The organism is Myxococcus sp. CA033 (genome assembly GCF_013336625.1).
Taxonomy (GTDB): Bacteria; Myxococcota; Myxococcia; order Myxococcales; family Myxococcaceae; genus Myxococcus; species Myxococcus llanfairpwllgwyngyllgogerychwyrndrobwllllantysiliogogogochensis.
In genome coordinates, this window is record NZ_JABUMU010000020.1 from 57,111 (window position 1) to 114,781 (window position 57,671).

Genomic DNA, 57,671 nt, shown 5'->3' on the forward strand with positions numbered 1-57,671 from the left:
ACCTCCCGGTTGGGCATGCCCGGGGTGTCACCTGGTCGTGACGCTCCCGTGGCGCGCCCGTGACTACCTCACCTGGGGATAATCGCCAGCCTTCCTTTTTGACTTGCAACTGAAAGCCAGTCACCACAGAGGGCGGCCGTACTCCCGGCCGGTGCTACAGGCCGGGCGCGCCAGGGGTGGGCTGCTGTCGTCCTGGCGCCCCTCTGTCTCCAGCCATTAGCCGGGGCCTGTCTCAGAGCCAGGCGAGCAGCTCCTGCTCCAGCCGCGCCCGGGGCATCGCGCCCACGAGCTGGCGGACCACCTTGCCCTCCTTGAACACGAGCAGGCAGGGCAAGGCGCGGATGCCGTAGCGCTGCGCCGCCTCCTGGTGGGCGTCCACGTCGATTTTCGTCACCTTGAGCCGGCCCCGGTACTCGACCGCCAGCGCATCGAGGATGGGGGAGATGAACCTGCACGGGGGACACCACGCGGCGGTGAAGTCCACCAGCACGGGCCCCTTTGCTTCCAGTACTTCCCGGTCGAACTCCGCGTCTCCCAGCTCGATGACGTCCGCCGCCATGTCCTGTCCTCCTCGTGGGGCACGGCCCGCGGGGCCGCGCCTTGCGTGTGGAGGGAAGGTGTAGTGGCCCCAGGGCCCCGGAACGAGAGCCCCTGGCGGAACGCTTCGTTGCGGGAAGTGCTCCTAACGGGCGCGGCCCGGCGCGGTGGCCTCTTCCCAGGGAAGCGCGGCGCCGCGCTCACCCAGGAGCGTCAGGAAGGCGCGCACCTTGGGGGGAAGCTGCCGGCTGCTGGGGTAGACGGCGAAGATGGGGATGCCCGGTGGCGTCTCTGTCTCCAGCACGGGGACGAGCAGCCCGTTCCTCACGTCGTCGACGACGAGCGACGCGGGCAGCCGCACCACGCCCAGCCCCGCGCGAGCCGCCGCCTGTCCCGCGCGCACACTGGGCACCCGCAGCCTTCCGGTGACGGGGACACTCCTCGCGGTGCGGCCCTCTCCGAAGAACCAGACCTCGTCGGTGCCGGGCTCGGCCAGCACGACGCAGGCGTGGCCCTGGAGCTCCGCCGGGGTCTTCGGGGTGCCCTGACGGGAGAGGTAGGCGGCGCTGGCGTAGTAGCCGGTGCGCAGGCGCCCCAGCTTGCGCGCCACCAGCGACGAGTCCGCCAGCGGGCCCGTGCGCAGCGCCAGGTCGTACTCCTCCGCGATGAGGTCCACGTGGGCCTCGGCGAGGGAGACCTCCACGCGCAGGAGCGGGTGGCGCAGGAGCAGCTCGGCGATGACGGGCGTGAGCAGCTCGCCCAGCAGGGAGAGGGTGGCGATGCGCAGGGTGCCCTGGGGCGTGGTGCGGGACTCACCCAGCGCGCGGTTCACCTCGCGGGCCTCGGCGACCAGCCGCGCGCAGTGGGCGTGGTAGTCGCGCCCGGCCTCGGTGAGCCTCAAGTGGCGGGCGTTGCGCTCCAGGAGGCGCACCCCCAGGCGCTCCTCCAGGGCGGAGAGCCGGCGGCTGACGGTGGACTTGCGCAGGCCCAGTCGCGTGGAGGCGGCGGTGATGCCGCCCGCGGTCACCACCTCCGAGAAGAGGAGCATGTCATCCAGAAGGGGCGGGCTCGGCGGCACGCGGACAGCCTAACCGGGACGGTTGTCCGGCTCCTCTCCCTTCGGGCCCCCGGGCGTCACTGGGGGGTGGGCAGGGGAGGGAAAGCCGGGTAGAGGAGGTCCGATGCCTTCCCGACCCATGCCGTTGTGTGTCGCGCCGATGATGGACTGGACGGACCGCAACTGCCGGTACTTCCACCGTCAAATCAGCCAGCACACGCTGCTGTACACGGAGATGCTGACCACGGGCGCCGTGCTCCATGGCGACCGCGAGCGGCTGCTGGGCTACGAAGCGGCCGAGCATCCGGTGGCCATCCAGCTCGGTGGCTCGGAGCCGGAGGCCCTGGCCGAGTCCGCGCGCATCGCCGAGTCGTGGGGCTACGCCGAGGTGAACCTCAACGTGGGCTGCCCCAGCGACAGGGTGCAGTCCGGCCGGTTCGGCGCGTGTCTCATGGCGGAGCCGGAGCTGGTGGCGCGGCTGGTGGGCGCCATGCGCGCGGCGGTGAAAATCCCGGTGACGGTGAAGTCGCGCATCGCCATCGACGAGATGGAGGAGTGGTCCACGTTGGAGCGCTTCGTGCGCCTGGTGGCCGCCGAGGGCTGCACGCGGTTCATCGTCCATGCGCGCAAGGCGTGGCTCCAGGGCCTGAGTCCCAAGGAGAACCGGGACGTGCCGCCCTTGCGCTACGACCTGGTCCACCGGCTCAAGCAGGAGCTGCCCCACCTGGATATCAGCATCAACGGGGGCATCAAGACGCTGGATGCCGCCGCCGAGCACCTCGCGCACGTGGACGGGGTGATGATTGGCCGCGCCGTCTACGAAAACCCCTACCTGCTCGCGGACGCGGACCGTCGCTTCTTCGGCGGGCAGGAGGCTCCGCGCGAGCGGCACGAAGTCGTGGAGGCCATGCTCCCGTACATCGAGCGCAGCCGTCAGCGGGGCGCGCCGCTCAGCGCCGTCACTCGGCACATGCTCGGCTTGTTCCAGGGGCTACCCGGTGCGCGCGCGTGGCGCAGGCACCTGAGTGAGAACGCGCACAAGCCGGGCGCGGGTCCGGAGGTCGTCGTGGCGGCGCTCGCGAAGGTGCGTCGCGAGCCGGAAGCGGTCGTCGCGGCCTGAGCGTCGCGCCGTCGGAACGGACGTGGCGGTCCTCAAGGGAGCGAGAAGCGCCCGATGCGTCCTGCTTCCTCGGCGAACCACAGGGCTCCATCCGGGCCGACGGTGATTCCGTGTGGCTCCGCCTTCCGCGTGGGGATGGCGTACTCCGTGACGACCCCGGAGGTCGTCATCCGCCCGAGGTGATTGCTGCCCCACTGCGTGAACCACAGGGCCCCGTCGGCCCCCGTGACGATGGCGTGGGGACGTGCTCCCGAGCGGAGCAACGGGTACTCGGTGATGTTCCCCTCCGTCGTGATTCGTCCAAGCTGGTCCGCGAGAATCTCGACGAACCAGAGCGCGCCGTCGGGGCCCCACGTGATTCCCACGGGCCCCGCCTTGGCCGTGGGCAGGTCGTAGCCGGTGACCTGTCCATCCACGGTGATGCGCCCGATGCGGTTGCCCTGATTCTCCGTGAACCAGAGCGCGCCATCCGGCCCGGCGGTGATGAACGAGGGATAACAACCGGCCTGGAGCGGGAACTCCGTGACGCCGCCGTCCGGTGTGAGCCGCCCAATCCGATGCACGGTCATCTCCGTGAACCAGAGCGCACCGTCAGGTCCGGCGCAGATGCCGAACGGACCGGCTTGCGGCGTCGGCAACGTGAACTCGGTCACCTCTCCGCTCATCGTCACGCGGCCCACGCGGTTCGCCTTCTGCTCGGTGAACCAGAGCGCGCCGTCGGGCCCGGCGGTGATGATGGACGGCCCGGCTTCAGGTGTCGGCAGCGGGAAGCTCGTCACCTGGCCCTGGACGTCGACGCGTCCGACTCGGCCCGAGTGAACCTCGGTGAACCACAGCGCCCCGTCCGCTCCCTTGACGATTCCATAGGGGCCCGTGGACGCGGACGCCAGGGGGTACTCGACGAACTGACCGTGCTCGGAACCAGGGGCCTGCGCCATCGGGTGTCTCCAGGAGGAACATGAAGTGCCCGTCGGACCCTCTCCCGTGAGGTCACCCACGTCCAGTGCGCGGAGCGCCCTGTCGCGCGCGTGTTCCGCTCAAGACACAACAAAGCCCGGGCCTCCTCTCGGGGACCCGGGCCTTGGGCGAAGCGGTCAGGCTCAGCCGATGACCAGCTCGCCGGGCAGCGGCTTCTTGCCACCGTCCTGGAACAGCCCGAAGTAGCTCTCCGCCAGCTTGTACTCGTTGTACGCCGGCGAGCAGGCCATGTTGCGCACCGCCATCAGCGGGTCGTTCGGCTTGCCGTCGTAGTCGGTGAGCAGGACGTTGATGCCCATGTGCCCGCCGTTCTCCGCCTGGATGCCGGAGCGCCGCTGCATCTCCTGGATGTCGCTGGCGGTGAGGTTGAGCGTGATGGGCTTGTCGTTCTCACGGGCCGCCTTCGCCTTCGCCGAGTCACCCGTGTACGAGTACACGAGCAGCTCGCGCGCGTTGTCGTCCTTGGTGTCGAACTTCATCGCGAACTTCTCGGAGCCGGGGATGAGCTTGCCGTCCGTGCCGTACTTCTGCTCGATGGTGACGTCCGGGTGGTCGCCACCGTAGGTGATGTCGGACGTCATCGACTTCGTCCCATCCGGGTGGTGGGTGATGAGGTACTCGCCCGTGTTCGTCGTGCCGTCCGACTCGATGCTGAAGGGACCCACGTCGATGCCGACCTTGCCGCCCGTCGACTCGTAGTTGATCTTGTCGAAGCGCAGCGTGTTGGCCACGCCCGGGCCTTCCTTCTCCGGCATCCGGCCGTCCTTCGCGAAGGCGTCGTACGCCTTCTTCCCGTCCGGGTTGGACAGGTCGAACTCGGCGGTGCGCAGCTTGTACTCCTTCAGCGTGTCGGAGCGGCCCATGCTCACCGACACCGGGCCCACGCCCAGGCTCACCTTGCCGTTGTTCTCGATGAACTCCGTGGGGCCCGCCGTCATCGACAGCTTGTCGCCATCGCGGCTCACTTCGATGGACATGCCCTTGCCGGACTTCACGTCGCCGGAGATGCCCAGCTCGGCCGCGTGGTAGGACAGGCCCACGTCCAGGCCGTAGCCGGCGAACTGGCCCTGCTCCATCTTCACGGAGGTGCCGTCCGGAATCGTCTCGGCGTTGAGCGGATGCGGAGGCGCGATTTCGCCACGCTTCAGCTTCTCGTAGTCGGCCTCCTTCATCTTCACTTCGTACGTCATCGTCTTGCCGGCCTCGACGCTCCCCTCCACGGAGGCGCCCACGCCGACCTTGGCCTTGGTGAACTCCACCGTCCCGGACGCGGACACGGACGTCTCGGCGTTGATGGAGACGGTGACGTACCCGTCCTCCTTCTTCACGTCCTTCTCGAGCGTGTCGCTGAACTCGACGGACACCGGACCCGCCTGGCCCGGAATCTTCGTCTCGTACGGCTCGGTGGTGACGGGGTTGGGCGCGCCGCCGATGTCCGCCGGGTAGTCGGCGACCATCATCTTCTGCAGCTCGGGCGACACGTTCGCGTCGGCCAGGGCCTGGGTGCGCTCGGGCGAGCCCGCCTCGGTGGAGAAGATCTTCGCGGCGGACGTGCCGGGGATGGTGCCCGCCTCGCTGTAGTGAGGCTGCTCCTTCAGGTACGCCGGCATGTCCTCGTAGCTCTTGCCGTTGCTCGGGTCCAACACGCGCTCGCCCTGGCGGACGACGACGTGGCCCGACTGGCCCTCGGCACCCGGGCGCGAGTCCTTGAGGAACACCAGGTCAGAGCGGCCCTGCAGCTCCGGCGAGGACTTGCTGACGAAGTCCGCGGCCTTGTCGAGGCAGTTGACCTTGCCGTCCTTGCTGTTCTCCGAGAACAGCGACGTGGAGGGCGCGCTCTTGCCGTCCAGGTTCAGCTTGTTCTTCGCGCCAGCGGGCTCGAAGGTCGACTTGTTCTTCTGCGCCTCCGCCACCTTGCGAGCGGCCTCGGCGGCCTGCTTCGCGGCGGCCTCCGCCGCCTTACGAGCGGCTTCCGCTGCCCGACGCGCCGCCTCTTCCGCGGCCCTGCGAGCCGCTTCCGCCGCACGTCGTGCCGCCTCTGCTGCCCCACCGTCACCAATGCGCTCGGTACCCATGGTGTCTCTCCTCGAAGTCGTACGAATTTCCCAATTCTCGGGAGAAGGAGCGAGAGGTTGCGTACGGGCTGGAAGTTCGTGGGGTTTTGCGGGCCGAGCCCTGTCACGGAGTGAGAAATCGGGGCGGAACCCATACGTGGAGCGAAGGTGGGCACCGGATGTGTGCCTGGTGCTCACGCCGTGTCGTGGCGGTGGATCAGCGCTTGGGGGGGCTGGCGCGGAAGCGCTGGAGCTTGGTGCGGTTGCCGCAGACGGCCATGGAGCACCAGCGTCCGGAGCGGTTCTTGGACGTGTCGTAGAAGGCTTCCTGGCAGGCGCCCGCCGCGCAGACCTTCATCCGGGGCCAGTGGCCGTCGCGTTGGGTGGAGACGACGGCGGCGAACAGTTCGCCCAGGGCCTTCCATCCGCCCGTGCCGGCGGGACGCAGCCGCACTCCGTCGGGGCCGAAGCCGACGGTGAGGGGACTGGAGGCGGCCACGCGGTCCAGGATGCGCGGCTCGGAGGCGGGCAGGGACTCTCCGGTATGGGAGAGCAGCACGGCGCGCAGGGCCTCACGGGCCTCGATGGCGGCCTTGAAGGACTCAGGGGTGAAGGTCTCTGCTGAAGACAGGAGGCCGCGCGCGCGGAACCAGGTGGTGAGTGCGTCCGAGGTGGGCACCGCGTCGACGAGCTTCTCCACGTCCAGCGTGTTGACGAAGTCGAGCAGCAGCACGACATCCGTCGGGAGCCCGGGGCTGTGCGCATCGGCCATGGCCGGGGCCTATCGCGTCCTGGGCGTGGGCACCAGGGCCCCCAGCCCCGTGGCCAGGCTGTCCACCAGCGCGCGGGCCGCGTGGCGCTCGGGGTCCAGGCTCGGGTCGTAGATGGTGACGTCCATTCCCACCGCGAGCCCGGAGGCGACGAGGTGGGCCACCAGCTCGCCCAGCTCCTCGACACTCAAGCCGTCGGGTTGGCGGGAGTCGACGGCGGGCATGACGTCGTCATCCATGACGTCCGCGTCCAGGTGCATCCAGAAGCCGCTCACGCCGGAGGCGCGGAACCTCGCGAGGGCCTGCTCCACGCTGGCGGCGATGCCGTCCTGGCGCAACGTGTTCAAGTCCATCCAGCCCATGGCGGTGTCGCGCACATGTTCGGCGGAGACCTGCGCGCCCCAGTGCTCCAAATCCCTGACGCCGAGCACCGCCACGTCCGCGTCCCGCACCAGGGGCCCGCGTCCCTCCAGGTTGGACAGTACCGCGGGGCCACGCCCGGAGGAGAACCAGAGGTCCATGCCGGCCGCGCCGCCCAGCTCGGAGGCTTCGGGGGGCCAGAAGTCGGTGTGCCCGTCCATGAAGGCGAGGCCGTGGTGGGCGCCCGTGCGCTTCAGGCCGAGGAGGCAGCCGAGCAGGATGCTGCAATCGCCTCCGAGCACCAGCGGGAAGCGCCTGTCGCGTACGACTCCTTCCACCACGTCGGCGAGCCGCGAGCTGAACTCCGCGATTCCTCGTGGGTTGATGACCCGGGTCTCCTTGTCGCGCTGGGGCTCATAGGGACCGGGCTTCACGGTGTGCTCGACCTGGGCCTTGAGCCGATGTCCCAGGCCCGCTTCCAGCAGGGCCCCCGGAAGCAGGTCCACCCGAGGCGTCCGCCTGTCGGGGCGACTGAGTCCAAGGCCAGAGGGCGCGGCGATGAGGGCGATGGGCGGTGGCATGGGCACTCCGCGGACGGATGGGTAACCGTCGTATTGATTTAAGTGGTTTCGATGAAGGTAGCCCCGGTGCTGGGCGGATGCAACCATCCAAGTTGAATGGGTGGTTACGATGGGCACCCGAAGGGGGGCACCGAGCCTCAAGAGCAAGATGATCTGTTGGAGCAGCTCCGGGGTCGCCACTCGAGTGGAGCCACCCCGACGATGAAGTGGTGAAGCAAGGGCCCCGGAACGCCTGAGTGCGCCCGGGGCCCCTCGAATTCATGACGAAGGGTCAGCCCACTGGTCCGCTACGGGAGGCGAACGAAGCGCAGGCCGTACCAGGAGCCGCCGATGCGGGTGCGACCGTAGAAGCTACCGGCCTTCATCGAGTACTTGTAGTTGACCTGGGTCGGCGGGGTGCCCGGCGGCCCGGCGACGCCGCCATTCTGGACGTAGCGGATGCCCGCGTTCGCGTCGAACCACCAGGTGTTCTGGTGGCTGTAGCACTGGGGCTTCTCACCCTGGCCGGAGACCCACCGGAGCTTGTGTGCCTCGTTGATGTCGCTCACCATCTTGGTGTGCGCCGCGTACCGCGTGTTGTAGGTCCAGTCGATGGCATCCATGACGTTCCGCTCGATGGCCTTCCAGACGTTGGTGTAGACGCTTCCGATGAGCGTGTTGATGGCCCCGCTGATCCAGTCCGCGACGTTCTGGGTGGTGATGGGGCCCCCAGGGCCGGGAGGATTGAAGTTCACGGCGATGTTGGCCGCCTTCACCACCCAGTTGCCAATCTTGTAGTCAGCCAGGCTGCTGAGCTTCGGCTTGACGAGGGTGTTGAAGTACTGGGGATAGGGAACGATGTAGCTGGTATCGAGCTTCATGTTGTCCATGCCGACGACAATCTCATCGCCGTAGGACGGTCCCCAGTAGCCGATGCCCAGGAAGCGCTTCTTGCGCTGCAGCTTGGCCTTGATGTCGATTTTGTGGAACCCGACCTCGACGCCGAAGAGCTTGAACTGGAAGCCGGGTGACTGGGCCTTGAAGACGAAGCGCCTGTTGCCGGGCATGCCGACCGACTCGGAGCGACTGAAGTTCGAGCCGACCGTATAGGCAGGCATGTTGAACGCGGGCGGCGTCAGGTTGCAGCTGGGCGGAGGCGTGGAGGCGCCATCGCAGATCCACTCCTGGAGGCCGTTGCCGGAGTACGTCTGACCGCAGCCCGCGACGTTCCACAGGTTGGGGGGCTTGGCGGTGACGGACACCGCGGTGACCGAGCTCGTCCCCGGGAAGAACTTCCGACAGTACGTGAGCGGCGCGATGCTGGCGCCCGAGGTGCAATCGGAGTCCTTGAGCCAGGCTCCGCCCGCGGCCTTGTGCGCGTTGACCTTGCCGGACCAGTACGAGATTCGACCGAGTTCCGTGCCGCCCAGCGCCCGGACCCGCGAGTCATCCTCTGCCTGGGGCGCGCCCCGCTGCCGGCCGAGGAAATCCGCGACCTGTGTGGCCCCACTCGCGGCGGAGGGCTCGTCGGCGAAGTCCGCCATGGCCAGCGTGGTGCCTCCGCCGCCGCCACCCTCGGCGTCGAGGCCGAGCAGCTTCACCGACGGCGTGCCGAAGTTTCCAACCTTGCGGATGACGCCCGGCAGGACCTGATACGCGCCGTTGGGGAGGGCGACCTCTCCCGGAATCGACTGGAAATTGGGGTCGGTGTTCATCGCATAGGCATGGGTGTTGAGCCAGGCGCGATATGCGGGGATGGACGCCGCGTCGACCTGGAACACGCCCAGGTTGGTGAGCTGGTAGAGCTGGCCTTCGACCATCACCTGGAGCTCCTGGTCGACGAGGCGGCGCAGGGTGTCGTCCTCGGCGAGGAAGGCCTTGAGGTCGTCGACGAACTCGGCGTAGTCGACGTCGACGATGGCGTCACCCGGCTGCTCTCCCGGGCGGGCATTGTCCAGATACGTCTTCGCGCTCACGAACCCGGCGGGCAGCATCTGGTCCTGACTGGGAGCCGCGGTGATGTTGTAGACCACCGTTCCCTGGCAGGTGCCCGTCGAGAAGCAGCCGAGCCGCACCTCGAACGTACCCGTGCGGTCCGCGGTGTAGGCGATGCGACTGCCGTGGTCGCTGCAGGCGTCGTCACTGCCGAAGATGTCGACATTGCCGTCGGCGTCGATGAGCTTCAGGTACGTATCACCCACCAGACCGGAGCCCGCGAGGCCGCAGGTGCCAACGTCGAGCACCTGCCCCTGCGTCAGGTGGAGGACCAGGGTCGAGTAGTTGGTGCTGGCGTTGTTCGTGTTCGAGCCCGTGAAGGTCCGTGCGCCGACGAGCGCCCCGTTCGCGTCGGGCGACAGGACCGAGTAGCTGACGGTGCCGCTGCAGGCGCCGTCCGAATAGCAGCCCATCCGGACTTCGTAGACCCCGTCGCTGGGGGCCGTGTAGGAGATGCGGCTGCCCGTGCCGCCACACGCGTCGTCGCCGGACGCGACCTCGGCGCCCCCGACAAGTGCCAGGCGAAGGAGGGTGTCTCCGGTGAAGGAGGCGCCGTCCAGGTCGCAGGTGCCGACCTCGAGCATCTGTCCGGCGTACAGTCGCACCTGGAAGCTCGGGGAGTTGGTGGTGGTGCTCGTCGTGGCGGAGGCGCTGAAGGGAGTGAGGCCGCTGCTGCCGGTGCTCCCGCCGGTGACTGAGTCCATCGCGGCATAGAAGGCGATGAAGTTGCTGGCCGTCCCGAAGTTCAGGACGCCATTCGGGAAGTTGCTGTCCACGAGCAGCGCTGGCGCCGTCCACGGGCGCGGTGGATAGACGCCATCCAGGTCGATGGAGCCGCTGGCGGCCTGGAGTTGGGAGGACGGCTCCTGTGGAACAACCGCCTCTTCGCCGCCACAGGCCAGAAGCCCGAGCGTACATGCTGCAATCAATAACGTTCTCATCCGAGTTGTCTCCGCTGGAAACCGGCGCGAGCCACGGTACGGCCGTAACTGATGCAACCGTGGAACCGCTGGTTGAGCGCCAATACCCTGTTTCAGGAGACACGCCAGGGTGTCACAGGGGACGTCGCGACGGGCATGCCAGGTGTGGTGACTGTTTTGACATTCCGAATCGCCCGATATAGCGCGCGAGCCCGCGAGGCCTCGGGAATGACACTGCTTTCGCGAGACATGACTCAGTCGATGCGCTTCGCCAGGACTGCCCCCAGGGAGTCCCTGGGCGTGACGTCACGGCGTGGCGGCCACGCCGACGTCCTCGGCGAAAGGCACCGTGAAGCGGAACGTCGCGCTGTGTCCCCACTCACTCTCCACCCAGATGCGGCCACCGTGTGCTTCGACGATTCCACTCGCGATGGCGAGCCCCAGGCCCGTCCCCTCGTACCGGGTCTCGCCGCTGCGCCAGTACCGGTCGAACAGGTGCTTGAGGTCCTCCCTCCGAATCCCCGGACCATCGTCCGCGACCGCGAACATGCACTCGTGCAGACGCGCCTCGACGCTGAGGGTGATGCTCCCGCCCTCCGCGGTGACCTTGGTGGCATTGCCGACCAGGTTGGACAGAACCTGGAGGATGCGAACGCTGTCGCAAAGAATGGGCGGGAGGCGCGGCTCGACCTCCGCGGTCATCGTCAGCAGATGTTCCTGCGCGACGCGCTCGAAGCTCGCCAGCGTCTCGTTGACCAGCGCGCCCGCGTCATTCGGCTGACGCTTGATGGAGAGGTGCCCGCGCTCGATGTTCACGAAGTCGAGCAGGTCGTCGATGAGCCGCATCATGCGCTCGGCCGCGCGTTGGATCCGCTCGACCCCCAGGGGAACAGGAAGCTCGGTCCGCCGCCTCGCGGTGGCTCCCTGCTGTGTGAGCGCGCCGGCGGTCATGATGATGGTCGAGAGGGGGTTCTTCAGGTCGTGAGACACCACCCCGAGGATCTGCTCACGCTCTCTCACCGCGACCTGCGCCTGTTTGTAGAGTTGGGCATTCTCCCTGGCGAGCGCCTCGTATTTGTCACTCGAACTCTCGGCGACGAGGCGGTCTCGGTCGGCCGCGGCGCCTCGCGTCTCCGCCTGGGAACGCTCCTCCTCGGCGTTCTCGCGTCGGGTGATGTCGCGCCGCCACGCGCGGTCGCGCTCGAGCGCGATCGCGAGCTGATTGGCGATGGCATTGACGAAGATCAGGTCCTTCTTGTCGAGGGACATGGCCCCTTCGAGCTGAAGGGCACCGAAGAGTGAGTGCTGGGCCACCACGAGCGGGATGACGATGAACCGCTTCTCTTCGTTCCCTTCAAGCTTCTCCTGCCAGGGCAGCAGGGTCTCACCCGGCTGCTCACTCAGTCCGAGGGACTCGGTCGACTTCGCGCCGACGAGGTAGGCGTAGGCTGCCTCCGCGTGTTCCTTGACCGCTCGCAGCCGTTCGGAATCCTGAAGTTCGGACGGCCAGACGATCATCTTCGACCGGCCGTTCTCTGTCTCGATGAGGACCGCGCTGCGCAGGGGCAGCGACTTCGCGAGGATGCCAAGCGCCGGGTCGAAGGACTTCGCGACGCTCTCGAAGCTCGCGAAGAGCTTGCTGATTTCATACAAGTGCTCGAGCCGCCGATAGGCCTGCTCCAGGCTCGCGAACGAAGGGTCGGCGGGGGGCGGGTCCCGCGTGCGCTGCCCGCCTGTCTCTTCTCGCGAATCAGGGTGAGGCCCCTTGTTTCGCCGACCAGAGCTCATCAGCGCCTCGTGTCTTCGGGGGCGGACCAGGAAGGCGTCGGGAGCTCACTCACGGACGAACCGATTCGCAGCCCCCCCCGCGAGACCGTCATGAAATACGTGCGTCGATCATGCTCACTGCCGCGAGTCTTCACGACCGTCAGCGTAGGCGCCAGGCGGCCCGCTGCTTCCTCGTAGCGCAGCATGAGCAGGTTGTCGGCGATGGGGGAGAGCCCCTGGTCGGTGACTCGCTCCATGGAGAAGAGCGAGGCCGACTCGAGCGTGAGGACGCTGGTGATTCCGAGGGTCTTGAAGCGGACCACCAGCTTGTAGAGCACGTGACGGAACTCGTCGATGGGCGTGTGTGCGGTCAGCAGCTGCGTCGCGGCGTCGAGCACGACGCGTGAGGCCTTCAGCGCCATGATCCGGTCCGACAGCACGGTCAGGAACTGCCCCGCGCGCAGGTGCTCCCGGGAGACGTAGAGCACCTGGATGAGGCCCGCGTCGAGCTGCGCGCGCAGCGGCAATCCCAGGGCCTCGGCGCTGGCGAGCAGTTGCTCGGGCCCCTCCTCCATCGAGACATAGAGGCCCGGCTCCCCAGCCCTGGCGCCCTCCAGGAGGAACTGGATTCCGAAGGTGCTCTTGCCGACGCCCGCGCTGCCAGAGACGAGGGTGGCGCTTCGCCTGAGCAACCCGCCGCCCATCAGCCCGTCGAGCCCGGGAGTGCCAGAGCGCAGCCGGGAGGATGCCTCCAGCGCGGGGGGAGGAGCCTCCACGCGGAGCTCTTCTCCGTAACGAGGGAAGATGGAGACCCCCCCGGCGCCAATGGCCATGGCGTGTCGGCCCTTGAGGTGAGCGGTGTTGCGAAGCTTGTACACCTCGACGTAGCGCTCGCGCTCCAGGCCCTCCTCCGTGGAGCTGAGGATGATGACGCCGTCCACCACGGTCTCCTCGACGCCCCTTCGGCTGACCTGATGGGAGCCGTAGGGGATGTCGGTGGGAAAGAAGCCGACGGCCTGGGCGTTCTGGACGATGCTGCAGAGGTGGAAGACCTTCTCGCGGCTGAGCTGCGGGTCCGTCACCTTGTCCAGGAACACCGAGACGGAGTCGATGACCACGCGCCGGGCCTTCAGGGCCTTGATGCGCTCGCGAATCATCAAGAGGTGGGCCTCCACCATGATGTCGGGCTGGGGGATGAAGACGATCTCCACCATGCCGCGCTCAATCTCCCTGTCGAGCTCCCAGCCGAGGCCCTTCGCGGCGGCGCGGAGGCGCTCCTCGCTCTCCTCGAAAGAGAAGAGGATGCCTTTCTCGCCCGCGAGCGCGCCCCGGTAGATGAACTCGAGAGAGAGGACGGTCTTTCCAGTGCCCGCGACGCCGCTGAGGAGGAGGCTGGACCCCCAGGGGATGCCGGGCCCGAGAATCTCGTCGAGCTTGGTGATGTGAGTCCTGCAGCGCTCCTGCGAGTTCTCCGGAATCGACTCGCGTTTGATGGCCTCGCGGGGAGCGAACATCTCCAGTCCGCTGGAGGTGATGAGGAAGGGATGCTCGTCCCGGCTGTGGTCCGTCCCCCGCATCTTGACGATCCTGAAGAAGCGCTGCTGCTCGCCCTGGGACACGCGCTGGGAGAGGACGAGGAGGCCGTCGACGATGGAGAAGAGGGGATTGCTCTCGTAGTCGGCGGGCCCGTATTCGCCGAGGAGCAGCGCGGTGGTCTCCCAAGCCATCAGGTTCACGGCGATTTCATAGCCGAACATCCGGAGCTCCTCCTTGGAGGTCGCCAGGTCGTCAAAGGCCTTGAAGCTGTCGATGACGACGATGTCTGGCTTGACCTGCTTGAGGTTGTCCATGATGAGCGCGAGCGCCGCATCAAAGCTCCTCAGCCGCAGCATGGCGCCGAGGTCCACGAACTGAACGCCCTCCTCGAACTTCTTCGGGTCGAAGAACGAGAACTGCTGGAGGTGCCGCAGCGTCTTCGCGGTCGGCTCGGAGAGGGTGTTGAAGGCGAGGACGCGGTGGGCGGCCGAGGCGTTGTGGAAGCAGATCTGCTGGGTGAGGGTCGTCTTGCCAGACCCGGGCGGGCCGCACACGGCGGTGACGGAGCCCTTGGGCAGGCCGCCCTTGAAGAGTTCATCGAGGTTGGGGACGCCCGTCTGAAGGCGCGGGATTTCGAATCTCTTCGTCATGACGTTGTGTCCTCGCCCGCGGCGACGCGTGGGCGAACCGCCTCCGGAAGTGCGACTTTGGAGAGCTCCGCATGCAGCTCCGGCGTTAAGATTTCAGCGGTCAGGTTGCCGAGCACGGTGAGGAACTCCACGAGCACGAATCGACTGCCCTCCCTCAAACCGGAGTCGCGCCCGGCGCGGACCTGTGCCCGGAGCTCTTCGAACTGGAGCCCCCTCTGCCGTTCGACCTTGAGGGACGAGAAGAGCGGGAACTGCTCGGAGGCATTGTGCAGAACGCGTCCAGCGATGGCGCTCAGGGTCACTTCTCCCAGCGTGGTCAACGTCTGTTTCCACAGCACGGTGAGGGCCGCTTCGAAGAGCTGGAGAAAGGCCTCCGTCGACAGATTCCTGTCGGCTCGGTCGAGCCAGGCGTCGACGCAGGTCGCGTGTCGACCTTCGTCAAGCACGGTTGCCCTCACCCGCCTGAGCGCCCCGTATCTCTGCTGGAAGGGCGTCGTCCCCGTGCTGAAGGAGCAACGTGCTCAGCGTGGCGGTGGAGCGGCCCACGTGCTCACCGGTGCCAAGCGGAAGCCGGGACGCCAGGGCTGGCGTGGCTTGGGTGATGCACGCCCGAAGTGCTCTGACTGCCCATCGCATTCTTTCCCGCTCTCGTCGTTTTGGACGCCCCGTCGAGATGGACGGGGCCGTACGGGCTGCACACAGGCGGACGAACAGATGCGTCAGACCGACTCAGTCGCAGGGCTGGTACTTCGAGGAAATATAGGGTCGATTGTTCAATCGAGGAGCGGCTGACAGGCGGGATGTGCGCCAGTTCGTACGCCAGTCAATACCACAAGGTGGCTCGCAAGGGCTCCGCTACCCCACCTTCAGGAATATTCCGCTGCTGAGCGCCGCCGGGTCGGCACGACGGCTGGGAGCACGGGAGCCTCACGCGAGCAGTCCGCCGCGACACCTTCCAACTACCCAGCCTCGCGGCGACAAACTCGCTGGGAGATTCGTCGACCCCATGACGCGCCCGACCGCGATGGCATGTCGCAGCGTATCCATGCGAGCGCCGCCCTGCCGCCAGGGCGCGGGGACTCCCGGCGCATATCGCGAGCGCTCATCTACGTGGGTTACAGGTTGAAGGCGGGCGGCATGCAACTCGTCCGCCGGGACGCGAGGACCGGGGTCGCCACCTGGGATGTCCCCATTCCCCGCTCCAAGGACGGCTCGCTCCCCTCCAGCATCCGGAAACAGGGCGACCGGCTCTATGTGCCACACTGGATGTGGCTGGATGTCTTTGACGCGAAGACAGGCAACCTGCTGGGCACCCTCGGCACCGGGTAGTCCCGGCCCTCCACACTTCCTCCATACCCTCCACGCATCCTCCTCCCACCTTGCCTGGCGCTTGGGGCGCCACAGAGGGGGAGACAGTCATGACGGATGTGAATCAAGGGTGGGATGCGGCGGTCAACCTGGACGCGTCGCTGCTGACGACGATGGCGAAGAACTTCAGCGCGGGGGCGGAGGACCCGACCATTCCCCTGAAGAATGGCTCGGTGACGCTGGGGTTGACGGAGCTGGCGCTGACGTTGGACCCGAAGGCGGGCGAGGTCGTCTTCAGTGCCCCCTGCACGGGGACGGTGGCGCGCCAGGACATCGACGGGACGCTGAGCATCGGCATCAAGCTGGCGAGCCTTGCCATGGGCTGCGTCTATCCGGCGTCGTACCTCGCCACGAACGGCGCGGCCGACTGCCGTGCGCTCGCGGGCGGGACGTGGACCCTGGACAGTCAGGCGCTCACGCTCGAGGCCTGGGTGCGCGGCCTCTCCACCGCGCCATGGACGCTGGTATCGCTGCCCGCGGAGGGCTTCGTGCTGAGCGTGGAGGACGGCCTGCCCGTGGTGACGTGGGGCGGGCAGCGCTATCCGGCTCCGGGGACGGCGGCGGTGCTGGATGACGGCCTCTGGCACTTCGTGGCGGTGTCGGTTGCCGCGCAGGTCATCACCTTCTACGTGGACGGCCAGTCCAAGGGCACCGCGACGCTGTCCTCGCGGCAGAAGACCTCCGGCAAGGACCTGAGCTTCGGCCAGGGCTCTCAAGGAGACCTGACCCAGGTGCGGCTGTGGAACGTCGCGCGCACCGCCGCGCAGCTCCAGCAGGCCATGAACGTCACGCTGCCCTTGCCTCAGCCAGGTCTCCTGGGCGTGTGGACGTTCGAGTCGAGCCAGGTGGTCAACGCCGTCAACAAGACGCAGGGCTCGCTCCAGGGAGGTGCCATGTCCGTCACCGCCTCGAAGTCGACGTCCGAGGACGACGCGAACGCCCACAACTTCCTCTGGTTCCTCGACCCGGAGAACACCTTCACCGTCACGATGAGCCCCCCGTCGAGCGTCTCGTCCCTCATCGAGTCGGCGACGCTCTCGCTCCTCCAGTCGTCCGTCACCCAGGGCAAGTCCCTCTCCGTGACGGCGGCGCCGCCGCGCCTGCCCACCACCGCGGTGTTCTCCGTGACGGACAGCAACGACCCGGACTGCATCCTCCTCCTGATGAACGGCCACGCGCCGCCGCCGAGCTGGCCCGCGCCGGTGCCTTTCCCCACCGCGCCCGCGTTCACCACCTCCGCGCAGCAGAACGCCGCCATCCTCATCGATGACGCCTATCTCCTGGAGCAGATGCTGCCGAACATCGCCGACAAGATGGACATCCCCGAGTCGGACCTGCACGTCACGGGGAGCCCGCCGGTGCTCTCGCTCATCAAGCCCACTGACGCCAGCCTCAACGGCTCCACGTTGCACCTGACCTCGCTCACGTTCAGCGTCACGAACCGCGGCATCGCCATGGCGATGAAGGGCACCGCGCATCACATGAAGGTCTCGGTGTCCGGCACCCTCACCCTCACCGTCAAGGCGAACAAGGAGGGCGTGCAGGAGCCGTATTACGACATCGCCAACCCGAAGGTGAGCATCACCCCGGACACGAGCGACCCGGTGGTGCAGACGTTCGAGGCACTGATGGGCAGCGGCCTGCCCATCATCGCGATGCTCGCGGGCGTCATCGCGGGCATCTACATGGCCGTGATGTATTTCATCCAGAACAAGGCGCAGTCGACGCTCGCCGACCTGCAGGACTTCATCGACCTGAAGGGCACGGGGCAGACGTTCGCGCTCCAGAAAATCCTGTTCGACAGCGGCGTGTACTTCTACGGGCAGCTCACGCCCGGCGGCTCCGGCGCCCAGGAGGGCGCGTCCAGTTCGGTGAAGAGGGCCGCCGCCCCCGTGGTGACGGACTTCAACCCCAAGGGGGGCGCGCCCGGCACCATGGTCACCATCACCGGTACGGGGCTGGCGGGCGCGAGTTCGGTGAGCTTCAACCAGACGCCCGCCGACTACTTCCGCACCTGGAGCGACAAGCAGCTCGTCGCCCGCGTCGCGGAAGGAACCACCAGCGGCCCCATCCAGGTGTCCACGGCCGCGGGCAGCGCGGTGAGCACCCAGTCCTTCTCCGTGGCCCAGGCTCCGAACCTCACCGACGTCTATCCGCCGAGCGCCCAGCTCGGTGAGGACCTGAAGCTGTCGGGCACGGGGCTGCTCTCCACGCAGGCGGTCTACTTCAGCGAGGACATCCTCGCGTCGTTCTCCCCCGTGTCGGACGTGCTGCTCATCGTCACCGTGCCCGGCGGCGCCATCTCCGGCCCCATCACCGTGGTGACTCCGAGCGGCACGGCCACCCAGGAGGGCTTCACCGTGCAGGGCAGTCAGGTGCCCTCCATCTCCGCCTTCACGCCCACCTCCGGCGCGGAGGGGACGGAAGTCACCGTGACGGGCTCGGGCTTCACCGGCGCCACGGCGGTGACATTCGGCGGGGTGCCCGCCTCCGGCTTCAACGTGCTGGATGACGGGCAGCTCACCGCGGAACTCGGACTGAGGACCCCCTCCGGCCCCGTGCGCGTCACCAACAGCCGGGGCACCGGCATCTCGAACGCGGCCTTCAACGTGCTCCCCGCGCCGCGCATCGACGGCGTCTCGCCTTCCCACGGAAAGCCGGGCACGGAGGTGACCATCACCGGCTCGGGGCTGTCGGGCACCACGGTGGTGCTCATCGGCACTCCCTCGGTGGAGGTGCCCTTCACCGTCGTGGGCGACACGAAGCTCACCGCCACGTCACCCTCGGGGACCACCAGTGGCCCCGTGTCCGTGCAGTCGCCCTCCGGCATGGCCCACTCCTCCGAGGACTTCACGGTGCTGAGCGTCACCGCGCCCGCCGTCACCGACGTGTCGCCCCTCACCGGAGGGCGGGGCACCGCCGTCACCCTCACGGGCACGGGCTTCACCGGGACGACGGGCGTCAAGTTCGGCGGAGTGTCCGCGGGCGTCTTCGAGGTGACGAGCGACACGCAGCTCCTCGCCTACGTGCCCAACAGCGCCAGGAGCGGCACCGTCAGCGTCACCAACACGGTGGACACCCGCGACTCGCCGCAGACCTTCACCTGCGTGGCGGCGCCCACGGTGACGCAGCTGTCGCCCACGTCGGGCAAGGCGGGCACGCAAGTCACGCTGTCGGGGACGAACCTCACCGGCGCCACGAGCGTGCGCTTCGGCACCCACTCCACCGCGGAGGCCCCCATCACCCTCCAGGGCAGCGCCCGGCTCACCACCACCGTGCCGCCCGGTGCGGTCAGCGGCAACATCCTCGTCACCACTCCCGGGGGCACCACGGCCAGCCGCTCGGCCTTCACGGTGAGCACGAGCACGAAGCCCACCGTCGCCAGCTTCTCTCCGGACTCCGGTGGAGCGGGCACGCAGGTGACGGTGACGGGCAAGGGTTTCACCGGGACGACGGGGGTGAGCTTTGGCGCCACGCCCGCGCGGACCTACGAGGTGCACAGCGACACGGAGCTGGTGGCGGTGGTGGACACCGGCACGAAGACGGGGCCGCTGTCCGTCACCAACGACGCGGGCACGGGCTCGTCCTCGATGGCCTTCACCGTCCCGCACGCGGTGTGGATCGACAGCTTCTCGCCCGCGCGCGGCGGGGTGGGCACGCAGGTGTGCATCCGGGGTGGCGGCTTCACGGACGCGCAGCGCGTCAGCTTCGGCGACTCGGCCATGCCCGCGAGCTACACGGTGCAGAGCGACACGCAGCTGACGGCGGAGGTGCCCTCGGGCGCCATCCAGGGCCCCCTCCAGGTCGTCACCGCGCGGGGAGGCGCGCGGTCGACGCAGCGCTTCTCGGTGGACTCCAGTGTGCAGCCCACCGTCACGCGCATCACCCCGATGTCCGGCCCCACCGGCACGCAGGTCACGGTGGAGGGCTCGGGCTTCACCGGGACGACGGGCGTATTCATGGACGGAGGCACTCCGGTCGACCGCTACCAGGTGGTGAGCGACACGCAGCTTGGCTTCCACGTCCCTCAGGACGCGCAGTCGGGGCCCATCACCGTCGCGAACAGCCTGGGGACGACTCCCCCCGACCCGAACTCCACGTTCGAGGTGACGCCCGCCGCGAACTCCACGCCCCAGGCCGTCGCCAGCTAGGCTGAACCCCGCATCGGAGGTCGTCCGCCATGGACTCGCAAGGCCCCATCCTGGTCGTGGAGGACGACGCTCCCATCGCCGCGGGCATCGTCCGCGGGCTCAAGCTCGCGGGCTTTCAGGTGTCGCTCGCCACCGACGGGCACCTGGCGCTGGAGGCCGCCCAGAAGGAGCCTCCCGCGCTGGTGGTGCTGGACCTGAACCTGCCGGGCCCGGACGGATTCGCGCTGCTCGAGGCCTGGCACCACCGGCTCCATGTCCCCATCATCGTCCTCACCGCGAGGCAGGAGCTGGAGGCGCGGCTGCGCTCCTTCGGGCTGGGCGCGGCGGACTACCTGGCCAAGCCCTTCTGGATGGAGGAACTCATCGCCCGCATCCGCGCCAGGCTCCGCCTGCCGGACACGCCCGCCCGCCGGGTGCTGCGCTGGGCGGACGTGAGCATCGACCTGGATGCGCGCACCGTCACTCGCGAGGGACAGGGCCTCGTGTCCTTCACCCGCACCGAGCTGGACGTGCTGCTGTACCTCGCCGAGCGCCCTGGCCGCGCCCTCACGCGAGAGCAGATCGCGGACCAGGTCCTGCCGACCAACGAGGAGCGGGACGCGCGGACGGTGGACTCCCACGTGGCCCGCATCCGCAAGAAGCTGGGCTCCGCGGGCGCGCACGTGCGCACGGCCTGGGGCATCGGCTACCGCTTCGACCTGGAGGGTGGCGCGTGAGGATGTGGCATGGACTGGTGTGGCGCACCGCCATCGCCTCGTTGCTCCTGGGCCTGCTGGCCACGATGTCGGCCGCGTATGTCGCGTTCCACAAGGCCGCGGAGCTGTCCGCGCGGAGCAGCGCGCGCCTGTTCACCGAGGCGATGCTGGAGACCCACGGCGACGCCTGCCGCGCCGCGCCCGAGGGCTGGAGCCACACCTCGCCCCAGGGCCTCCAGGTCCGCGCCTTCGACGTGGCCCGCGTCCTCTCTCGTGCTCCGCTCCCTTCGGGCGAAGGGCCGGACCCCGCGTTGGTGGAGCAGCTCGCCGCGGGTGACGCGCAGCCCATGTCGATTCACTTCCCGCGCTTCGACGGGAGCGCGTGGGGCGGAAGCCTCCTGATGCGCGTGGCCGAAGCGGGGCCGTGCAGCCTGCTGGAGTACCGGTGGCCTCCCCTGGTCAGCCGCATGAGCGAGGCGCGCTGGCTCATGCTCGCGGCCTTCACCTTCACCGCCTTCCTGGCGGCCGCGTCCACCATCTCCGTCATCACCCCGCTGCTCAAGCGCTTGAGGCGGCTGCACGGCGCGGCCAGCGGCCTGGGTAGCGCGGCCTATGTCTCCACGCGCGACGCGGCGCACGACGAGCTGGCGGACCTGTCGCGCGTCCTGGATGCCGCCCAGGCGAGAGTCCAGTCGGATGCCGCGCGCATCCTCGCGCAACAGCAGGCCCTGGAGCGCTTCCTGTCCAACGTGGCGCATGACCTCAAGACGCCCATCGCCTCGCTCCAGCTCTCCCTGGAGCTCGCCACGTCCGCCCCCGCCGAGGAGCTCTCCGAGCTGCTGGTGCGCGGCATCGAGGACACCGTCTACCTCACCGCCCTGGTGGACAACCTTCGCCTGGCCTGCCAGCTGGGAGAGGGCGTGGACCCGCTGGACGGCGAGCCGCGCGCCGCGCTGGGGATGCTGGTGGAGCGCGTGGTGCGCCGGCTGTCATTGCTGGCGCGCCGCAAGCAACTCACGCTGGACGTGGCCCGCCCGGACCTCGAGCTGTGGACGCGGTGCAATCCGACGATGCTGGAGCAGGCGGTGGGCAACCTCATCCACAACGCCATCACCCATGGAACCCCGGGCGGCAACGTGGTGGCCGTGCTCGAGGAGGCAGGACCCGAACGCTTCCGGCTCACCGTCCTGGATGACGGCCCCGGCGTGCCCGCCGAGGACCTGGGACGGCTCGGCGAGCGCCTGTTCCGCGCCAGCGGCGCCCGGGAGAGAGACCCGCGAGGCAGTGGCCTGGGGGTCGCCATCGCTCGCGAGCTGTGTCAGCGCGCCCACCTGTCATTGACCTTCAGCCGCAACGAGCCGCGCGGCCTGAAGGTCGTCCTCGAAGGCGCCCGCGCTCAAGCCCGGTCCACTCCCGACTGAGCCTCGTCGACAGGGACAGGACGGAGGTGTGCGTCCTGATGGAACGCCCCGGTCACTCACTGCGTCCTCCACATACGCGGCCTCGAACTCCCGCCCGCGCGACGCATGACTGAAGGTCGCGTGGTGCATCGCTTGCAGTGGGCCTCGGCTCCCCCCGAGAAGGCGCTGACTGGCTGATGCTCCTGAGACACCGCGACGACGGCCCCATCCGCCGCACAAGGCTCGCCCGAGCAGGGGCCTGCCTCGCGCGGTCGCAGCGAAGCCACGGCGTCGGGGGAACTCATCTATCAAGGAACGAGGTCTATCGTGGCTGAGGTGTGGGATCCGTCGAAGCTTGACGCGAAGATCGAGGAGAATCCGACGCTTTGGTCTTCCCTCGATGAGGAGTGGCGGGAGTTGGTTGCCCGCGCCGTGCTGTCCGACAAGGGCATGCGCAAGCTGAACCGCATCAGCGGTCGCCTCAAGCGTGGCGCGGTGGGCCAGTTCCAGAACGCCACCGCCACCGCCGCGTCGCTCGATCAAACGATTCTGGGTTGCTATTCGCTGTTGAAGTATTGGTGCGCCGAGCGCAAGCCCAACGAACAACAATTCTATCTCAACAATCAGATTTCCACCGCGCTGAGCGCTGTTTGCCCGGGAACTGAAATCACCCGGAGGCTCGCTGAACGTCTCGACGCGCAGTGGAAGGAGCGCAACATGCGCTCCAAGGTCGTCGTCATCGCGCATCGCGGGGACGGGGCCACCTTCGAGAAGGTCCGCAAGGTGTATGAGCGACAGGTGTTCGACAGTCTCTTCACCTATACGCACGAACATGAAAACAGCGAAGGCGCCGTGATCAAGGCGCTCGAAGCCTGGAGGAAGAAGAAGCTGAGCGGCGTCGAATGCGATGTCTGGTTCAGCCAGGACGCGGTCCCGATTGTCACCCACACGCAGCATATCGAGGCCCTGTTCAATCAAGAGAACAACAGGGGGCTCGTGCCTCCGCTGACGGGCGCGAAGGTCAAGGACGTGCCCTCGGGCGACCTGCCACCCAGATTCCTGACCCTCGACCGCTGGCTCCAGATCATCGAGGCCTACCTCCAAGAACATTCGATGGACCTCGACGGAAACCGACAGGTCCGCCTGGAAATCGAGATGAAGGACACGAACCTCGCCTTCGGTCCCAACACCGTCCAGAACGAAAAGGAGCAGGTGCTGGCCCGATGGCGGTCCGTCGAGCGGATCGTCAGCCGGTTCCTGAAGTCGTGCAACAGGCCCAGCATCTACCAGATTGCTCTCTTCAATGGCTCGGCGGCACCCAAGGGGGCGTACGACAAGTCCTCGAACGAGCACAAGACCCTGCTTTCGAGCGTCGTTTATGGAGGGAGCCCCGACTCCCCCGGCACCTCCGAACTGCAGGAGGTCAGGTATGGCCTGCACTCCTCGGGGCTCCTGGAGCTGATGTACAGCGGGCAGTTCGCGGGGAAGATCCTGACGCTCGCGCCGGGTGTCGAGGCCGTCCCCCTGGATCAACCCGTCCAGCTTGATACGCTCGGAGAATGGATTGAGAACAAGCAGTCCTTGACGGTCGAGCAAGCCATCCAGTGCGCGAGGCTGCGCAAGATCCTGTGGATGTTTGATGAGATGACTGCCGGCAGATTGCCCAGGGAGCGCAAGCCACTCCGCATCCAGGTGCTGACCGATTTTTGCGAAATCGGCGCGAAATTCATCGTCAAGAACAAGGCCACACCCATTGGGCCGCGCGGCCTGTTCGATCAGGCTTTCGATGAACAAATCCTGAGGTGTGTCTGGCGGAAGTACAACCTCGAGGGGGCGCCTCAAGAGACGAAGAGGCAGGTCTGCCAGGTCTTGAATTCATGCGGCAACGACCAGAACAAGCTGATTGAATTCGGGATGGAATTCCTCAGGTCGACGGGCGACTGGTACCAGGCATGAATGGGTTGAGCCAGGGCCGCCACGAAACACGTATTCCTTGGCGGGCAGGGTGGGCTAAAGCTGGAGGTCGCTGCTCCACACCCCTAGGGATTCTCCATGTTGAACGGTGGTTTGCTGGCGCTGTGTCTCCTGGCCGCGTCGCCGCGTCTGCTCGCGGACCTCAATCCCCAGGCGCGTGAGGACTTCTCCGGTGCATCCGTCCTCGCTTCGGTCGGAGACACCGTCTTCTTCACCCTGAACACGCAGGCGGGCCTGGAGCTATGGGCCGCCAACGCGGCTGAAGGCCGTGTGTGGCTGGTGAAGGACATTCATCCAGGGTCGAGCGGCTCCCATCCCTTCTTCCTCGCCGTGCTGGGAGAGAGGGTCGTCTTCCGAGCGGATGACGGTGTCCATGGCCTGGAGCTCTGGACGTCGGACGGGACACCCGCGGGCACCCGGCTCTTGAGGGACAGCCTGCCCGGTGCCGGGGGCCTGTTGGCATTGAATGGCGCGAAGGTCTGGGGACAATCCCTCTACTTCCTGGCCAACGATGGTGTGCATGGACTCGAGCCGTGGGTGACGGACGGAACCCCGGAGGGCACCCGCCTCGTCGCCGACACGAGGGCCGGCTCGGAGGGCATCACCGACACGACCTATCACCTCGTCGAGTTTGACGGCGCGCTCTATCTGGGCGCCTACAACCAGCTCTGGCGGACCGATGGCACCGCCACTGGCACGCGGCTCGTCCACGCGGTCGACTCGTCCGTGGGCTCTCGCGTCGTCCAGCCCTTCGTCAGGGGTGGGCAGCTCTGGTTCTCCTCGGGATTCTCCGGCGGGGCGACCTCGCACCTCCACGTGACGGATGGAACCCCCGAGGGCACCCGGCTCGTTGTGACCATGACCTCCAAGATGAGCCTGGAGCTGGACCTGGGGAGTCGCGTGGTGTTCGGGAGCTGGACGGCGGGCAGCACGTCCTACACCCACTGGTTGAAGGTGTCGGACGGCACCTCCGCGGGGACCCGCCCCCTCGCGACCATCGCGTCCTCCAGCACCCTGGTGTGGGAACACGCCGTGAACCCAAGCGGAACGGTGAGGTCCATCGTCGTCCCTGTCGACGCGGGCTATCAGCTCTGGCGCACGGATGGCACCCCGGAGGGAACGCGCCTGGCGCAGTCGCTCACCCGGAAGGGAGGGGGCGTTGGACTGCTGGGCGACGAGTCCATCTATGTCGGCGCCGATGACCTGGGGCCCGCCCTGTTCGCCTGGGATGGGACGGCCGCGCCGCGCGTGGTGCGCCGCTTCGCCGCGCTTCCCTCGACCATCCTGAGCGCACAGGTCGGCTCGCTGTTCTATTTCACGGCGAGCGATGCGCTGACGGGCGAGGAACTCTGGGTCTCTGATGGCACGGAGCAGGGCACCGTGATGGTCTCAGACCTCAGCGCGGGAGCCGACGGAACGGCGTTCGTCGCCCTTCATCCCGGAGCGGGGCAGTTGTTGTTCACCGCGACGCCGAAGGGTGGGGCGCTCTCGTTGTGGCGGACGGATGGCAGCGCGATGGGCGTGTCCCGGGTCGCCACCGGAATCACGAGCAGCGTGGTGACGACGACGGCGGGGATGGCGGCCTTCACCCTCGACGATGCAGCGGTGTGGCTCCATGTCCTCCCCGAGAGCGAGCCGGAGCGGCCGGTGACGCGGGTCTGGATGCCCCCGAACCAGGACTCATCACCCGAGAACTGGACGGTGGACGGTTCCTTCGCGTACTTCGGCACGCGGCCGGCGTACAACCGCATCGAGTTGCTGCGCACCGATGGCGTGGGCACACAGGTGCTGCGCGGCGAGCCCTTTTCGGGAGGGAGCCCCTACGGGCGTCGAGCCCTCCTGGGGGGCACGCTCGTCTTCCTCGAGGGCCGCGCGGTCCGTGCCACCCAGGGCGCACCGGGTGATGCCGTGTTCCTCTCCAGCGCCCTCGACATGGTGCAGGTGGGGGCCAGGGTGTTGATTGCCCGGGAGAGGGGCTCGTCGGGCTATGAGCTGGCCCGGAGCGATGGCACGAGCGCGGGGACCCAGGCGTTGCAGCCGCTCGTGGGGTACCCGCAGGGGCTCGTCGCGGCGGGAACTCGTGCCTACTTCCGCCAGCCTGATTCCACCTCGGGGACCCAGCAGTTGTACCGAACAACGGGGACGCTCGAGGCAGGAGCCCTGGTGCGGCTGGCGACCTTCGAGGCTGGTCCTCCCGTGGCCTATGGCGACAGGGTGGCCTTCGTCGCGAACGAGACCTCCCTCGCGTCGAGTGATGGAACACCGGCGGGGACAAGGCTCGTGCCTGGAACGGAGAACACGTCGCCCCGTGACCTTCAGGGTCTGGGGTCGTGGGTGTTCTTGACCGCCGTGGACGGGGCACGTGGGCGCGAGGTCTGGGTGCTGGACGGAGCCGGGGCGCGCGGCCTGGGAGACTTCGAGCCTGGGGCCGGGGACACGATGCTGTTGGATGCCACCCTGCAAGCCGGGGAGGCCGTCCTGCTCATCCAGACGAACGCGGGCCGCTCGCTGGTGCGGACGAACGGCACTCCCTCGGGAACGCGGGTGCTGGGGCCCGTTCACGGCACGACCTGGTTGGAGACGCTCCACGGCACGGTGTACCTGGACTGTGATCCGGACGGGCAGGTGGGCGTGGAGCTCTGCTCCCTGGCCGTGAACGCGAATCAGCCCACGCTGGTCGCGGACTACTCGCCGGGCATCATGCCCTCGTCGCCATCGGCCCCCGTTTTCTTCGGCGGCGCGTTGTTCGTCGCGGCGACACACCCCGTCGTCGGGCGGGAGGCCTTCGCGCTGGACATGGACACGACGCCGCCGCACATCGCGCCGACGGTGACGGGAACCCTGGGGCAGAACGGCTTCTACGTGGGCGACGTCTCGCTCACCTGGTCCGTAGGCGACCTGGAATCCTCCGTCACCGACACGAACGGCTGCGGCAGCGCGGTGGTGACCGTGGACACGCTGGAGCGGGTGTTCACCTGCTCCGCCACCTCCGTGGGCGGAACGGCCGTCAACCGTGTGTCCATCCGACGCGACACTTCGCCGCCCCAGCTCACGTGCCCGACCCAGGTGACGGGCAAGAGCGGCATCCCCGTGGCGTTCTCCGTCACGGCTGTCGATGCGCTGGACCCGGCTCCCGTGGTGGTCAGCACGCCTCCTTCAGGGACCGTCTTCCCCGAGGGGCACACCTCGGTCGAGGCATCGGCGACGGACCACGCGGGCCACCGTGCCTCCTGCCAGTTCTCCGTGCTCGTGTCGCCAGCGCCGGATGCGGGTCCCGTGGACGCGGGGGCGGGTGACGCGGGCTCCGGCGACGGTGGGCCGCTGGACGCGGGGATGGTGGACGCGGGGACCGGCGACGGTGGGCCTGGAGATGCGGGTGGGAATCCTCCGGCGGAATCGGAGTCCTGCGGTTGCGCGGGTGGGGGCGAGCAGCTCCTCTTCGGACTCGCCCTGTTGATGCTCCCCGCGCTCTCGCGCAAGAGACGTAGAGGGGTTTAGGCGCGGCCGTCGCCGTGCTCAGCGCGGTGCGGGCTGGACTTCGACGGTGAGGGACACCTCGGGGCCGAACGCCAGGCCGTTGCGCTGCAATCTCCAGCGATAGGTCGTCTGCCCGAGGCTCGTCGGCGCGGTGTGCGTGAAGTCGAAGGTCTTCCGCTGCCCGAAGTGGATGACCTCACCTGGGGCCAGTGTGAGGTCCGCTGCTCCATCGAGCGAGGTGGCCCGGACGCCCTGGGCCGCGCTCCACGCGGTGGTGCCCGTGTTCGTCACCTGCACCGTGCCCCGGAAGGGCTGGCCTGCCTGGACGTGAAGGACTTGCGTGTCGGGAGCGGAGACCGTGGCATCCAGGGCGGGCGTGTCCAGGAAGGCGCCGAGGAGCTGCTGGCGGAAGGGGAGGAAGGCGGTCGTGAGGGACGTGGACAAGGCGTAGCGGGAATCCGGCCCGGGGGGTGGAAGGGGCGAGAGGAGGTCGTCGACCTGCACGAAGCGTTTGAAGTCGATCGGCACGATGCCAGGGGTTCCTCCCAGGTCGGTTCCCCGGCTGAGGTCATGGCATCCGCCGCAGGACAGCAGTTGAGCGCGCGCCACGACTTGATGCGGAGTCAGCGTGCTACCGATTCGCTGGAGCTTCGCTTGAAGGGCGTCTGAGAAGGCGTTGGGCGTGGCGGCCTTGTTGAACTCGACGAGGAAGTTGTCCACGCTGCCGAACGACGGCATGGAGCTGCTCTGCGCGGCGTTGTAGACGTCCGGGACGGCGTAGTTGAAGCGGTTGAAGTCATCCACCGCGAGGCTCGCGACCTGCGTGATGAAGTGGTCGCGAAAGCCCACCGCGAGGGGACTGGTGTTCAGGGGGTTGAAGAAGTCTCCCCGGGGCGTCGACTTCACGGTGACGGGGATGAAGCGCGGCGTGCAGCCCGTGGCATCACATTGATGCTTCAGCTTGAACTCGCGCAGCATCCACGGGTTGGGGGCGCCCACGCCTTGCTGCATGAACATGTTGGTGCGGACCTGTCCGGCGCCGCTGGGGTTGTCACCGTAGTGGCTGATGTGGATGACGGGAGGGATGCCCGGGGCCAGGCCCTCGAAGAAGAGCGCGTTCAGCAGGGCCTGTCGCTGGGTGAGGTCCTCGAGGGTGGAGAGCCGGGCCCACGCCTGGGCCACCGGACGGCAGCCCTCCAGCCCGAGCTCGGGGGCGGGGTTGGGGAGTACGCCTTCGAGGATGAAGCGGTTGCGTGAGCGCACCTGCGGGGCCGCGACGAACCGGGCGAAGGACATGCGGTACTCGCCGCAGTGAGCGCCGTCCACGGGGGCCAGGTCGAAGCGATTGAAGAGGCCCACGAGGATGTATCGGTCGAGCGGGACTGACTGGGCGCTCGCATCCGCTCCCTCCAGAGGTCTGCAGACATACGGGGCCCCGTTGAGGGTGTTGGCGTTGTCGCTGCAGTGGGGGCCGCCGGGCAGGTCCGGTTGCCCGGGCGCGGGGTTCTGCGTGTCCCAGAGCTGGCGGAAGAGCTGGTCCGATGTGAGGCCCGTATCGCCGGCCTGGCGGATGAGTTGGTCGAACACCCTGCGCGCGGTGATGGTGGAGACGGTGGCGTGGTCGGAGATGGCCAGCGAGCGCAGCGGGTCCAGCGTCGTCGAGGTGAGGGAAGGGCGATGGACGAGGTCGGTGGCCTGGAGCCCTCCACGTTCGGAGTGCAGCGATTGCGCGAGGCCGGGAGCCGCCGGCAGCAGGAGGAGGCTCGCGGACAGGGTGCGCAGCCAGGGGATTCGTCGGGTCTGCATGGGAGGCGCTCCAGGGGTGTCTGCCCAATCAGGCGGGAAAGGGCAGACAGTAGAGCAGCACTCGAGCCGCGATGGGCCTCGCCGCGTCAGAAATACAGCGGTGAGAGAGGTTCCTCAGTAGTCTGTTGAACGGGTCCTGTTGTCGGGCAGCAGGAACTGGTTCGCGGAGGGGCCGTCCGCCCAGCGGTTGTTCGACCAGGCGTTCCCACCGGTCTTGTAGTTCGCCACGCCGGAGCCTCTGTAGACGGCCGGCGTGTAGTTCGGGTCGCCGAAATCAGGACTCCACGCCCAGCGATTTCCGGTCACGACCATGTTCGTGACCGCCACCCCCATGGGGGCGTGCAAGGCGATTCCGCCGCCCAGGCCCACCACGAAGTAGTTGTCTTGCAGGGTGATCTGGTCGTAGCCGCTGAACCCGCTCTGCGAACCGTCGGAGTACATCGCGATCAGCCCGGACTGCGTGCTGTTCCAGGCGCCGTTCCACTGCAGGCGATTGCGAGAGAAGTTCAAGTACGACTGCCCGCCCCAGGTCTGGATGCCATCCGCGTGAGCGCCAGCGCTGCCAGGGTCCACGGCAATCCACGACTCAGTGAAGGTGACGTTGTTCGAGTAGACATTCTCAAACCCGCTGTGCGGGAAATAGCAGCGATGGCAGATGGACCTCGCGGGCTGCCTGCCGTCCTTGGCTCCCACTGAATTGAAGGCGCTCAGTTCGCTGTACAGCGCCGCGCCACCGCCTCCATTTCCCGCCGGATGGTTGAGGAGGAGGCTGCCCTTGCATCCGCGCAGCACCAGCCACCCGGAGTTGACGGTGATTTGCGACGTGAGGTTCGCGCCCTCGAGGACGATGGTGCCCTGCGGGAAGGAGAAGCCGTCGATGGTCTCGCCCCCGACGCCAACGGTGCGAGAGAGCGCGCCCCAGCTTCCCAGCGCTGTCCCGGTGAAGGTCCCTCCAGGGACGTTCGTGAAGGAGGAGATGCCAATCCCCGCGGGCCCCACGTCCGATACGGTGAGCTGCGAACCATGGGTGATGACGAGTGGGATGACGTCCTCGTCTCCGGAGCCCTCACCCGGGGAGCAGGCGCGCACCCCTTTGCACTGGGGGGCATCCGGGTCGACATCGGAGGAGGCGCAGGCCGACCCGGCCACTGTTCCCGCGAGGAGCAAAAGGCGCAGACGAGGCGCCCATCGGGAGGCACACGAGCTGAACATGGGGTGTTTCACTTTCTGGTAGGGGAGTCCCGGGACTGAGTGGTCCAGCCTAGGCCGTGATTCACCCAGAAAGAGGGACCGTTTCAGTGCCCATCTCTGGGCTTCGCGCTCGTGCCGGACAGAATGGGCGCTTTATTCCGGTCGCCCTACAACTCACCGCCAACGCGGACCGTGGAGTTGCTCCCGTCAAAGCGGACACAGTCAATGGGTGATACGGCACGTCGGTACTCGATAGGGGACCGCATCTTCAGGCCCTTGTGAGGATGCACGTGGTTGTAGTCATCGAACCACGCGGGCAGCTGTCGGAGGACTGCCTCCTCGGTGTCCGCTACTCGCGCGAGGAGGTTACGGTGTCGCCGGCCTTCGACTCGCGCGACGAGCTCGCCTTCGCGCTCTTGCGAATCGAGGCCGCTGCGAAGAAGCTGATTCCCAAGCCGAAGCTCGCCACGCTGTTCAAGAACCTGCGCTTCGAGACGGCCGGTAGACTCCTGAGGGAATACTGAGCGCGCTCCCATGCCCAAGCCCCGTCCGTCCAAAGTCGACTCGCTGTCCGCTCGCGCCGACACGCCGGTTCCCAAGAAGCAGGCCGCGCCGGACGTGTATTCCACGGCCCAGGTGTTCGCCGATGTGCATGTCACCCCGGAAGGCACGGTGGTGGTGCTCGCGGGCACGCCCCATCCGGACTCCGACCACGGCTACGTCGCTGGCGACGACCTGTGGGACTTCGACCAAGACATCAAGTGGAACCAGCCGTGGAACGACGTCGTGTGGCTGGGCCAGATAGACGTGGACGTGGACGAGGACGAGTTGGAGGCGAACGGGCTCTCCTATGACGTCGACTTCAACCGCCTGCTCATCCACGACGGCAAGACGTGGACCCGGAGGAATCTGCCCAAGGCACTGCCCTACGGTTACGTGGCGCCCGTCCTGCGTGATTTGGGAGCGCCGTGGGGCCTGTCCGCCTTCGGTGTGTCCGCGCTCGCATTCAAAGGCACCGGCACGAGCTGGAAGCTCAAGGAGGTCAGCGGTCCCGGGGGCCTGGACCTGGTGGACGGCGTGGTGCACGACGGCGTCCTCTTCGGACTCTGCTCCGAGAACGGCCTGGGGCGCCTGGTGCGCGAGGGCAAGGGGCTGCGTCTTGAACTCGTCGGAGGAGAAGAGCAATCCGGCCTGCGCGGCCTCTTCGTCCACGAGGGCACGCTCTTCGCCTTCGGCAACGACGGCGTGTGGGTGCTCAAGGACGGAGCCCTGGTTCGGCGTCATGCCACGCGCGCTCCGGTGCGGAGCCTGTGTGCCGCCCCTGCGCACGGTGTCTACCTGCACACGGACGAGCACGCCTGGTATCTGCCCCAGAAGGGCAAGGCACAGAAGCTCGTGCTCCCCAAGGACGGCATCCACTCGCTGGCCTTCTTCAAGAACCGACTGTTCGTCAGCGTCGGAGAAAAGGTGCTCCGGATGGAGAAGGATCGGGGCGTCGCCCTGAAGCTGCCCTTCCTCGCCCCCGGCGCCGCCCGCCTCGTTGTCGCTGGCGGCCAGCTATGGACGGTGTTCGCCCACCAACTGGCGTCCTCGCGCGGCGGGAAGCACTTCGAGCCCATTGCGTTTCGCTGAAACAGCAGCTCCCGCGTGGCGGGGGAGTGTACTTGCGCTGCTTGACGGCAGCGCAAGTGGTTGCTGTCTGGCTTTGCGGGGTGGCTGCCGCGCGTCAGAGGCACTCTTCGTAATAGTTTTCGACCGCAAAGTCGGTCTGAACGCCAGTGCGCGTGGGTGTTCTGTTGCAAGTACACCGCTCGCTGCCGACCGCCGTGGTGTAGGTGGCGTCACTGTAATAAGTGATATAGTAATCGGCGATGCAGCGAACCAGTGAGTCTTCGCGTGATGTCAAATCGGACTGCATTCCTGGGTCGGCTTCGCCTGCTCCGCAGCCGAACTGAAATCCGAGGACGGTGAGACCCAGCACCAACAATGAACGCATTGCTCCTCCAGAGGGATGAGGCGCTCCATGGGGTTGCATGAGGAGCATGCCACAGTTCCTGTCTGCGGGTGCAGGCGGGGGATTCCGGTCCAGAGTCTGTGAAAGACTTTGGTTCCCCTGGAGTCTGAGCCGCTGAGGGGTCGGCAGGCACCCTAGGATGTCTGCAAGAAGAGGGTGGCGTAGCTGCCGTTGCAATTTATTGCATACAGTTGCTCGTTGCCGGTCGCCAGGATTCTGCACGGTTCGATTTGTTCCAGCTCGACTCCGGGGAGTGATTGAACGCCACGAGTTTCATGGACAATCACCGTGGCCACGAAATGCGCGAAGCTCGGAAAGTTCCCCACGTAGGCGTCGATGGAAAACGAAGCATCGCCATACATGGTGATTCCCGCCTGCCTGGCCTCCGTGAGGGTCATGTGGCTGATGTTCTGTTTTTCGGGGCCCGGAAAGGCTTTGTCGATTCCAACACCACCAGGGCTGGTGACGTCCGTGTGGAGCGAAAGGAGTCTGAGCACTTCATCCCGAAGACTGTTGTCCATGGTGCCCCTCTTCTTCCATTCAGGTCGCGGCGAGCGCCTGGAGTGCCGAACGCAGCGCGTCTGGCAGCGTGCTCGGGTCTCCCCGGCGAAGGGCGTCCAGTCCCGCCTGGAAGTCCGCGCGCGCGCCGTCGACCTCGCCGAGCCGGGCGCGTAGCAGGCCCCGCTCGTGAAGCAGCTCGGGGTCGATACCCTCTCCCTGTTGCAGGGCGAGCGCGGCCGTGAGGTCCTGGATGGCCTCGGCGCTCCTTCCCAGTCGTGCGCGGACGGCGGCCCGCTGCTGGAGCAGCCAGGGGTTGTCCGCGTCCTCCGCGAGCGCGAGCGTCCAGTCCTGCTCGGCCTCGGCGTCTCGGCCAAGCGCCTCCAGGGACTCGGCGCGCTTCATGTGCAGTACGAGCGCCTTGCGGTAGCCGCCGTCCACCAGCGCATCGAAGTCCGCGACGGCCTCGACATGGCGACCCAGGCGGGCGAGGCACAGCGCTCGGTGCAGGCGTGTCGTGCGATGTCCGGGCGCCAGCTCCAGGACGCGCTCGAACCAGGGGAGGGCTTCGGCGGGAGCGCTCCCCCAGATGCCGAGCGTCATCGCAAGCTCCAGCAGGACGCGCCCCAGCTTCGGATGCGCCTCCGCGAGCGAGCGGGCCAGCGCGAGCGCCGTCGTGTACCGGCCACTCCTGCGCAGCCGGTCCAACTCGCGGAGCTTCTGTGCGACCTCGGGAGGACACGGCTCGCGTCCATTGCGCTCCCCCGCACCGGGCAGCTCGGGTGTGTCGGACTCGTCCACCTCGCGCCGGTTGCGTCGCTGCTTCGCGGACTTCCCCGATGCGGCTGCGTCGCGAGTGGCAACTTCCTCCTCGCGCTGTCCATGAGACGGCGTCGTCGAGCCCTCCCCGGAGGTCTTTCCAGGGAACGGCTCCGGGGGCTGTGTCTCCTGGTCGTCCCGCTTCGTCATTCCGCCTCGGACTCCCCCGGGAAATCACGGCAGAGCGCGTCGTAGTCGCGCCACCACGCATCGAGCACCTTCATGTCGGAGGCGCGAGGCTCGTCGCCCGGTCCCGCCATGTCCAGGTACGCGTGCAACAGCGGCCTGAAGTGCGGGTGCGCGCACTGGTCGATGATGTCCGTGGCACGCCGCTTCGGCGAGCGGATGTCCATGTTGAGCGCGTAGCCGTGCTCGGTGACGACGCACTTGATGTCGTGCTCCGTGTGGTCGATGTGGCGCACGTACGGCATCACACAGCTCACCGTCCGGCCGTCCTTCAGCTTCCGCACCGAAGGCGTGTGCACGATGCTGAGGTATGCATTGCGGAAGAAGTCCCCGGAGCCGCCCAGCCCGTTGACGATGCGCGAGCCGTCGATGTGCGTCGAATTCACATGCCCGTAGATGTCCACCTCGATGGGCGTGTTCATCGCGATGACAAAGAGGCGGGAGATGATTTCCGGACTGTTCGACAGCCACATCGGCCGCAGCACCAGCCGCTCCCGGCACCGCTCGAACATCTGCTGGAACCGCGCGCGCCCCTCGGCGGAGAAGGACACCGCCGTGGCGGACGCGTACTCGAACTTCGCGTCGTCCTCCACGTAGCGCAGCATTCCGTCCTGGAACACCTCGGTCCAGAATCGAATCTTCTGGAACGGTGATGCGTACAGCTCGCCGATGATGGCGTTGGCCACGTTGCCCACGCCGGACTGGATGGGCGGCAGGCGCTTGCCCCACTGGAACTGCTCGCGGCAGCGCATGAGGAACGCCACCACGTTCTGGGCAATCCGCTTGTCCGTCGCGTTCGCGGCCTTGAACGGCACCGGGTGGTCCGGCGTCCGCGACTCCACCACCGCCACCACCTTGCTCGCGTCGATCTCCACGTAGGGGTTGCCGATGCGGTCCCTCACGTTGAGCAGCGGCAGCGGCCAGCCCACGTGCGGGTGCACCGTGGGCAGGACGATGTCGTGGAACCCCGTGTAGTCCGGCACGGAGGTGTTCACCTCGAGGATGATCTTCTTCGCCTTCGCGAGCGCCTCGGCGCTGACACCCACCGACGAGGTGAGGATGACGCTGCCGTTGGGGCGGATGCGCGACACCTCCACCACCGCCACGTCGATGTCGCCGTAGAAGCCGTACATCATGTTGCGCGCGAAGGCGGACAGGTGGACGTCCGTGAAGTCCATCTCCCCCGCGTGGATGCGCCGGCGCGACGCCGACGAGGACATGTACGGCCCGCGCTTGCCGATGAAGGGCGCCATGGGGCCCTCCACGTCCTCGGACAAAGAGGCGCCCGACAGCAGGGTGATGCGCGTCTGGGGCGCGGTCTTCGCCAGATGTGAGGCCAGCGCGGGGAAGAACGTCTTGGGCTCCCCCGACTTGGTGAAGCCGCTGATGGCCACCGTGTTCCCGTCGGTGACGTGCTTCACCGCCTCCTCGACGGGGACGACCTTGGCCAGCAGGCCGGCGTTCTGGATGCGTTCCTGCAACGTGCTCGGAGCGTTCATGGGCGGCGGGAGGATGACACACCCCCGGGCCTCGGTCCTCAGCGGAAGCCCGGAGGCCGCCGCTTGTCCGCGTCCGTCTCGGCGTCCTCGGCCTTCAGTCGGGCTCCCGGAGACAGCTCGAACACCAGGCCGAACTGCCAGAAGTTCGCGCGCTCCAGGAAGAGGATGTTGTACGAGTCCTGGCCGTACACGTAGCGCGCGAAGAGGCCGAAGCCCGCTCCCCAGTACGGCAGCGCGGCGACCTCCGCGCTCACCGTGGCGCGCCGATGCGGCGTCTCCCCGAAGGGCGCTGACAGGGCGCACTCCAGTCGGAACCGGTGCTGCTTCCAGATGCGCTCACCCAGGAGGCTCACGCCCCAGTTCCCATCGCCGTAGACGCGCCGCTGCTCCTCGGTGATGCCGCCAGGGCCAATGGTCGTGTTCAGCTCCAGGAACGAGCCGCCGCCCACGAGCCACGCGCTGTCCAGGCTCGGCTCCACCGCGAAGGCGGTGCGCGCGTGCAGCTCTCCGCGCAGGAAGTTGGTGGAGAAGCTGCCGGTCAGCTCGTTGAGCGGGAGCTCTCCTTGTGCCGGCGTGCAGTCGGGGTCCGTACCCTCCTGGTTCGCGAAGAAGCACCCCTCCTGGCCATTCGAGTAGTGGCCCACGGTGAGGTTGGCCGCGAGCGCCAGGCCCCGCCCCGGACCGTCCTTGCCTCGCGAGCCCGGGAGCACGCGCAGGTGCGCCACCTGGAGCGTGATTTTGGGGACGTAGGACGGAGGGATGACGGGATTGCTGTCCGTGTTCAGCATCCGCAGCCGGATGTACGGCGTGAGCACCGCGGTGAGGAACCACTCGCCTCCCTTGCTCCGGAAGTGCCCGTTGTGGAGCTGGGGAAAGAAGAGATTGGGCGCAATCTGCGCCTCGAACAGCAGCGGGGCGGGCGAGTCCGGGTCCCCCTGTCGGCGGATGCGGTTGGGCGAGCCGAAGACGTAGCTGCGGTCCAGGAAGAGCGGGGCAGGGGAGTTGTACTCCCACCGCCAGTCCGCCCGGGCCTCCGCCGCCGCGACGAGCAGCAACGCCACCAGCGCCGGCAGCGGCGCTCGGGTCCTGGACGGGCGGGTGCCCGGTGCGTTCCGCATGAGGAGGCTCCTGCCGACGTGCGCGAGCCGGGACACCCCGGCATGGCTCCTCCCCTCTAGCCCGCTTCCAGCGGCCCCTCACCCGGCCGTCGGGGCGTCTGTCCTCGGTCGGGAAGAGGCGGCCCCCGGAACGTGTTGGGCGCCGCGATTCCGTGCTTTGGTGCACACCCCTTTTCGTCGGGAGAACCACTTTTCATGCGTAACCTCTTCTTCGCCAGCGCGGGTGTGGCCGCGCTCGTCTCCTCCGGCTGTGCGACGACGTCCCCGGAGCCCCGCCCGGAAGTCGCCGCGCCGGCCCCTTCGAGCGAGGTCGCCGCGCCGGTGGCCCCCTCGATTCCCCTGCTGGCGAAGTGGTCCGGCCCGCACGGCGGCGTGCCTCCCTTCGCCCAGGTGAAGGTGGAGGACTTCAAGCCCGCCATCGAAGCCGCCATGGACGAGTACCGCCGGGAGCTGGCCGCCATCGCGGGCAACCCCGCCGCGCCCGACTTCGAGAACACGCTGGCCGCGCTGGAGAACGCGGGCCGGACGTACGCCAACGTGGAGACGCTGTACGGCATCTGGGGCTCGTCCCTGAGCAGCCCGGAGTTCCAGGCCGTGGAGCGGGAGATGGCGCCCCGGTTCGCCGCCTTCGAGGATGAAATCACCCAGAACGAGGGCCTCTTCCGTCGCATCGAAGCCGTCTACCAGTCCCCCGACAAGGCGAAGCTGACGCCCGAGCAGCAGCGGCTGGCGTGGCTGCACCACACGCGCTTCGTGCGCTCCGGCGCGAAGCTGGACGGGGCGGCCAAGGCGCGGATGGGCGCCATCAACCAGCGCCTCGCGTCGCTCTACACGTCCTTCAGCCAGCACGTGCTCGGTGACGAGGAGGGCTACACCGTCGTCCTGGAGTCGGAGAAGGACCTGGCGGGCCTGCCGGACTCCGTGCGCGCGGGCGCCGCCGCCGCGGCCGAGGCGCGGGGCCAGAAGGGCAAGTGGATCATCACCAACACGCGCTCCTCCATGGAGCCGTTCCTGACGTACTCGTCGCGCCGTGACTTGCGCGAGAAGGTCTGGCGCAACTACGTCAACCGGGGCGACAACGGGGACGCGCGCGACAACAACGCCATCATCTCGGAAGTCCTCAAGCTGCGCGCCGAGCGCGCGAAGCTCCTGGGCTACGCCACGCACGCGCACTGGCGCCTGGAGAACGCCATGGCCCGGACGCCCGAGCGCGCCATGGAGCTGATGGAGGCGGTGTGGAAGCCCGCCGTGGCCCGCGTCCGCGAAGAGGTCGCGGACATGCAGAAGGTGGCCGACAAGGAGCGCGCGAAGCTGAAAATCGAGCCGTGGGACTACCGCTTCTACGCGGAGAAGGTCCGCAAGGCGAAGTACGACCTGGACCAGAACGAGGTGAAGCCCTACCTCCAACTGGAGAAGCTGCGTGAGGGCATGTTCTGGGTGGCTGGCGAACTGTTCGGCTTCGCCTTCACCCCGGTGACGGACGTGCAGGTCTACCACCCGGATGTCCGCGTCTGGGAGGTGAAGGACCAGGCGACGGGCCGCCACGTGGGGCTCTGGTACTTCGACCCGTACGCGCGGCCGGGCAAGCGCTCCGGCGCGTGGATGAACGCGTACCGCAACCAGGAGCGGTTCCGGGGCGACGTGACGACCATCGTCTCCAACAACTCCAACTTCGTGAAGGGCGCGCCCGGCGAGGCGGTGCTCATCTCCTGGGAGGACGCGAGCACGCTGTTCCACGAGTTCGGCCACGCGCTGCACGGCCTGAGCTCGTCGGTGTCCTACCCGTCGCTGTCCGGCACCAGCGTGGCGCGCGACTACGTGGAGTTCCCCTCGCAGCTCCTGGAGCACTGGCTGGCCACGCCCGAGGTGCTCAACACCTTCGCGCTGCACTACCAGACGGGCAAGCCCATCCCCCAGGCGCTGGTGTCTCGCATCGAGAAGGCCGCGACGTTCAACCAGGGCTTCGGCACGGTGGAGTACCTGTCCTCCGCGCTGGTGGACATGAAGCTGCACCTGGCCGGCGACGTGAGCATCGACGCGGATGCCTTCGAGCGCGACACGCTCAAGTCGCTGGGCATGCCCAAGGAAATCGTCATGCGCCACCGCACGCCGCAGTTCGGCCACGTCTTCGCGGGCGACGGCTACTCGGCGGGCTACTACAGCTACCTGTGGTCCGACACGCTGACGGCGGACGCGTTCGAGGGCTTCACCGAGGGCAAGGGCGCCTACGACAAGACGGTGGCGGAGAAGCTGCGCAAGAGCATCTTCTCCGTGGGCAACACCGTGGACCCGGCGGAGGGCTACCGCGCGTTCCGCGGCCGCGACGCCGGCATCAACGCGCTGATGCGCAAGCGCGGCTTCCCGGCGCCCGCCGCCGCGCAGACCAAGGCGCAGCCCTGAGCCACGTCGTCGTCACCGACGCCGGGTGACACTCCTGGGGGCGCGAAGCACGGCCAGCCGCCGCTTCGTGCCCCCGGGCCTTTTCACGGGTCCAGGAACGCGCGCTTCACGTCCATGAGCAGTTCGTCCTGCTTGCCCGCGGGCTGCCCCCGCCGGTGTCCCTGGTTGATGGTCCAGATGATGGTGCCGCCCAGCCCCTGCGCGCGCGCCCACTGACCCTTGGCGAAGACGGACTGGCCATCCTCGTAGGAGATGTAGTTGCAGTGGCCCGGGCCATTCACGGACGGGTACGAGAGGTACGGGGACGCGGCCTTCTCGTCCCAGTGCCGCGCCTCCGCGCTGTAGTACGACGTCATGATGTTGTCGTAGCTCATCGCGTTGTCGCTCTGGCCCTCGTTGACGTCGGGCCGCCCGTCCAGCGGCGTGCGGGGCTCCGTCACGCCCTGCCAGCAGGTGCCGAAGAACCCGATGCCCACGCCCAGCCGGCCGCGCGGCACTCCCGCTTTCAGATATCCCTCCACGGAGTACGCGACGGAGGTGGGGCGGTTCTGGGCTTCGTCCCGGAGGGGACTGGAGTGCCAGCTCTCCCAGCCGCCCCAGTGTCCGCTCATCTTGTAGGACATGATGTTGAGCTGATCCACGCGCTCGGCCAGCCGGGCCATGAACTTCTCCTCCACCTCGGGCATCCCGAAGTTGGAGTTCAGCCAGTTCACCGGCACGGTGATGATGATGTCCGGGCGGGCCGCGCGCAGCTCGTCAATCAGGGCCAGCAGCAGCTCGCCATCATTGCCCGCGGGCGGCAGGTTGATGGGCTCCCAGTCCAGGTCCAGGCCGTCGTAGCCCAGCTCCTCCATCGCCTTGATGAGCTCCTTCACGAAGACGATGCGGCTCTCCCCCGTGGACGCCTGCACGAAGCCATCGTGCTCGCCGAAGCCGCCCACCATCAGCAGGGACTTCTTCCCCGCGAGCCGCGCCCCCGCCGACAGCGCCTTGGCCATGAGGGGCCCTTCGTAGACGGTGACGTCGAAGTCCGTGTGCAGCGTCCCGTCGTAGCGGGGACGCACGCGGCCCACCATGATGTGCGTCAGGCCGGAGAAGTCCACCTCCTCCGGCGGCAGCTGCGCGCGCTGATATCCCACGTAGTAGCCCGACACCCAGCTCGACGGCGCACCGCCGGGCCTGGGCGTCACCGGGCCCACGAGCGCCGTGGGACCCTCGCCCACCTCGTTGACGGCCCGCACCGTGAAGACGTGGGGCCTGTCATTGGTGAGGTCCGGGATGCTCACACTCGCCGCGGGCGCGTCCACCGTGACGGACCGGCCCCCGGGCTCGGCGGTGACGACGTACTTCGTGAGCGCGCGGCCCCCGTAGCTCGCCGGCTGCAGCCAACTGACGTAGGCCTGCCCGTTGCCCGCGGTCGCCCGCACCGAGCGCGGCTGGCCGGGCACCGTGGGGTTGCTGATGGCCATGCCCGGCATCGGCATCACCGGCACGGAGGGGATGGAGGAGGTGCCCTCGCCCCGGGCGTTCACCGCGGAGACCTTGAACAGATAGGCGAAGCCGTTGTTGAGGCCCATCACCGTGGCCTGGCGCTCGCCCGCGCTGACGATGGCGCCGCCGCACGCGGGCTGGCACCGCACCACGTAGTACAGGAGAGGGTGCCCACCGTCGCTCGTCGGAGGTGTCCACGTCACCAGCGCCTGGGCATCCGCGGCCTGCGCCTCCACCGCGGACGGCTCCGCCGGAAGCCCCGGGCCCTCGTCACTCTTGCCGCATCCCCCCAGCAGCGTCCCCACTCCCAACGCCAGGACGAGCTGCCACCGCGCTGCGTGTCGAGTCTTCACCTGCGCACCTCATGGACCAGTCTCCCGACTATACGGGGAAGCCTGACATTTCTTGTGCTGGAATTATCTAGCAGTACTGCATGTGATTCCCCCAGGACAAGGGCGAGGGGTTCTCTCATATTTCGAGAGGCCGGTTCGGCCGTCCTGGAGGTTCCCCATTCTGGGGTGGCGCCTTTGGTAGCGTGGCGAACCTGCCAATGAAACGACTTCTCCTGTCCATGGCCCTTGGGGTCAGTGTCCTCGCCGTCGTGCTCGTCGCCCGGACGCTCACGTTCAAGTCCCGGCAGGTGGTGCCGGAGGCGGCGACCGCGCTGACGGTGGACGCTCAGGCCCTGGCGTCGCGCCTGTCGGGGGCGCTGCGGTTGAAGACGGTGGCCGCCTCCGAGGGCGTGCCCGCGGACGCCGAGGCCTTCGCGGCCCTGCATGCCTACCTGGCGGAGCACTTCCCGCGCGTCCATGCCGAGCTGAAGCGCGAGGTGGTGGGGGCGCACTCGCTGCTCTACACGTGGCAGGGCACGGACGCCTCGCTGCGGCCGATGATGCTCCTGGGGCACCTGGACGTGGTGCCGGTGACGCCCGGCACGGAGGGCGCGTGGGCCCATCCTCCGTTCGACGGGGTGGTGGCGGACGGGTTCGTCTGGGGGCGCGGCTCGCTGGACGACAAGGGGAGCGTGCTGGCGCAGCTGGAGGCGGTGGAGGCGCTGCTGGCGGCGGGGGAGAAGCCCCGGCGCACGGTGCTGCTCGCGTTCGGCGCGGACGAGGAGGTGGGCGGACGGGAGGGCGCGGTGGTCATCGCGAAGCGGCTCCAGGAGCGCGGCGTCCGGCTGGAGTCCGTGCTGGACGAGGGCGGCGTCATCATGTCCGGCACGGTGCCCGGCGTGAGCGCGCCCGTGGCGCTGGTGGGCACGTCGGAGAAGGGCTTCGTCAGCGTGGTGCTGTCGGTGAAGGGCGAAGGTGGCCACTCGTCCATGCCGCCGCCCAGCACCGCCGTGGGCGTGCTGGCTCGCGCCGTGTCGAGGCTGGAGGCCGCGCCCATGCCCACGCGGCTCCAGGGTGGCAGCCGCGAGCTGTTCACCCGCGTGGGGCCGGAGATGCCCTTTGGCATGCGACTGCTCTTCGCCAACCTGTGGCTCACCGAGCCGCTGGTGGTGCGGCGGCTCACGGCCAGTCCCACCACCAACGCGGCGGTGCGCACGACGACGGCCGTCACCGTGTTCGAGGGCGGCGTGAAGGACAACGTCCTGCCGGCGAGCGCCCGCGCGGTGGTGAACTTCCGCATCCTCCCGGGCGACAGCGTCGAAGGCGTGCTCTCACATGTCCGGGCCACGGTGGATGACTCGCGCGTGGAGGTGGGCACGCTGGACTTCCAGAGCGAGCCCTCGCCGGTGTCTCCCACCGACTCCGAATCCTGGCGCGAGCTGGAGCGCTCGTTGCGCCAGGTGTTTCCCGACGTCCTCGTGTCGCCGTACCTCAACGTGGCCGCCACCGACTCGCGGCACTTCGTGGGCTTGAGCGACAACGTCTACCGCTTCTTCCCCGCGCACCTGCGGCGCGAGGACCTGGCGCGCATCCACGGCAAGGACGAGCGCATCGCCGTGACGGCCTACGCGGACGCGGTCCGCTTCTACGCCCAGTATCTGCGCAACGCCGCGCGCTGAGACACCGCTGAGACAGGCCCCCTGGCATCAGAGCCAGGGCAATCGAGTCCGGACCGGACACGGCTGCCATGGAAGGGAATGTGGGTCTGAGACACGAAAACAGGTGATTCAGTCCGCTCTTCCTGCACATCTGCGCATTTCCTGCATTTTCACGGAGGGTGCGGGATGCCGAATGCGCAACCGCGTTGACACGCACCGCGCGCACTTCCAGCATCGGTGTCTATGGCGACCGTCCCCCCTGTTGGAACGCGGCTCGCGAGTCTCGTACTCGCCTCTCTTCTCTTCTCGATAGTTGCATCCTCCTGCGGAGGCGATGGTGGCGCTGGCAAGCCCGACGCCGGCCTCCCCGATGGGGGTGATGGTGGCCCCGTCCTCTGTGACGGCGGCACCTGTCCCGTCGACACCTGCGGCGACCGCACGCTCCAGACGGGTGAAGCGTGTGACGACGGCAACAAGGTGGCCGGCGACGGTTGCACGGCGACGTGCGCCATCGAAGACGGCTGGGTCTGCGATGTCGCGGGTCAGCCCTGCATCCGCAAGTTCGGCTGTGGCAACGGCCGCGTGGAGGCTCCCGAGGCGTGTGATGACCGCAACGTGTCGTCCAACGACGGCTGCAGCGCGACCTGCACGGTGGAGGCCGGCTGGAACTGCCCCGCGGCCGGCGGTCGCTGCCACGCCGCCCGGTGCAACGACGGCATCAAGGTGGGTGATGAGGAGTGCGAGGACGGCAACGTCGCCAACAACGACGGCTGCAACTCCGAGTGCCGCCTCGAGGAGGGCTGGAAGTGCCCCACGGTGGGCGCGGTCTGCACCCGGACGACCTGTGGCGACATGATTGTCGAGGGCACCGAGGAGTGCGACGACGGCAACAAGGACATGGGCGATGGCTGCTCGCCGCTGTGCAAGCGCGAGCCGCGCTGCACCGGTGGCACCTGCCAGGCGACGTGCGGCGACGGCATCATGCTGCCCAACGACACGTCCGAGGAGTGCGACGACGGCAACGCGCGCTCCAACGACGGCTGCTCCGCGACGTGCAAGCTCGAGGAAGGCTTCGTGTGCAGGCTCATCGAGGAGACGCCGCCGGACGTGATCTCCATCCCCGTCGTCTACCGTGACTTCCGTGGCTGGGACCTGCCGGCCTCGGGTTCGGTCCCGAAGGGCCATATCGACTTCGAGAACGCCAATGGCTCCGAGAAGGGCATCGTCAAGACGGAGCTCGTGCGGAGCTACAACGGCAAGGACTACCCCGGCGGCAAGCCCGGCCTGGCGAAGCTGACGGGCTCCACCACCACGCATGGCGAGGCCCCCTTCATGCAGTGGTACATCGACGCCGCGGGCATCAACCAGACCGTCGTGGGGACCCTGGACCTGGCCAAGCAGCCCGATGAGTCGTACGTGTTCGACGACCCGGATTTCTTCCCCGTGGACGGCAAGGGCTGGATTGCCGCGGGCTTCGAGCAGCCGCGCAATGGTGGGCACAACTTCAGCTTCACCAGCGAGGCGCGCTACTGGTTCGAGTACAAGGGCACCGAGGTGCTCACGTTCCGCGGCGACGACGACGTGTGGGTGTTCATCAACGGCAAGCTCGCGCTGGACCTGGGCGGCGTGCACGGCGCCCAGGAGGACTCGGTCAACGTGTCGAGCCAGGCCTCCGCGCTGGGCCTCACCGTGGGCGGCATCTACGAAGTCGTCGTGTACCAGGCCGAGCGCCACACCACGGCGTCCTCGTACAAGCTGACGCTCAACGACTTCGTCACCAAGCGCACCGATTGCCGCGCCACCTGCGGCAACGGCGTGCCGGACGAAGGTGAGGAGTGCGACGACGGCATCAACGCCGGTGGCTACGGGCAGTGCGCTCGCGGCTGCGTGTTCGGCCCTCGCTGCGGCGACAACAAGGTGCAGCAGGACGCTCCGGCCAACGAGGAGTGCGACGACGGCAACACCCGCAGCAACGACGGCTGCAGCGCCACCTGCAAGGTGGAGATCGGCTGAGTCGTCCGTCGTGACGAGCCGCTTCCGGGCCTGACGCCCTGGAGCGGCTCGCGCCTCACCGCCGCGCGCCAGGGTGACACCCGCCCGGCGCGCGGTGGGGGCGAGGCGCGTGTCCCGAGACTCGGTATGCCCCCGGTTCGCTCCGGAGCGGGCCTGGGGTCGGGATGACCGCGAGGGGCTGGCCGGGGAGCAGGCATGCGCTCATTCGTCGCGGGCCGCTCTCGCGAGGCCGTCTGGTATCTTCCGCGCGACTCCATGGTGTCCCTCTCCCCGCCGCGCGTGTTGCTGCTGCTGTCCCTGCTGCTGGCTGCTCCGGCCGGCGCGGCTGGCGCGAAGAGCACGCAGCCTGGCGCCGACGAGGTGATGGGCATGCTGCGCAAGGTGGAGACGGCCCGGGTGCGCGGGACGCTGCGCGTGCTGGACAGTGAGCTGGAAGAGCAGGGCCGCGCGAGGCCCAAGGACTTGATGCCACGCGTGTACCGCGCATGGCTCGCCTTCCCGGCGGACACCTGCTGGAACGAGCTCAAGGCCCTGTCCACGCTGGAGCCGGAGAACCCCTGGCCCCATCTGGGCATGGGGCTCATCTACATCCGCTGGGGCCTCTTGTCGGAGGCGCGAGGTCCGCTGGCCGCCGCGCGTCGGGCGTCGCCCGACTTCGCTCCCGCGCTCTGGGGGGAAGGGCTGCTGCTCCAGGCGGAGGGGAAGCCCGCGGAGGCGGAGGCTCGCCTGCGTGCTTCGCTGGCGAAGCTGGATGCGCCCCAGGTGCGCACCGCGCTCGGCCTGTTGCTGGCGGCGAAGCCCGGACGGGAGGCGGAGGCGCGCGCGGAGCTGTCGCGCTCGGTGGAGGTTTGGCCGGAGCAGCCGGAGGCGCTGCGCAAGCTGGCCGCGCTGGCCCATGCGGCGAAGGACGTGCGCGCGGCGGCCCTGGCGGGAGAGAAGCTCGTCGCCCTGAAGCCCATGGACCGCGAGGCGCACCGGCTCCAGGCGGACCTGTGGCTCTCCGCCTCCGAGAAGGACAAGGCCGCGCGCTCGCTGGAGCGGTACGTGGAGCTGGGCGGCGCGGAGGCCGGGGCGCTGGCGCTGCTCGCCCGCGTCTACGCGGAGCTGTCGCGCCCGGCGGACGAGGAGAAGGCCCTGGTCCGGCTCATCGACGTGGAGCTGAAGGACCCCGAGCCGCTCTTGCGGCTGGCGGAGCTGACCGAGGCGCGCGCGGACGCCACCGCCAGCGAGGGCTTCCTGGTGAAGGCGTCGGAGCGGGCGCCGGAGCGCTCCGACATCCACGTGCGCCGGGCCCGGTTGTGTTTGAAGCAGGAGCGCTGGAAGGACGCGCTGGTGTCCTACCGCGCGGCGCAGGCCGCCCCCGAGCGGAAGGTGCCGGAGGCGGAAGCCGAGACGGCGGAGCTGGTGCGGCGCTTCCGTCTGCCCGCGACGCCGGCCAGGGGCGCGGCGGACAAAATCTACAACCGGGTGTCGCTGGGGTTGGTGGCGCTCTACATGGAGCGCCTCAAGGAGCTGCCGGAGCTCAAGGGCAACCTCAAGCTGCGCGTCCAGGTGGATGCGTCCGGCCGGGCCACGCAGGTGTCGGTCCTCTACGACAGCATGGAGGACCCGTTCATCGCGGGCCACGCGTACTTCGCCTTCCTGGACGCGCAATATCCTCCCGGCGAGGACGAGCCCATCTTCCAGTACGTCTTCCGGCCGCCGCCGAAGTAGCGGCCGGAAGTCGTCGCCCGCGCGTCATTCCCCGTCGGACGTGCCGCTGCCGCCGTAGCCCCGGGCCTCGCCACGCAGCTTCTCCCACTCGCCTCGGGCCTGACGCTCCTCGCCCAGGCGCTGGTCCACCAGCCGCTGCGCCTCCTCCGTGTTGCGCTGGGCGTTGGCCACCGCGCTGGTGAACTCGGCCTCGGAGAGGTCCTTGGCGCGCACGTCATCGCTGTTCCTCAGCGCCTCCATTTCGGCCTGGCGAAGGCGCGCGTCGGCCAGCTCCAGCTCGCGCTGACGAAGGTCCTTGCGAGCCTTCTGGGTCTCGATGGCGCGCTGGCGCCACTCGAGCTGGGCATGGGCGGCCGCCTGCTTGCCCTCGGTGGCCTTCAGCTCCGCCTGGGCTTGCGAGATGTTGGACGCTCGGCCGGTGGCCTGCGCCGCCTCGACGGCCGTCTGGTTGGCCTTGGTGGAGAGCTTCGCGGCCTCCTCGTTGCGCTGGGCGACCTCCGCCGCGCGCTCCGCGTCCTTGACGGCCACGTCCGCGCGGGTGACTTCATCCTGGGCCTTGAGTCGCTCCGCCTGGGCGTTGCGCACGTCGCCGAGCTCCGACTCCGGGACTCGGGCCATCCAGGACTGGTCGACCTTCTGCTGCTCCTTGCTCGCGGAGCGGGATGAGCTGCACCCTCCGAGGACAAGGGCCGTACCGAACACCACTCCCGCCAGCACCTGACGCCGTCTCGTCTGGAACATGATTCCTCCTCACCATCGCGGATCGTTGCCTGCTCGACACGGTAGGCACTCAGCGGTGGTGAGGCAGTCGGCACTGCAGTGCATTGGGCGTTCGCTTCGCGGCGCGCCGGACGGAGGCTCCGTGGGCCTCCCGGAGACGGCCCCCGGGGGGCAGGCCTCGTCCGCCGGCTTGCTCCGCGGACGAGCGCGGGCTCAGCGCTTCTCGAGGATGACCGCGTAGAACTCGATGCCGACGCCCTCGCGGTCCTCCTCGGTGATGTGGCCCACGGGCAGGCCCAGGAACTCGCGCACCGTCATCACTCCGCCGGGGCCGGGCGTCCACGGACCGCACAGGTCCAGGTACTCGCGAAGCGAGTAGAGCTGGAAGGACTCGCCCATCTTCTGGAACATGCCGACGAACTGCTCCCACTTCGGCGTGCTCAGGCCCGGGGCCTTCGTCTCGAAGGTCGCGAAGAGCTTGGAGCCGGGCGCGGCCCAGTCATACAAATCGCGGAAGAACTTCCGGTTCTCCTCCGAGGAGAGGAACACGGTGATGCCGTTGGCGCCGAAGGCCACGCGCCGCTCTCCATCCAGGAAGGCCTGGACGTCCGGGCGGCGCAGGAAGTCCCCCGCGGAGCGGATGTCACATTCCATGTAGCGCGTGCGCGGATTGTCGCCGAGCAGGTGCTTGCCGGTGGCGATGGTGAGCGGATTGATGTCGCTGTAGAGCACCTTGGCCTGCGGCAGCACGGAGTGGACGTGGTCGCTCGTCGGCAGGCCGGAGGCGAAGTCCACCCAGTGATGGAAGCCGTCCGAGGACAGGCGCTGGGCGGCGGTGCGCAGACAGCCGCGCAGCATGCGCAACCACTTCCGGGTGGAGGGCACCAGGGAGAACATGAACTCCGCGGCCTGCCGGTCCACCTCGAAGTGGTGGGTGCCTCCCAGGGTGTAGTCGTAGATGCGGGCCGCGTCGGGCACGTGGGGGTTGACGCCGGGGATGCGGGCCAGCTCCGGGTTGTCCATGCGTCTGTCTCCGTCGGGGTGGATGCGGATGTAACGGGGTGGCGCGGCTTCAGGGCCGCCAGACTTCGGAAGTCGTCTCCAGCGAGCCATCCGGCGCCACGCGCGTGGTGCCCGCGACGAGGAACGCGCCCTCGCCCAGCGGGACGACGTGGTGTCCCGCGCGGCCCACGGCCAGCGGCATCCCAGGGCTCCAGGTGCCCGTGGCCGGATTCCACAGCTCCACGTCGGTGGCTTCCGCGTAGGTGTCCGAGCGCAGCCCTCCGGACACGGCGGCCCGTCCGTCCGGAAGCGCGGTGAGGGTGAAGCCGGAGCGGGCGAGGCCGAGCGCGCCCGTCGCCGTCCACTGCTCGGTGCGCGGGTCGAAGACTTCGGCGCTCGTGAGCGAGGTGCCCTGGTGCCAGCCGCCCACGACGAGGATGCGCCCGTCCGAGAGGGTGACGCCCTCGGCGTCGTCTCGGGCCTCTGTGAGGGGATGGGGGGCGGTCCTCCAGGCCCGTGACGAGGGCTCCCAGAGTTCGGTGCTCAGATTCAGGGGCGGCGCCAGATGTTCGCCTTCGATGATGGCGAAGCCGAAGCCGTTGTCGCGGCCCCCGGCGATGACGACGCGCTCCCCGCTCACGCACACGGGGCCGGTGTGGAAGATGCGAACCGTCTGGCCCGCGGGCTCCCACGCCGTGGCGCCGGGGCGCAGCATTTCCGCGCGTGTGCCCCGCTCGATGTCGTTGTCATGGTCCGAGCCCAGCACCAGCACCGCGCCGTCCGGGAGCACGCGCGCGACGGGACGCGAGCGCGCGGCCCGCAGCGGCGGGCCGGGGACGAAGCGCCGGGTGTCCGGCTCCCAGTAGCGGGTGCTGTCCAGCTCCGGAGTCGGGTTGTCCCGTCCGCCGATGAGCAGCACGCGTCCGTCCGGGAGCGCCACCGCCGCATGGTCCTGCCGGGGCTCGGGCAGCGGGGAGAGTTCCAACCACTCTTCCCGCGAGGTGTCCCAGAACGCCGCGCCCGTCGACGCGCGAGGCGTGGCGCCGATGCCGTCCCGCTGCCAGCCCTGTCCGCCCGCGAGCAGCGCCCCTCCGGCGACAGCCGTCAGGCTGAACCCGTCGAGCCAGAGGCCGGAGTAGGGGACGCGTCTGCGCGCGGTGGACGGCGGGCTTCGAGTCATGGCGCCATCGTACGCCGGCCCCGCCACCTGGCGCCTCTGGCCCGGTGAGGTCTCCGGCGACCTGGACGCTGGGATGCACACGTCAGACGACCCCGAGTGCCGGGGAGGATGCCGGACGTGGGCCGGCCGGGGTGACAACCTGGGAGGGTGGACGAGCCGTGGGTGTCCCAGGCAAAGGCTTGTCTCGCGTGCATGTCTGGTGTTTCTCTGTCCATTCCAAGTCGTGTCGAGGGGGGAGACATGAGCCGTGTGCGCAGTGGTGCCGCCGTGGCTGTCTGGGGTTGTCTATTGGGAGCGCTGTGGCTGTCGGGCTGCGTCGAGCCAGGGGCAACTCCGCCTCCCGAGGACCTTGCTTCCAGCCGCGCCGCGGAAGGCTTCTCCCGTCAAGGCACGGTGATGGCGGGACGTAATCACACGCTGACGCTGCGCGCGGATGGCACGGTGTGGGCGTGGGGTGGCAACACCTTTGGTCAGCTCGGGGATGGCACGACGACGGCGAAGTCCTCGCCCACGCGGATTCGAGGGCCGCTGGGGATGAGTGCCATTGGCGTGGGGGAGCTGCACTCACTCGCGCTGAAGGCCGACGGCACCGTGTGGACGTGGGGAGACAACACCCGGGGGCAGTTGGGGGATGGAACCACCACGCGTCGGGCGTGGCCCCAGCGAGTGCCAGGACTGACGAACGTGGTGCGCATCGCGGGAGGCTTCTCGCATTCGCTGGCGCTCAAGGCGGACGGCACGGTGTGGGCGTGGGGCCTCAACGCCACGGGGCAGCTGGGTGATGGGACGACGTCCCAGCGCCTGGCTCCCACCCAGGTGCAAGGGCTCATCAACGTCGTGGCCATCGCCGCAGGCAATGCGCACTCCCTGGCCCTGACGGCGGACGGCGCCGTGTGGACATGGGGTGGAAACGCGGACGGCCAGCTCGGCACGGGGGACACGCTGAACCGCTCCCTGCCGGTGGCCGTGGCGGGCTTGCTGAGCGTGACAGCGGTGTCGGGTGGTGGCTCGCATTCGGTGGTGCTCAAGTCGGATGGCACCGTGTGGGCGTGGGGACAGAACACCTACGGCCAGCTCGGCGATGGGACGACGGGGCAGCGCCTGACGCCGACCCAGGTCCCCGGGCTCCTGGACGTGGAGGCGGTGGTGGGCGGAGGCCAGCACTCGGTGGCGTTGAGGGTGGATGGCTCGGTGTGGGCGTGGGGGAACAACCAGCGAGGTCAGTTGGGGGATGGAAGCCTGACGCAGCGCCTGGCGCCGATGCGGGTGACGGGGGTGTCCTTGGTGAAGGGCGTCACGGCGGGCGGGGGACAGCACACGGTGGTGGTGAAGGCGGACGGCACGGTGCTGGCGTGGGGCTCCAACGCGGACGGGCAGGTGGGGGACGGGACGACGTTCCAGGCCTTCGTTCCGACGCGGACGGCGGGCTGGCGGCAGCGGACGGACGTGTCGACGGGGGATGCGCACACGGTGGTGGTGAAGGCGGACGGCACGGTGTGGGCCTGGGGGGAGAACTACCTGGGGCAGCTCGGGGCGGCGGGCCGGCCGGGCCGTGCGACGCCCGGGCAGGTGCCAGGACTGTCGGAGGTGCTGGCGGTGGCGTCTGGCCGGGACCACGTGGTGGCGCTCACGCTGGACGGTTCGGTGTGGACGTGGGGAGGAACCTTCCAGGGCCCCGGTGGGCCGGCGGCTCGCGACGGCCTGCGGACGCCCACGCGCATCACCAGCCTCTCCAACGTGGTGATGGTGGGGGCGGGGATGCACCACTCCGTGGCGCTGAAGGACGACGGCACGGTGTGGGCGTGGTCCATCAATCCCCTGTGGTTCCCGGGTGCGCCCCCGTCGAGCTTCGTGCTGGCTCCGACGCAAGTCTCGGGCCTCACGGGAGTCATCGCGGTGTCGGGGGGCGGCTACAACTTCTTCGCATTGAAGGCGGACGGCACGCTGTGGGCGTGGGGCACCAATCCACACGGCAATATCGGCGACGGGACGCTGGATGATGCCCCGCTCCCGGTGCGGGTGCTGGGACTGACGGAGGTGATGGACTTCTCCTCGGGGCTGACTCATTCCGCGGCGCTGAAGGCGGACGGCACGATGTGGACCTGGGGTGAGAACTCCGACGGCCAGCTCGGAGACGGCACCCAGGTCAACCGGCTCTCGCCCATCCAGGTCCAGGGGCTCACGGAAGGGATACGCCTCTCCGCCGGCTTCGCGGACTCCTTCGTGCTGAAGTCGAACGGGACGGTGGAGTCCTGGGGCTTCAATGGCTCTGGGCAACTGGGGGACGGCACGTTCATCACGCGTTCGGTGCCCGCTCCGCTGACGGGCTTCACGGGGGCGGTGTCCCTGTCGGCCGGGCTGCATCACGTGGCGGTGGTGAAGGGGGATGGCTCGGTGTGGACCTGGGGTCTCAACCAGAGCGGGCAGTTGGGCACGGGGACCTTCGTCGACAGCGCCACGCCCGTGCGTGTGTGGTGATTCGCCGCGGGAGTCGGGCTTCGGAGGCGCGCCGGGGCTCGTGACAGGGATTGCAAGACTCGTCTGGAGCAGGGGGACTCATGCAATGCGGTGGGAGAAGTGTGTCCGGCATCCTGGCGTGGGGCGGGTTGCTGTGCGCGCTGGTGCTGGTGGGGTGCACCGAGCGCGGCGCCAGTGGCAAGGCGGCGGAGCTCGCGTCCGCGCGCGCGGCGGAAGGTGTCGCGCGTCAGGGCACGGTGCTGGCGGGGCGCAATCACACGCTGGCGTTGCGCTCGGACGGGACGGTGTGGGCGTGGGGGCGCAATCACCTGGGGCAGCTGGGGGATGGGAGCACCGTCACGCAGAGGCTGGTGCCCGTGAATGTTCCCGGCATCTCGGCGCTGTCCGTCGCCGCGGGCGCCGCTCATGCGCATGCGATTCGAGGAGACCGGGGCGTGTGGTCCTGGGGTGACAGCACTTCGGGGCAGCTTGGCACGGGCCTGTCTCCTGTTCGAGTGTCACCCGTGAGGGTCTGGTAGCGCGGCAAAGGCAGCACGAAGTCCGGGAGGGCCTCGTGCTGCTGCGAGCACCCTCCCGACCGCGCCCCTGCTTCGCGCGGGTCCTGTGTGGAAGTTCTCGTCGTCGGGCTGTCTGAAAAGGGGTGTCCCATGGAGCGTGTCGCGAGACGTGTGTCTGGAATCCCGGTGTGCTGGCTGTTGTGCGTGATGTGGCTGGCGAGTTGTGGTGAACCGGGTGCATTCGAAAATTCCGAACTCGGCACCATCCGTGCCGCCGAGGGTGCCTCGCGCCAGGGCACGGTGATGGCGGGGCGGCACCACACGTTGGCGCTGCGCTCGGATGGGACGGTGTGGTCCTGGGGCGGAAATGCCTTTGGACAGTTGGGCAATGGCACCACCCGCCCTCGTCCTGCGCCCACGCGCGTGTGGCGTCTGTTCAGCATCAGGGCCATTGGCGCCGGGGAACTGCATTCGCTGGCGTTGAAGTCGGACGGGACGGTGTGGTCCTGGGGCTACAACAGCAGCGGCCAGCTCGGGGATGGCAGCCTCGTCTCTCGCTCGGTGCCCGCGGCCCTGCCGAACCTGACGAACGTGGTGGGCATCGCCGCCGGCTTCTCCCACTCCGTGGTCCTGAAGGCGGACGGGACGGTGTGGGCCTGGGGCAACAACGCGACGGGGCAGTTGGGAGATGGGACGACGGTGCGAAAGACCTCACCTGTGCAGGTGCAGGGCCTGACGGGCGTGGTGTCCATCGCGGCGGGCAATGCTCATTCAATGGCGCTGACGGCGGACGGCCGGGTGTGGACGTGGGGCGGAAACGCGGATGGTCAGCTCGGCACGGGAACCCTGACAGGCCGCTTGCTGCCCGCCGTCCTCCCAGGGATGACGGGCGTGACGGCGGTGACCGGTGGTGGCTCTCACTCGGTGCTGTTGAAGACGGATGGCACGGTGTGGAGCTGGGGGAGGAATGACGAGGGGCAGCTGGGGCTGGGCACCTCGGCGGCGAGCCTGGTCCCCACGCAGGTGCCAGGGCTGACGGGCGTCGCCGCGGTGGTGGGTGGAGGCCAGCACACGGTGGCGCTGAAGGGGGATGGAACGGTGTGGGCGTGGGGCAGCAACCTGAGAGCGCAGCTGGGGGACGGAACGCAGACGCAAAGACTGTCACCGTTCCAGGTGCCCGGGCTCACGCAGGTCAAGGGCGTGTCGGCGGGAGGTGGGCAGCACTCGGTGGCGGTGGTGGCCACGGGCGAGGTATGGGCCTGGGGCTCCAACTCCGACGGACAGGTGGGGGATGGGACCTATCTGATGAAGCTGGCGCCCGCGCTGACGCGGGGGTTGCTGGAGCGCGTGGAGGCCTCCTCGGGAGGGCGCCATTCCCTGGCGCTCAAGGCGGATGGCACCGCGTGGGCCTGGGGCTCGAATGACCAGTCCCAGCTCGGGGATGGCACGACGCAGACTCGCTGGCTGCCCGTCCAGGTCCCCACGCTGACGCTGATGGCGGCCGTGGCCGCGGGGGCCTACCACTCGGTGGCGCTCAAGGAGAACGGCTCGGTGTGGAGCTGGGGCTCGAACAGTTGGGGAGCGCTGGGGGATGGGACGAACGTCAACCGGGCCCTGCCCGTGAAGGTGGGCACCACGCTCACCGCGTCGGCCGTGGCGGTGGGGGCCTATCATTCGCTGGCCTTGAGTGTGGACGGCTCCGTCTGGGCGTGGGGAGACAATGAGATGGGGCAGCTCGGGGACGGCAATCCCCGGTTCCTGTCCCGGACGGCGCCCGTCAAGGCGCTGGGCCTGGAAGGCGTCGTGGCGCTCTCGGCGGGCGTCGAGCACTCGCTGGCGTTGAAGGCGGATGGAACGGTCTGGACCTGGGGCCGCCAGGACACGTGCGAGGACGTCGAGGACCTGGGCCGGCTGGTCTTCGCGCCCGAGCAGGTGCTGGGGCTGACGGACGTGGTTTCGCTGGGGGCGGGTGTCTGTCATTCGCTGGCGTTGAAGGCGGATGGCACGGTGTGGGCCTGGGGAAGCAACGCGAAGGGTCAGCTGGGGGATGGGAGCTTCACGGCGCGGCTCGCTCCGGCGCGGGTGCCAGGGCTCACGGGGGTGGTGGCGCTGTCGGTGGGAGCCGAGAGTGTCCTGGCCTTGAAGGCGGATGGCACCGTGTGGGGCTGGGGTGCCAACGTCCAGGGGCAGTTGGGAGGGGGCGCCTCGGCGGCGCGTACGAGTCCGGTGCAGGTGCCCGCGCTCACGGGGGTCAGGACGGTCTCCGTGGGGGAGCAGCACTCCCTGGCGGTGAAGGAGGATGGGACGGTCTGGGCGTGGGGTGGGAACGCCGACGGGCAGATTGGCGATGGGGTCGTGGATTGGCAGTTGTTGCCGGTGCGCTCGCAGCTCGTGGCTTCACGCGGGCTGTCCACGGCGTATCAGTTCTCGCTGGGCGTCGCGCTGGACGGGAGCGTCCAGGGCACGGGGGCGAATCTGTCAGGGCAGTTGGGGGATGGGAGCGTCCTGAACCGCGCGCTGCCGGTGGCGGCGCTGGGGCTCACGGAGTGTCGAGCGATTGCCGGCGGTCAAGGGCATACCCTGGCCTTGAAGTCAGATGGGCGGCTGCTCTCCTGGGGGGAGAATCAGGAGGGTGAGCTGGGAGATGGGACGGGGGTGTCCCGGGCGCTGCCCACGTTGATTCCCTCGCCGACGGGAGTGTTGTCCATCGCGGTGGGCAGCCGGCACTCGCTGGCCTTGCTGGGAGATGGCACCGTCCAGTCCTGGGGTTCCAATGTCCAGGGGCAACTGGGTGACGGGACGACCGTGTCCCGAATCCTGCCGGTCCGCGTCCAGGGCTTGACGGGAGTGGCTGCGATTGCGGCGGGCGAGGGCTTCTCCCTGGCGCTCAAGCACGACGGCACGGTGTGGAGCTGGGGGTACAACTCGCTGGGACAGCTGGGCGATAACTCCACGGCCCGGCGGCTGTCGCCGGTGCAGACGCAAGGGCTCACGGGCGTGACGGCTGTCTCGGCTGGACGCACGCATGCGCTGGCCTTGAAGGGAGATGGGACCATCTGGGGCTGGGGGTCCAATACCTATGGCGAGCTGGGGGATGGCACACAGGTGCGCAAGCTGTTGCCCGTGCAGGTGAGCGGGGTGGCGGGGGCTGTCACCCTGGACGCGGGCGAGCACCACAGCCTCGCGGTGACGACGGGTGGCAAGGTCTGGTCCTGGGGGCGCAACCAGCAGGGCCAGCTGGGCAGCGGGGCGAAGTCCAACTGGCGGCTGTTGCCGGCACAGGTGGCGGGGCTGACGGGCGCCGTGTCCGTGGGGGCAGGGGGTGAGCACTCGCTCGCCGTGCTCGCGGACCGGAGTGTCTGGGCTTGGGGCAGCAGCAGCCATGGGCAGTTGGGCACGGGGCTCTCCAGCTTCCGTGCCGCACCCGTGCTGGTCTGGTAGCGCGAGGATTCAACCCCACCCGTGACGACGTTGGCCTCGATGCCAGCGTCGGACACGGGTGGGGGTTCCCTCGGCGTATACGACTTCAGCCTGGAGTCGGTGACTCCCGACGCCGGCGGTTCAGCACGAGCAACAGCAGCGTCAGCAGGACTCCGCCCGGCGCGCCGGACTGTCGACAGCCGCATCCGCTGTCCCCCTCCTCGATGGGCGCCTTGGCGGGCAGGACCTCCAACGTCAGAGGCGCCGCGTCGACTCCACCGAAGCGGGTGTCTCCGCTGTACGCCGCGCTCAAGGTGTACTGGCCCGGAGCAAGCGGCGCGAGCGTGTGTTTCGCCTCGCGGGAAGTCACCGTGACGACCTCCAGCACCTCCGTGCCCCGGAAGAACGTCACCGTCCCCGAGGGCTCTCCCTGTCCGCCCACGATGCTCGCGGTGACGGACACCGCCTCTCCCGCATACGCGGGGTTGGCCGAGGCCTGGAGCTGAACCGTGGCCTCCTGGAAGTCGGCGGAGCGAGCGACGGCCAAGGTGTAGCTCTGGCTCGACGAGCAGCGCCCGCCATCCGTCGCGGTCAGGGTGATGGGGAAGGTGCCGGGCTGCGTGGGCATTCCCGTGAGGACGCCGTCACGGAGCTGGAGTCCACGGGGCAGCGCCCCATCGAGCACGAACGTCGTCGTGCCCTCGCCACCCTCATGCACGAAGGGTGTCTGCGCATAGACCTGTCCCGTAGTCCCCGCGGCCAACACGGTGGGGCCCAGCGACATGGGCGGACAGGCCACCGCGAGCGTGAAGTCGCGTGACGCCGTGCACCCATTCCCATCGGTCGCCGTCACACTGAATGGATAGTCGCCGCCCTCCTCGGGAGTGCCCGAGAAGACGCCGCCCTCCAACCGGAAGCCCCGAGGCAGCGCACCCGACACCGTCGAGGTGACGCTCCCCATGGCCCCCAGCACGGCGAGCTCCACCGGAGCGAAGACTCCTCCCCGGGCAATCCCCGGCAGCGCCGCGTCCTCCAGCAAGACGGCTCCCGTGGGACACGTCGACGCGGAGCCTCCCGCCATCCGGTTGTTGCCGAAGGACAGGACGGTGCCCGTGCCGATGAGCCGCGTGGTGGCCAGCACATTGGCGTCCACGGCGGCGCGGGACAGCCTCAGCAGCGTCTGACTCCCACTCCCCACCGAGGCCGCATGCAGGCCCACGCCATTGTGCGTGAGCCGGGCCCGCTCCACGTTGAGCTGGACCTTGCCGCCATCGTCCGTCCGGGCCCAGATGCCGGCCTCGGCATTGTCGGACGCCGTCAGCTCATTCACCGTCGCCACACTGCCCGCGCCGAGCCAGAGCCCCTGTCGATTCCCTGAAAGGTTGCCGCGCGAGATGACTGCAGAGGCCACCCCGGACGGCGAACTCACCCGGACGCCAGCGCCCCCATTTCCCGAAACCACGACATCGGCGAGGACCAGCTGGCCACCCGCCTCGGGCGAGAAGCGGATGCCGTCCTGCTGGAAGCCATGAATCTGTACGCGCTCGACATGCAGTGCCCGCCCGCTGTTGAACGCGATACCCGTCGTTCCGCGCGTGCCCGCGCTCCCGGTCAGGGAGAGCCGACGCAGCACCACCACGTCCTGAGGGCCGGCGTTGATCGTGATTCCCGGGATGCTGGACGCGCTCACCTTGCCGGCCGGCCCGCCATCAATCGTGATGGCCTTGGTGATGACCAACGTGCCGAAGCTGCCGGCGTCAAGCACATCGATTTCCCCACCCGCGGCCGTCTTGCTGATGGCGCCAGCGAATGTCTTGCACGGCGCGGTGCGGGAACACGGATTCACGTCGTCGCCCACGCCCGACACCCAGGTGCGCGTTGCCTGGGCCAGCGCGGGAGTGGACGCGCAGAGCGCGACCACGAGGATGCAGCGCAAGTGGACCCCCATCGCGCGGCTCAATTCTGAGGCAGCGTGGTGGAGGGGGAACCATCCGTGCCGTTGCCCGCGGCGACGCGATTGTTCCCGAACGAGACGACCGGGCCGTCCAGCCCCAGGCCCGTGTTGTGGCCCACCATCGTGTCGGAGATGCGCACCTGCGCCGGGGCCTCCGCCTTGATTCCGACGCCGTTCTGCGCCACCACGGCCCGCTCCAGCGTCACCTGCGCACCGCCCACCACCAGGACACCCTGGCCGGAGTGGCCCACCACCGTCGTGTCATTCACGGTGACGCGCGCGCCGTTCAGCACGTGGAGCCCGATGAGGCCGG

The 57,671-nt window shown here is 68.6% G+C and carries 39 protein-coding genes and 1 pseudogene (1 of these 40 only partly in view); 16 read left to right on the plus strand and 24 right to left on the minus strand.

The genetic code is table 11. From position 1 onward, the window contains the following. Positions 1-232: 232 nt before the first annotated feature. Together trxA and HUA78_RS33580 are read right to left on the minus strand one after the other, a co-directional pair. On the minus strand, positions 233-559 hold the full coding sequence (gene trxA, locus HUA78_RS33575) for a thioredoxin (RefSeq protein WP_141643836.1): 327 nt from the start codon (positions 557-559) through the stop codon (positions 233-235). 123 nt (positions 560-682) lie between these two features. After that, positions 683-1,585, minus strand: a complete 903-nt coding sequence (locus HUA78_RS33580) for a LysR family transcriptional regulator (RefSeq protein WP_174461677.1) — start codon at positions 1,583-1,585, stop codon at positions 683-685. Between the two features lie 133 nt (positions 1,586-1,718). Between HUA78_RS33580 and dusA the strand changes: the two genes are divergently transcribed. Then, positions 1,719-2,714 (plus strand): tRNA dihydrouridine(20/20a) synthase DusA, encoded by a 996-nt coding sequence (gene dusA / locus HUA78_RS33585; RefSeq protein WP_141646607.1) that lies wholly within the window; start codon positions 1,719-1,721, stop codon positions 2,712-2,714. Positions 2,715-2,746: 32 nt separating this feature from the next. On the opposite strand, the gene HUA78_RS33590 is transcribed toward dusA, so the two are convergent. The 8 genes from HUA78_RS33590 to HUA78_RS33625 all read right to left on the minus strand — a co-directional run bounded on the left by HUA78_RS33590 (position 2,747) and on the right by HUA78_RS33625 (position 14,762). Continuing rightward, positions 2,747-3,652 (minus strand): Virginiamycin B lyase, encoded by a 906-nt coding sequence (locus tag HUA78_RS33590; RefSeq protein ID WP_174478017.1) that lies wholly within the window; start codon positions 3,650-3,652, stop codon positions 2,747-2,749. A 162-nt stretch (positions 3,653-3,814) separates the two neighbouring features. Continuing rightward, entirely contained in the window at positions 3,815-5,767 is a 1,953-nt protein-coding gene (locus HUA78_RS33595; RefSeq protein ID WP_174478018.1) for a hypothetical protein, read from the minus strand. 196 nt (positions 5,768-5,963) lie between these two features. Next, a complete protein-coding gene (locus tag HUA78_RS33600) occupies positions 5,964-6,518 on the minus strand; it encodes a CGNR zinc finger domain-containing protein (protein ID WP_174478019.1) in 555 nt (184 codons plus the stop codon). A gap of 9 nt (positions 6,519-6,527) precedes the next feature. Next, positions 6,528-7,457, minus strand: a complete 930-nt coding sequence (locus HUA78_RS33605; RefSeq protein WP_174478020.1) for an arginase family protein — start codon at positions 7,455-7,457, stop codon at positions 6,528-6,530. Between the two features lie 287 nt (positions 7,458-7,744). Further along, positions 7,745-10,360: a hypothetical protein gene (locus HUA78_RS33610; RefSeq protein ID WP_174478021.1), complete on the minus strand. Its 2,616-nt coding sequence runs from the start codon at positions 10,358-10,360 to the stop codon at positions 7,745-7,747. Between the two features lie 297 nt (positions 10,361-10,657). Then, positions 10,658-12,139, minus strand: coding sequence for a sensor histidine kinase KdpD (locus HUA78_RS33615; RefSeq protein ID WP_174478022.1), 1,482 nt, complete (start codon positions 12,137-12,139; stop codon positions 10,658-10,660). Then, positions 12,139-14,304: an ATPase domain-containing protein gene (locus HUA78_RS33620; protein ID WP_141646602.1), complete on the minus strand. Its 2,166-nt coding sequence runs from the start codon at positions 14,302-14,304 to the stop codon at positions 12,139-12,141. The genes HUA78_RS33615 and HUA78_RS33620 overlap by 1 nt, the downstream gene beginning before the upstream one ends. Then, complete coding sequence (locus HUA78_RS33625; protein WP_174465430.1) at positions 14,301-14,762, minus strand: hypothetical protein; 462 nt, start codon at positions 14,760-14,762, stop codon at positions 14,301-14,303. Before HUA78_RS33625 ends, HUA78_RS33620 begins: the two co-directional genes overlap by 4 nt. A 571-nt stretch (positions 14,763-15,333) precedes the next feature. Between HUA78_RS33625 and HUA78_RS33630 the strand changes: the two genes are divergently transcribed. The 6 genes from HUA78_RS33630 (at position 15,334) to HUA78_RS33655 (ending at position 27,390) form a co-directional block, all read left to right on the plus strand. Continuing rightward, entirely contained in the window at positions 15,334-15,633 is a 300-nt protein-coding gene (locus HUA78_RS33630) for a hypothetical protein (RefSeq protein WP_246137575.1), read from the plus strand. An 89-nt stretch (positions 15,634-15,722) separates the two neighbouring features. Further along, positions 15,723-19,823 carry an IPT/TIG domain-containing protein gene (locus HUA78_RS33635; protein WP_174478023.1) on the plus strand — a complete coding sequence of 1,367 codons (4,101 nt, stop codon included), beginning with the start codon at positions 15,723-15,725 and terminating at the stop codon, positions 19,821-19,823. A gap of 29 nt (positions 19,824-19,852) precedes the next feature. Continuing rightward, positions 19,853-20,539: a response regulator transcription factor gene (locus tag HUA78_RS33640; protein WP_174465432.1), complete on the plus strand. Its 687-nt coding sequence runs from the start codon at positions 19,853-19,855 to the stop codon at positions 20,537-20,539. 2 nt (positions 20,540-20,541) lie between these two features. Beyond that, complete coding sequence (locus tag HUA78_RS33645; RefSeq protein ID WP_217442690.1) at positions 20,542-21,939, plus strand: cell wall metabolism sensor histidine kinase WalK; 1,398 nt, start codon at positions 20,542-20,544, stop codon at positions 21,937-21,939. 306 nt (positions 21,940-22,245) lie between these two features. Then, positions 22,246-23,874, plus strand: coding sequence for a hypothetical protein (locus HUA78_RS33650; RefSeq protein ID WP_174478025.1), 1,629 nt, complete (start codon positions 22,246-22,248; stop codon positions 23,872-23,874). A gap of 96 nt (positions 23,875-23,970) precedes the next feature. Then, positions 23,971-27,390, plus strand: a complete 3,420-nt coding sequence (locus tag HUA78_RS33655) for an HYR domain-containing protein (RefSeq protein ID WP_174478026.1) — start codon at positions 23,971-23,973, stop codon at positions 27,388-27,390. Positions 27,391-27,408: 18 nt separating this feature from the next. Here HUA78_RS33655 and HUA78_RS33660 read toward each other — a convergent pair whose 3' ends face one another. The 3 genes and pseudogenes from HUA78_RS33660 to HUA78_RS47810 all read right to left on the minus strand — a co-directional run. Continuing rightward, positions 27,409-29,175, minus strand: coding sequence for an NBR1-Ig-like domain-containing protein (locus HUA78_RS33660; RefSeq protein ID WP_174478027.1), 1,767 nt, complete (start codon positions 29,173-29,175; stop codon positions 27,409-27,411). 114 nt (positions 29,176-29,289) lie between these two features. After that, positions 29,290-30,264 (minus strand): hypothetical protein, encoded by a 975-nt coding sequence (locus tag HUA78_RS33665; RefSeq protein ID WP_174478028.1) that lies wholly within the window; start codon positions 30,262-30,264, stop codon positions 29,290-29,292. Between the two features lie 269 nt (positions 30,265-30,533). Next, positions 30,534-30,698 (minus strand): annotated as a pseudogene (locus HUA78_RS47810) (integrase core domain-containing protein); the annotation flags it as partial. Here HUA78_RS47810 and HUA78_RS46815 point away from each other — a divergent pair. Then, entirely contained in the window at positions 30,657-30,890 is a 234-nt protein-coding gene (locus tag HUA78_RS46815; protein ID WP_254624037.1) for a hypothetical protein, read from the plus strand. The pseudogene HUA78_RS47810 and the gene HUA78_RS46815 overlap by 42 nt on opposite strands. A gap of 10 nt (positions 30,891-30,900) precedes the next feature. Next, positions 30,901-31,998, plus strand: a complete 1,098-nt coding sequence (locus HUA78_RS33675; RefSeq protein WP_174478030.1) for a hypothetical protein — start codon at positions 30,901-30,903, stop codon at positions 31,996-31,998. A 94-nt stretch (positions 31,999-32,092) separates the two neighbouring features. Here HUA78_RS33675 and HUA78_RS33680 read toward each other — a convergent pair whose 3' ends face one another. The 5 genes from HUA78_RS33680 to HUA78_RS33700 form a co-directional block, all read right to left on the minus strand. After that, a complete protein-coding gene (locus tag HUA78_RS33680) occupies positions 32,093-32,362 on the minus strand; it encodes a hypothetical protein (protein ID WP_141646710.1) in 270 nt (89 codons plus the stop codon). 152 nt (positions 32,363-32,514) lie between these two features. After that, positions 32,515-32,901: a hypothetical protein gene (locus HUA78_RS33685; RefSeq protein ID WP_174478031.1), complete on the minus strand. Its 387-nt coding sequence runs from the start codon at positions 32,899-32,901 to the stop codon at positions 32,515-32,517. A gap of 19 nt (positions 32,902-32,920) precedes the next feature. Further along, positions 32,921-33,847, minus strand: a complete 927-nt coding sequence (locus tag HUA78_RS33690; RefSeq protein ID WP_254624038.1) for a tetratricopeptide repeat protein — start codon at positions 33,845-33,847, stop codon at positions 32,921-32,923. Beyond that, on the minus strand, positions 33,844-35,382 hold the full coding sequence (locus HUA78_RS33695) for an acetyl-CoA hydrolase/transferase C-terminal domain-containing protein (protein WP_174461693.1): 1,539 nt from the start codon (positions 35,380-35,382) through the stop codon (positions 33,844-33,846). Before HUA78_RS33695 ends, HUA78_RS33690 begins: the two co-directional genes overlap by 4 nt. Positions 35,383-35,420: 38 nt before the next feature. Next, positions 35,421-36,500 (minus strand): hypothetical protein, encoded by a 1,080-nt coding sequence (locus HUA78_RS33700; RefSeq protein WP_174478032.1) that lies wholly within the window; start codon positions 36,498-36,500, stop codon positions 35,421-35,423. A gap of 195 nt (positions 36,501-36,695) precedes the next feature. Here HUA78_RS33700 and HUA78_RS33705 point away from each other — a divergent pair, with 195 nt between their 5' ends. Next, positions 36,696-38,900 carry a M3 family metallopeptidase gene (locus tag HUA78_RS33705; protein ID WP_174467318.1) on the plus strand — a complete coding sequence of 735 codons (2,205 nt, stop codon included), beginning with the start codon at positions 36,696-36,698 and terminating at the stop codon, positions 38,898-38,900. Between the two features lie 83 nt (positions 38,901-38,983). On the opposite strand, the gene HUA78_RS33710 is transcribed toward HUA78_RS33705, so the two are convergent. Further along, entirely contained in the window at positions 38,984-40,744 is a 1,761-nt protein-coding gene (locus HUA78_RS33710; RefSeq protein WP_174461694.1) for a glycosyl hydrolase family 18 protein, read from the minus strand. A gap of 182 nt (positions 40,745-40,926) precedes the next feature. On the opposite strand from HUA78_RS33710, the gene HUA78_RS33715 reads away from it, so the two are divergent. The 3 genes from HUA78_RS33715 (at position 40,927) to HUA78_RS33725 (ending at position 46,107) form a co-directional block, all read left to right on the plus strand. Further along, the gene (locus HUA78_RS33715) at positions 40,927-42,402 is read left to right on the plus strand and encodes a M20 family peptidase (protein ID WP_371745714.1); all 1,476 of its coding nucleotides are present in this window, start codon (positions 40,927-40,929) and stop codon (positions 42,400-42,402) included. A 222-nt stretch (positions 42,403-42,624) separates the two neighbouring features. Continuing rightward, positions 42,625-44,394 carry a DUF4215 domain-containing protein gene (locus HUA78_RS33720; RefSeq protein ID WP_174458434.1) on the plus strand — a complete coding sequence of 590 codons (1,770 nt, stop codon included), beginning with the start codon at positions 42,625-42,627 and terminating at the stop codon, positions 44,392-44,394. A gap of 195 nt (positions 44,395-44,589) precedes the next feature. Continuing rightward, the gene (locus tag HUA78_RS33725) at positions 44,590-46,107 is read left to right on the plus strand and encodes a hypothetical protein (protein ID WP_254624040.1); all 1,518 of its coding nucleotides are present in this window, start codon (positions 44,590-44,592) and stop codon (positions 46,105-46,107) included. A 24-nt stretch (positions 46,108-46,131) separates the two neighbouring features. On the opposite strand, the gene HUA78_RS33730 is transcribed toward HUA78_RS33725, so the two are convergent. The 3 genes from HUA78_RS33730 to HUA78_RS33740 form a co-directional block, all read right to left on the minus strand. Next, positions 46,132-46,848 carry a hypothetical protein gene (locus tag HUA78_RS33730; RefSeq protein ID WP_174478033.1) on the minus strand — a complete coding sequence of 239 codons (717 nt, stop codon included), beginning with the start codon at positions 46,846-46,848 and terminating at the stop codon, positions 46,132-46,134. 192 nt (positions 46,849-47,040) lie between these two features. Continuing rightward, the gene (locus HUA78_RS33735; protein ID WP_174478034.1) at positions 47,041-47,850 is read right to left on the minus strand and encodes an SAM-dependent methyltransferase; all 810 of its coding nucleotides are present in this window, start codon (positions 47,848-47,850) and stop codon (positions 47,041-47,043) included. 49 nt (positions 47,851-47,899) lie between these two features. Next, positions 47,900-49,009 (minus strand): kelch repeat-containing protein, encoded by a 1,110-nt coding sequence (locus HUA78_RS33740; protein WP_174478035.1) that lies wholly within the window; start codon positions 49,007-49,009, stop codon positions 47,900-47,902. A 240-nt stretch (positions 49,010-49,249) separates the two neighbouring features. Here HUA78_RS33740 and HUA78_RS33745 point away from each other — a divergent pair, with 240 nt between their 5' ends. The 3 genes from HUA78_RS33745 (at position 49,250) to HUA78_RS33755 (ending at position 55,425) form a co-directional block, all read left to right on the plus strand. Next, a complete protein-coding gene (locus HUA78_RS33745; RefSeq protein ID WP_174478036.1) occupies positions 49,250-51,487 on the plus strand; it encodes an RCC1 repeat-containing protein in 2,238 nt (745 codons plus the stop codon). Between the two features lie 101 nt (positions 51,488-51,588). Next, the gene (locus HUA78_RS33750; RefSeq protein WP_371745715.1) at positions 51,589-52,005 is read left to right on the plus strand and encodes a hypothetical protein; all 417 of its coding nucleotides are present in this window, start codon (positions 51,589-51,591) and stop codon (positions 52,003-52,005) included. A 129-nt stretch (positions 52,006-52,134) separates the two neighbouring features. After that, on the plus strand, positions 52,135-55,425 hold the full coding sequence (locus tag HUA78_RS33755; RefSeq protein WP_174478038.1) for an RCC1 repeat-containing protein: 3,291 nt from the start codon (positions 52,135-52,137) through the stop codon (positions 55,423-55,425). Between the two features lie 85 nt (positions 55,426-55,510). On the opposite strand, the gene HUA78_RS33760 is transcribed toward HUA78_RS33755, so the two are convergent. Together HUA78_RS33760 and HUA78_RS33765 are read right to left on the minus strand one after the other, a co-directional pair. After that, complete coding sequence (locus tag HUA78_RS33760; RefSeq protein WP_174458427.1) at positions 55,511-57,352, minus strand: putative Ig domain-containing protein; 1,842 nt, start codon at positions 57,350-57,352, stop codon at positions 55,511-55,513. A gap of 8 nt (positions 57,353-57,360) precedes the next feature. Further along, a protein-coding gene (locus tag HUA78_RS33765; RefSeq protein ID WP_174478039.1) for a right-handed parallel beta-helix repeat-containing protein crosses the window boundary here: on the minus strand, positions 57,361-57,671 show its end. 619 nt of this gene lie beyond the right edge of the window; only the last 311 of its 930 coding nucleotides appear in the window; its start codon lies off the right edge, out of view; its stop codon occupies positions 57,361-57,363.

Excerpts from the sequence above, each read along its gene's own strand:
- trxA (WP_141643836.1), bottom strand. The coding sequence starts at position 559 with ATGGCGGCGGACGTCATCGAGCTGGGAGACGCGGAGTTCGACCGGGAA.
- HUA78_RS33580 (WP_174461677.1), bottom strand. The coding sequence starts at position 1,585 with ATGCTCCTCTTCTCGGAGGTGGTGACCGCGGGCGGCATCACCGCCGCC.
- dusA (WP_141646607.1), top strand. The coding sequence starts at position 1,719 with ATGCCTTCCCGACCCATGCCGTTGTGTGTCGCGCCGATGATGGACTGG.
- HUA78_RS33590 (WP_174478017.1), bottom strand. The coding sequence starts at position 3,652 with ATGGCGCAGGCCCCTGGTTCCGAGCACGGTCAGTTCGTCGAGTACCCC.
- HUA78_RS33595 (WP_174478018.1), bottom strand. The coding sequence starts at position 5,767 with ATGGGTACCGAGCGCATTGGTGACGGTGGGGCAGCAGAGGCGGCACGA.
- HUA78_RS33600 (WP_174478019.1), bottom strand. The coding sequence starts at position 6,518 with ATGGCCGATGCGCACAGCCCCGGGCTCCCGACGGATGTCGTGCTGCTG.
- HUA78_RS33605 (WP_174478020.1), bottom strand. The coding sequence starts at position 7,457 with ATGCCACCGCCCATCGCCCTCATCGCCGCGCCCTCTGGCCTTGGACTC.
- HUA78_RS33615 (WP_174478022.1), bottom strand. The coding sequence starts at position 12,139 with ATGAGCTCTGGTCGGCGAAACAAGGGGCCTCACCCTGATTCGCGAGAA.
- HUA78_RS33620 (WP_141646602.1), bottom strand. The coding sequence starts at position 14,304 with ATGACGAAGAGATTCGAAATCCCGCGCCTTCAGACGGGCGTCCCCAAC.
- HUA78_RS33630 (WP_246137575.1), top strand. The coding sequence starts at position 15,334 with ATGTCGCAGCGTATCCATGCGAGCGCCGCCCTGCCGCCAGGGCGCGGG.
- HUA78_RS33635 (WP_174478023.1), top strand. The coding sequence starts at position 15,723 with ATGACGGATGTGAATCAAGGGTGGGATGCGGCGGTCAACCTGGACGCG.
- HUA78_RS33640 (WP_174465432.1), top strand. The coding sequence starts at position 19,853 with ATGGACTCGCAAGGCCCCATCCTGGTCGTGGAGGACGACGCTCCCATC.
- HUA78_RS33645 (WP_217442690.1), top strand. The coding sequence starts at position 20,542 with ATGTGGCATGGACTGGTGTGGCGCACCGCCATCGCCTCGTTGCTCCTG.
- HUA78_RS33655 (WP_174478026.1), top strand. The coding sequence starts at position 23,971 with ATGTTGAACGGTGGTTTGCTGGCGCTGTGTCTCCTGGCCGCGTCGCCG.
- HUA78_RS33660 (WP_174478027.1), bottom strand. The coding sequence starts at position 29,175 with ATGCAGACCCGACGAATCCCCTGGCTGCGCACCCTGTCCGCGAGCCTC.
- HUA78_RS33675 (WP_174478030.1), top strand. The coding sequence starts at position 30,901 with ATGCCCAAGCCCCGTCCGTCCAAAGTCGACTCGCTGTCCGCTCGCGCC.
- HUA78_RS33680 (WP_141646710.1), bottom strand. The coding sequence starts at position 32,362 with ATGCGTTCATTGTTGGTGCTGGGTCTCACCGTCCTCGGATTTCAGTTC.
- HUA78_RS33685 (WP_174478031.1), bottom strand. The coding sequence starts at position 32,901 with ATGGACAACAGTCTTCGGGATGAAGTGCTCAGACTCCTTTCGCTCCAC.
- HUA78_RS33690 (WP_254624038.1), bottom strand. The coding sequence starts at position 33,847 with ATGACGAAGCGGGACGACCAGGAGACACAGCCCCCGGAGCCGTTCCCT.
- HUA78_RS33695 (WP_174461693.1), bottom strand. The coding sequence starts at position 35,382 with ATGAACGCTCCGAGCACGTTGCAGGAACGCATCCAGAACGCCGGCCTG.
- HUA78_RS33700 (WP_174478032.1), bottom strand. The coding sequence starts at position 36,500 with ATGCGGAACGCACCGGGCACCCGCCCGTCCAGGACCCGAGCGCCGCTG.
- HUA78_RS33705 (WP_174467318.1), top strand. The coding sequence starts at position 36,696 with ATGCGTAACCTCTTCTTCGCCAGCGCGGGTGTGGCCGCGCTCGTCTCC.
- HUA78_RS33720 (WP_174458434.1), top strand. The coding sequence starts at position 42,625 with ATGGCGACCGTCCCCCCTGTTGGAACGCGGCTCGCGAGTCTCGTACTC.
- HUA78_RS33725 (WP_254624040.1), top strand. The coding sequence starts at position 44,590 with ATGCGCTCATTCGTCGCGGGCCGCTCTCGCGAGGCCGTCTGGTATCTT.
- HUA78_RS33730 (WP_174478033.1), bottom strand. The coding sequence starts at position 46,848 with ATGTTCCAGACGAGACGGCGTCAGGTGCTGGCGGGAGTGGTGTTCGGT.
- HUA78_RS33735 (WP_174478034.1), bottom strand. The coding sequence starts at position 47,850 with ATGGACAACCCGGAGCTGGCCCGCATCCCCGGCGTCAACCCCCACGTG.
- HUA78_RS33740 (WP_174478035.1), bottom strand. The coding sequence starts at position 49,009 with ATGACTCGAAGCCCGCCGTCCACCGCGCGCAGACGCGTCCCCTACTCC.
- HUA78_RS33745 (WP_174478036.1), top strand. The coding sequence starts at position 49,250 with ATGAGCCGTGTGCGCAGTGGTGCCGCCGTGGCTGTCTGGGGTTGTCTA.
- HUA78_RS33755 (WP_174478038.1), top strand. The coding sequence starts at position 52,135 with ATGGAGCGTGTCGCGAGACGTGTGTCTGGAATCCCGGTGTGCTGGCTG.
- HUA78_RS33760 (WP_174458427.1), bottom strand. The coding sequence starts at position 57,352 with ATGGGGGTCCACTTGCGCTGCATCCTCGTGGTCGCGCTCTGCGCGTCC.